Origin of the sequence: Tistlia consotensis USBA 355 (genome assembly GCF_900177295.1) — a bacterium.
GTDB classification, from domain to species: domain Bacteria; phylum Pseudomonadota; class Alphaproteobacteria; order Kiloniellales; family DSM-21159; genus Tistlia; species Tistlia consotensis.
Genome location: NZ_FWZX01000027.1, coordinates 55,398 through 97,764 on the forward strand (window position 1 = coordinate 55,398; position 42,367 = coordinate 97,764).

General features: G+C 69.8%; 46 protein-coding genes (1 of these 46 running past the window's edge). 19 read left to right on the plus strand and 27 right to left on the minus strand.

Translation table 11 applies throughout. The features are described from left to right. From fliG to B9O00_RS24745, 18 genes are all read right to left on the minus strand, one after another. Positions 1-2, minus strand: a 2-nt sliver of a protein-coding gene (gene fliG, locus B9O00_RS24660) for a flagellar motor switch protein FliG (protein WP_218822933.1). It extends 1,027 nt beyond the left edge of the window; only 2 of the gene's 1,029 nt are visible here; its start codon straddles the left edge of the window (only 2 of its three bases are visible, at positions 1-2); its stop codon lies off the left edge, out of view. A gap of 56 nt (positions 3-58) precedes the next feature. After that, positions 59-1,810 carry a flagellar basal-body MS-ring/collar protein FliF gene (gene fliF / locus B9O00_RS24665; protein ID WP_085125399.1) on the minus strand — a complete coding sequence of 584 codons (1,752 nt, stop codon included), beginning with the start codon at positions 1,808-1,810 and terminating at the stop codon, positions 59-61. A 194-nt stretch (positions 1,811-2,004) separates the two neighbouring features. Further along, positions 2,005-2,346 carry a CtrA inhibitor SciP gene (gene sciP / locus B9O00_RS24670; protein ID WP_085125400.1) on the minus strand — a complete coding sequence of 114 codons (342 nt, stop codon included), beginning with the start codon at positions 2,344-2,346 and terminating at the stop codon, positions 2,005-2,007. Between the two features lie 282 nt (positions 2,347-2,628). Next, on the minus strand, positions 2,629-3,891 hold the full coding sequence (gene flgE / locus B9O00_RS24675) for a flagellar hook protein FlgE (RefSeq protein ID WP_085125401.1): 1,263 nt from the start codon (positions 3,889-3,891) through the stop codon (positions 2,629-2,631). Between the two features lie 65 nt (positions 3,892-3,956). After that, positions 3,957-4,634: a flagellar hook assembly protein FlgD gene (locus B9O00_RS24680; protein ID WP_085125402.1), complete on the minus strand. Its 678-nt coding sequence runs from the start codon at positions 4,632-4,634 to the stop codon at positions 3,957-3,959. A 10-nt stretch (positions 4,635-4,644) separates the two neighbouring features. Beyond that, a complete protein-coding gene (locus tag B9O00_RS24685; RefSeq protein ID WP_085125403.1) occupies positions 4,645-6,138 on the minus strand; it encodes a flagellar hook-length control protein FliK in 1,494 nt (497 codons plus the stop codon). Between the two features lie 94 nt (positions 6,139-6,232). Next, positions 6,233-6,631, minus strand: a complete 399-nt coding sequence (fliS, locus tag B9O00_RS24690; protein WP_085125404.1) for a flagellar export chaperone FliS — start codon at positions 6,629-6,631, stop codon at positions 6,233-6,235. 75 nt (positions 6,632-6,706) lie between these two features. Continuing rightward, positions 6,707-7,867: a flagellin N-terminal helical domain-containing protein gene (locus tag B9O00_RS24695; protein ID WP_085125405.1), complete on the minus strand. Its 1,161-nt coding sequence runs from the start codon at positions 7,865-7,867 to the stop codon at positions 6,707-6,709. A gap of 433 nt (positions 7,868-8,300) precedes the next feature. After that, positions 8,301-8,777, minus strand: coding sequence for a flagellar export chaperone FliS (gene fliS / locus B9O00_RS24700; protein ID WP_085125406.1), 477 nt, complete (start codon positions 8,775-8,777; stop codon positions 8,301-8,303). A 47-nt stretch (positions 8,778-8,824) separates the two neighbouring features. Further along, positions 8,825-11,257 carry a flagellar filament capping protein FliD gene (gene fliD / locus B9O00_RS24705; protein WP_085125407.1) on the minus strand — a complete coding sequence of 811 codons (2,433 nt, stop codon included), beginning with the start codon at positions 11,255-11,257 and terminating at the stop codon, positions 8,825-8,827. 4 nt (positions 11,258-11,261) lie between these two features. Beyond that, the gene (locus B9O00_RS24710) at positions 11,262-11,612 is read right to left on the minus strand and encodes a flagellar protein FlaG (RefSeq protein ID WP_085125408.1); all 351 of its coding nucleotides are present in this window, start codon (positions 11,610-11,612) and stop codon (positions 11,262-11,264) included. A gap of 178 nt (positions 11,613-11,790) precedes the next feature. Then, the gene (locus B9O00_RS24715) at positions 11,791-12,951 is read right to left on the minus strand and encodes a flagellin N-terminal helical domain-containing protein (RefSeq protein WP_085125409.1); all 1,161 of its coding nucleotides are present in this window, start codon (positions 12,949-12,951) and stop codon (positions 11,791-11,793) included. 340 nt (positions 12,952-13,291) lie between these two features. Next, positions 13,292-13,774, minus strand: coding sequence for a flagellar assembly protein FliW (gene fliW, locus B9O00_RS24720; RefSeq protein ID WP_085125410.1), 483 nt, complete (start codon positions 13,772-13,774; stop codon positions 13,292-13,294). Positions 13,775-13,787: 13 nt separating this feature from the next. Beyond that, positions 13,788-14,705, minus strand: a complete 918-nt coding sequence (locus tag B9O00_RS24725) for a flagellin (RefSeq protein WP_085125411.1) — start codon at positions 14,703-14,705, stop codon at positions 13,788-13,790. A 12-nt stretch (positions 14,706-14,717) separates the two neighbouring features. Next, complete coding sequence (flgK, locus tag B9O00_RS24730) at positions 14,718-16,508, minus strand: flagellar hook-associated protein FlgK (protein WP_085125412.1); 1,791 nt, start codon at positions 16,506-16,508, stop codon at positions 14,718-14,720. A gap of 31 nt (positions 16,509-16,539) precedes the next feature. Then, the gene (locus tag B9O00_RS24735) at positions 16,540-16,986 is read right to left on the minus strand and encodes a hypothetical protein (protein WP_085125413.1); all 447 of its coding nucleotides are present in this window, start codon (positions 16,984-16,986) and stop codon (positions 16,540-16,542) included. Next, positions 16,983-17,318, minus strand: a complete 336-nt coding sequence (locus tag B9O00_RS24740; protein WP_085125414.1) for a rod-binding protein — start codon at positions 17,316-17,318, stop codon at positions 16,983-16,985. The genes B9O00_RS24735 and B9O00_RS24740 overlap by 4 nt, the downstream gene beginning before the upstream one ends. After that, positions 17,318-18,433, minus strand: a complete 1,116-nt coding sequence (locus B9O00_RS24745; RefSeq protein WP_085125415.1) for a flagellar basal body P-ring protein FlgI — start codon at positions 18,431-18,433, stop codon at positions 17,318-17,320. The genes B9O00_RS24740 and B9O00_RS24745 overlap by 1 nt, the downstream gene beginning before the upstream one ends. 263 nt (positions 18,434-18,696) lie before the next feature. Between B9O00_RS24745 and B9O00_RS24750 the strand changes: the two genes are divergently transcribed. Next, a complete protein-coding gene (locus tag B9O00_RS24750; protein ID WP_085125416.1) occupies positions 18,697-19,110 on the plus strand; it encodes a flagellar assembly protein FliX in 414 nt (137 codons plus the stop codon). A 182-nt stretch (positions 19,111-19,292) separates the two neighbouring features. Continuing rightward, positions 19,293-19,709 carry an RNA polymerase-binding protein DksA gene (dksA, locus tag B9O00_RS24755; protein WP_085125417.1) on the plus strand — a complete coding sequence of 139 codons (417 nt, stop codon included), beginning with the start codon at positions 19,293-19,295 and terminating at the stop codon, positions 19,707-19,709. A 210-nt stretch (positions 19,710-19,919) separates the two neighbouring features. Here the strand turns inward: dksA and flgH are convergent, their stop codons facing one another. The 4 genes from flgH to flgF are packed head-to-tail and all read right to left on the minus strand — an operon-like array spanning position 19,920 to position 23,386. After that, entirely contained in the window at positions 19,920-20,672 is a 753-nt protein-coding gene (flgH, locus tag B9O00_RS24760) for a flagellar basal body L-ring protein FlgH (protein WP_085125418.1), read from the minus strand. 38 nt (positions 20,673-20,710) lie between these two features. Then, positions 20,711-21,745 (minus strand): flagellar basal body P-ring formation chaperone FlgA, encoded by a 1,035-nt coding sequence (gene flgA, locus B9O00_RS24765; RefSeq protein WP_085125419.1) that lies wholly within the window; start codon positions 21,743-21,745, stop codon positions 20,711-20,713. Positions 21,746-21,795: 50 nt separating this feature from the next. Beyond that, the gene (flgG, locus tag B9O00_RS24770; RefSeq protein ID WP_085125420.1) at positions 21,796-22,581 is read right to left on the minus strand and encodes a flagellar basal-body rod protein FlgG; all 786 of its coding nucleotides are present in this window, start codon (positions 22,579-22,581) and stop codon (positions 21,796-21,798) included. 34 nt (positions 22,582-22,615) lie between these two features. Next, positions 22,616-23,386, minus strand: a complete 771-nt coding sequence (gene flgF / locus B9O00_RS24775) for a flagellar basal-body rod protein FlgF (RefSeq protein ID WP_085125421.1) — start codon at positions 23,384-23,386, stop codon at positions 22,616-22,618. Positions 23,387-23,694: 308 nt separating this feature from the next. Here flgF and B9O00_RS24780 point away from each other — a divergent pair, with 308 nt between their 5' ends. The 9 genes from B9O00_RS24780 (at position 23,695) to B9O00_RS24820 (ending at position 32,831) form a co-directional block, all read left to right on the plus strand. Next, a complete protein-coding gene (locus B9O00_RS24780; RefSeq protein WP_085125422.1) occupies positions 23,695-24,207 on the plus strand; it encodes a flagellar basal body-associated FliL family protein in 513 nt (170 codons plus the stop codon). A 97-nt stretch (positions 24,208-24,304) separates the two neighbouring features. Beyond that, complete coding sequence (gene fliM, locus B9O00_RS24785) at positions 24,305-25,312, plus strand: flagellar motor switch protein FliM (RefSeq protein WP_235017192.1); 1,008 nt, start codon at positions 24,305-24,307, stop codon at positions 25,310-25,312. After that, on the plus strand, positions 25,312-25,758 hold the full coding sequence (locus B9O00_RS24790) for a DUF6468 domain-containing protein (RefSeq protein ID WP_085125424.1): 447 nt from the start codon (positions 25,312-25,314) through the stop codon (positions 25,756-25,758). Before fliM ends, B9O00_RS24790 begins: the two co-directional genes overlap by 1 nt. A 46-nt stretch (positions 25,759-25,804) precedes the next feature. After that, the gene (locus B9O00_RS24795) at positions 25,805-26,443 is read left to right on the plus strand and encodes a MotE family protein (RefSeq protein WP_085125425.1); all 639 of its coding nucleotides are present in this window, start codon (positions 25,805-25,807) and stop codon (positions 26,441-26,443) included. Positions 26,444-26,583: 140 nt separating this feature from the next. Beyond that, a complete protein-coding gene (locus B9O00_RS24800) occupies positions 26,584-26,973 on the plus strand; it encodes a response regulator (protein ID WP_085125426.1) in 390 nt (129 codons plus the stop codon). Between the two features lie 30 nt (positions 26,974-27,003). Then, the gene (locus B9O00_RS24805) at positions 27,004-27,666 is read left to right on the plus strand and encodes a protein phosphatase CheZ (RefSeq protein ID WP_218822932.1); all 663 of its coding nucleotides are present in this window, start codon (positions 27,004-27,006) and stop codon (positions 27,664-27,666) included. A 124-nt stretch (positions 27,667-27,790) separates the two neighbouring features. Further along, entirely contained in the window at positions 27,791-28,471 is a 681-nt protein-coding gene (locus tag B9O00_RS24810) for a hypothetical protein (protein ID WP_085125427.1), read from the plus strand. Then, positions 28,468-29,334, plus strand: coding sequence for an OmpA/MotB family protein (locus B9O00_RS24815; RefSeq protein ID WP_085125428.1), 867 nt, complete (start codon positions 28,468-28,470; stop codon positions 29,332-29,334). The genes B9O00_RS24810 and B9O00_RS24815 overlap by 4 nt, the downstream gene beginning before the upstream one ends. After that, complete coding sequence (locus tag B9O00_RS24820) at positions 29,331-32,831, plus strand: tetratricopeptide repeat protein (protein WP_085125429.1); 3,501 nt, start codon at positions 29,331-29,333, stop codon at positions 32,829-32,831. Before B9O00_RS24815 ends, B9O00_RS24820 begins: the two co-directional genes overlap by 4 nt. Positions 32,832-32,972: 141 nt before the next feature. Here B9O00_RS24820 and fliP read toward each other — a convergent pair whose 3' ends face one another. From fliP to csrA, 5 genes are all read right to left on the minus strand, one after another. Continuing rightward, complete coding sequence (gene fliP / locus B9O00_RS24825) at positions 32,973-33,719, minus strand: flagellar type III secretion system pore protein FliP (RefSeq protein ID WP_085125430.1); 747 nt, start codon at positions 33,717-33,719, stop codon at positions 32,973-32,975. Further along, complete coding sequence (locus tag B9O00_RS24830) at positions 33,716-34,039, minus strand: flagellar biosynthetic protein FliO (RefSeq protein ID WP_085125431.1); 324 nt, start codon at positions 34,037-34,039, stop codon at positions 33,716-33,718. The genes fliP and B9O00_RS24830 overlap by 4 nt, the downstream gene beginning before the upstream one ends. Positions 34,040-34,045: 6 nt before the next feature. After that, entirely contained in the window at positions 34,046-34,417 is a 372-nt protein-coding gene (locus B9O00_RS24835) for a hypothetical protein (RefSeq protein ID WP_085125432.1), read from the minus strand. After that, on the minus strand, positions 34,414-34,689 hold the full coding sequence (locus tag B9O00_RS24840; protein WP_218822930.1) for an EscU/YscU/HrcU family type III secretion system export apparatus switch protein: 276 nt from the start codon (positions 34,687-34,689) through the stop codon (positions 34,414-34,416). The genes B9O00_RS24835 and B9O00_RS24840 overlap by 4 nt, the downstream gene beginning before the upstream one ends. A 118-nt stretch (positions 34,690-34,807) precedes the next feature. Beyond that, positions 34,808-35,152 carry a carbon storage regulator CsrA gene (gene csrA, locus B9O00_RS24845; protein WP_218822929.1) on the minus strand — a complete coding sequence of 115 codons (345 nt, stop codon included), beginning with the start codon at positions 35,150-35,152 and terminating at the stop codon, positions 34,808-34,810. 96 nt (positions 35,153-35,248) lie between these two features. Here csrA and B9O00_RS24850 point away from each other — a divergent pair, with 96 nt between their 5' ends. From B9O00_RS24850 to B9O00_RS24885, 8 genes are all read left to right on the plus strand, one after another. Continuing rightward, positions 35,249-35,656 carry a flagellar basal body rod protein FlgB gene (locus tag B9O00_RS24850; RefSeq protein ID WP_085125435.1) on the plus strand — a complete coding sequence of 136 codons (408 nt, stop codon included), beginning with the start codon at positions 35,249-35,251 and terminating at the stop codon, positions 35,654-35,656. Between the two features lie 17 nt (positions 35,657-35,673). Beyond that, positions 35,674-36,081 carry a flagellar basal body rod protein FlgC gene (gene flgC, locus B9O00_RS24855; protein WP_085125436.1) on the plus strand — a complete coding sequence of 136 codons (408 nt, stop codon included), beginning with the start codon at positions 35,674-35,676 and terminating at the stop codon, positions 36,079-36,081. Between the two features lie 103 nt (positions 36,082-36,184). Next, positions 36,185-36,511, plus strand: a complete 327-nt coding sequence (gene fliE / locus B9O00_RS24860; protein WP_085125448.1) for a flagellar hook-basal body complex protein FliE — start codon at positions 36,185-36,187, stop codon at positions 36,509-36,511. A 99-nt stretch (positions 36,512-36,610) separates the two neighbouring features. After that, positions 36,611-36,877: a flagellar biosynthesis protein FliQ gene (gene fliQ / locus B9O00_RS24865; protein ID WP_085125437.1), complete on the plus strand. Its 267-nt coding sequence runs from the start codon at positions 36,611-36,613 to the stop codon at positions 36,875-36,877. Positions 36,878-36,893: 16 nt separating this feature from the next. Next, positions 36,894-37,655, plus strand: coding sequence for a flagellar biosynthetic protein FliR (gene fliR / locus B9O00_RS24870; RefSeq protein ID WP_085125438.1), 762 nt, complete (start codon positions 36,894-36,896; stop codon positions 37,653-37,655). 15 nt (positions 37,656-37,670) lie between these two features. Further along, complete coding sequence (flhB, locus tag B9O00_RS24875; RefSeq protein ID WP_085125439.1) at positions 37,671-38,753, plus strand: flagellar biosynthesis protein FlhB; 1,083 nt, start codon at positions 37,671-37,673, stop codon at positions 38,751-38,753. A gap of 108 nt (positions 38,754-38,861) precedes the next feature. Further along, entirely contained in the window at positions 38,862-41,213 is a 2,352-nt protein-coding gene (locus tag B9O00_RS24880; protein WP_218822927.1) for a PAS domain-containing hybrid sensor histidine kinase/response regulator, read from the plus strand. A 149-nt stretch (positions 41,214-41,362) separates the two neighbouring features. After that, on the plus strand, positions 41,363-42,367 hold a 1,005-nt coding region (locus B9O00_RS24885; protein ID WP_085125441.1), incomplete at its 3' end, for a sensor histidine kinase.

The following is a 42,367-nucleotide window of genomic DNA, read 5'->3' on the forward strand; positions in this document are numbered from 1 at the left end:
ATGGGGGTGTTCGTCCTGGTGTTGGCGAATGGGGCTCGGGCGTTACGGAGCGATCGGATCAGGTCTCTTGGTAGAGCCAGTTGCGCACGATGCTGACCGCCTCTTCCGGATGCTTCTCGACGATCTCGCTGATCTTGCGGATCGACGAGGCGCGGACGCGGCCTTCGACCTTGCTGATGTCGATCATCTGCTCGATGTCGTGCTCGCCGAGGCGGCCGAACTCGTCGGGCAGGCCGCCGCCGGTCTGGGTGGCGATCGCCGTCGAGCCGCGCCGTCCGCTGTCCGGCCCGCTCAGCAGGCCGGGCTGCCCGGACGGCCCGGTCAGGGCCGGCCGGCCGGCGCCGCCGGGACCGGCGATCGCGCCGCCCTGGGCCTCGCCGGCCAGCAGGCCGCCCATGTCGCCGGCGACGACCATCTGACGCTCCATCATGCGGCCGACCAGCGGGCGGATGACCAGCAGCAGGACCAGCACGGCGACGATGCCGAGCACCAGCATCTCCGCCATCCGCATGATCTGGCGCTGGTCGAAGCCGAGCAGGACGCCGTCCGGCGCCGGGGTGCCGACCGCGTCGCTGGTCGAGGCGAACTGCAGGTTGGCGATCTCCAGCGTGTCGCCGCGCGCCGTGTCGATGCCCGCGGCGTTCTTCGCCAGGGCGGCCAGCTTCTTGAGCTCGTCGGCGCTGCGCGGCTGGTAGACCATCTTGCCGGAGGCGTCGGGCGCGTAGGTGCCGTTGACCAGCACCGCGACGGTCAGCCGGCGGACGACGCCACTCTCGCGCACGTGGGTCTTCACCGTGCGGCTGATCTCGTAGTTGACCGTCTCCTCGGTGCGGTTCGTCGTCGAGGCGGTGCCGCTCGAGCCGAGCTGCGGCAGGTTGGCGTCGGGCAGGTTGCTGTTGACCGTGACCGCCTGCTCGCCGCCCTGGTTGTCCTTGGAGTTCTCCTCGACCGTCTGGGTCGAGCGCACGACCTGGCCGTCCGGGTCGTAGATCTCGGAGTTCTCGGTGACCCGGTCGAAGTCGAGCTCGGCCGAGACCTCGGCGCGCACGTTGCCGACGCCGACCGAGCGCTCGAGCAGCTGCTCGATCTGGGTCGCGAGGCGGCCTTCCATGTTGGCACGCATCTCCTGGGCGTTGCCGGCCGAGAAGGCGTTGTCGCCGAAGCGGTTGCGGGCCAGCAGGTTGCCCTGGTCGTCGATGACCGCGACCTCGTCGGGCTGCATCTCGGGAACCGCGGCGGCGACCAGCTGCTGGATCGCGGCGACCTGCTCGGACGACAGGCGGCGCGCGCCCTGCATGGTCAGCACGATCGAGGCCGAGGGCTTGTTGCGCTCGCGGCTGAACAGCTCGCGCTGCGGCAGCACCAGGTGCACACGCGCCTGGTGTACGCCCTCGATCGAGCGGATGGTGCGCGCCAGCTCGCCCTCGAGCGCGCGCACGTGGTTGATGTTCTGCAGGAAGCTGGAGCTGCCCAGGCCCTCGGACTGGTCGAAGATCTCGTAGCCGATCGAGCCGCCGCTCGGCAGGCCCTTGCCGGCCATCTGCATGCGCACCCGCGCCACGTCCTCGGACGGCACCAGGATCCGCGTGCCGCCGCCAGCCAGCTGGTACTGCACGCCTTCGGCCTCGAGCTCGGTGACGATCTTCGAGCCCTCGGCGGGATCCAGGTCGCCATAGAGCAGCTGCATGTCCGGCGAGGTCATGCGGCCGGTGAAGTAGATGAAGAAGGCGAGGATCGCGGCCGCGACGCCGACCATCAGGCCGATGCGGAGCGGACCGAGACCGCGCAGGGTATCGAAGAAGCTGTTCACTGCCGGAGCGCCCACCGCTTCAGGGTTGTCGCGTCGCGCGGCACAACCGGCCCGCGCAGCGATACCCTAGGGCGCTTGGGGTAAAGGCGAGGTTAACCGGCGGAAAAAATTGCCTAGTAGCCCGGCAATTTTTTCCGGGCCTCGCGGCTTCCGGAAGGGCGGTGGTCCGGCCGGGGCGGCGCGGGCCGCGCGGGCTACTCCGCGGCGGCCGCGCTGGAGCCGGCGGCCGGCCGGCGCCGGTAGTCCTGCAGGCGCGTCGTGCGCAGGCCGCGCAGGCCGTGCGACTCGATCAGGCGCTGCCAGGAGACGAACTCCTCGACCGACAGGGTATAGCGCCGGCAGGCCTCCTCGAGGGAGATCAGGCCCGAGCGCACGCCGGCGACCACCTCGGCCTTGCGCCGGATCACCCAGCGCTTGGTGTCGGGCGGCGGCAGGTCGTCCAGCGACAGAGGCATGCCGTCGGGGCCGATCACGTGGGACGGCCGCTCCCGGTCGGTCTCCGCCAGGGCGTTCCTACCTGGAGTCTGCGAACTCATCTGGCACTCCGCTACATGCAGTATCCATCTATCCACAGGCTACGAGGCGGGGGCTTAAAATTCTCTAAAATCAATGGTTAAGGGAGAAATTGCATAAAATGCCCGCAGGCCTTGCAGGGCGCGCCTCCGGCGACGGCCGAAGGCCCGCCGCGGGGACGACGGGCCGGAATGCCGGAGAGGCGAGGAAAAGCTCGACCCGGCCGCTACCCTCCTGGCGGTCGGCCGGGTCGGCGGGACCCCGGGTTTCACCCCGGAATCGGGCCGGACGAAGCAGCGATCGGATCAGCGGCCGATCCGGATCAGCTCGTCCAGCATCTGGTCGGCCGTGGTGATGACCTTGGCGCTCGCCGAGTAGGCGCGCTGGGTCACGATCATGTTGGTGAACTCCTCGGCCAGGTCGACGTTCGAGGCCTCCAGGGCGCCCGGCGCGATCTTGCCGGCGCCGCCCGAGTTGGCGCCGGTCAGGGTCACGTCGCCCGAGTTGCTGGTCTGGATGTAGGCGTTGCCGTCGCGCGCGCCGAGCCCGTCGGGGTTGGAGAACTGCGCGACCGGGATCTTGTAGATGTCCTTGGTCTCGCCGTTGTCGAACAGCGCCGTGACGATGCCGTCCTCGCTGATCGTGACGCCGGAGTACTCGCCGAAGCGCACGCCGTTCTGCTCGATCTTGCCCAGCGAGAACTGGCCGGAGAACTGCGTGATGCCGCCGATCTCGCCGACCGTGCCGATGTCCATCGCGATCGTCGAGTTGGTGGCGCCGCCGGTCGTCCAGGTGATGCCGATGTTGGGCGCGGTGATCGCCGTCGGCACGCCGTTGCCGTCGAAGGTGATCGAGCCGGTGCCGCCCGAGGTCACGGTGCCGCTGGTCGTCGTCGTGCCGGCCAGCACCGGGTCGTTGACCGCATAGGTCCAGCTGTTGGAAGCGGCCTTGGTGAAGGTCAGGGTCATGTCGTGGGCGTTGCCCAGCGAGTCGTAGACCTGCACCGAGATGTCCTGGGTGTCGCCGACCGCTGCCGTCGAGGGCAGGTTGGCGCCGATCTGCGCCGTCGTCGTCGCGCTCGCCGTGCCCGACAGGTTGGCGATGTTGACGGTCTTCAGCGAAGACAGCACCGAGGTGTTGCCGATCGGATTGCCGTTGCTGTCGAGCTGCCAGCCCTGCAGGTAGTAGCCGGCGGTGTTCTTCAGGTTGCCGCTGGCGTCGCGGGTGAACGAGCCGGCGCGGGTGAAGAGGTAGTCGTCGCCGAGGCCCGGGGTCGCGCTCTCGTTGACCACGAAGAAGCCGTTGCCGGAAATCGCGATGTCGGTGCCCGAGGCGGAGGACTGCAGCAGGCCCTGCTTCTCGAGCTGCTGGGCCGGCTTCGCCCGCACGCCGCCCGGCGTGTAGACGTCCTTGTTGATCGACTGGGTGACCAGCGTCGCGAACTGCGCCTGGGTCGACTTGTAGCCGACGGTGTTCACGTTCGAGATGTTGTCGGAGATCATCCCGAGTGCGCGGCTCTGGGCGTTCAGGCCCGAGACACCGGAGAACATCGCGCCGTAGATGGACATGGTTCGCTTCTCCTGTTGGCGCGGCTCGGCCGCGCCCGTTTGCGAAGGGGCCTGCGGGCTGTGCGCTACGCGCTGGCCGGTTCGTGGATCGACTTGACCTGGTCGAGCGGGACGGCGGTGTCGCCGATCATCAGCTGCAGGATGCCGTCGATGGTCTGGACGCCGGTGACCGTGCCCGAGGTGTAGGTCGTCGCGTCGACCGTCTTGCCGTCGGCGTCGGCCGCCCGGACCTGGATGGTGTAGCTGCCGTCGGGCAGGGTGTTGCCGTTGTCGTCGGTGCCGTCCCAGACCAGGTCGTGGCGGCCGGCCTCGGTCGGGCCCGCGACCTTGCGGACGGTCTTGCCGCTGCTGTCGGTCAGCAGGATCTCGACCTTGTCGGCGGCCTTCGCCAGCTCGTAGCTGACCGGCGCGCTGCCGTTCGACAGGCCGACCTTGGTGCCTTCGCCCTCGATGCTCTTGCCGAGGAAGCCGACCGCCTGGGCGGCCTGGTTGGTGGTCTGGCCGGACAGCAGCTGGTCGAGCTTGTCGTTGGTCTTGATCTGCTGCTCGACGCCGCTGAAGCTGACCAGCTGGTCGGTGAACTTCGCGCTGTCCATCGGGTCGAGCGGGTCCTGGTTCTTCAGCTGCGTGGTCAGCAGCACCAGGAAGTTGTCGAAGGTGTCCGACAGGCTCTTGCCGCCGGCGATCGTGCTGTTCTGCGAGCTGCTGCTCGTCTGCGACTGGGTCGTGCTGCTGACGTCCATGATCGTCTCCTCAGACCCGGATGTTCACGGCGCCGTCGTGCCGCGCATCGGCGCGCACCGGCTTCAGTTGCACCTCGCCGCCATCGGTCGGCGCGTCGTTGCGGCCCTGGGGCGTGCTCGGCATCTGCTGGGCGAAGCCCTGGCCCGAGCGCTGCTGCTGGCCGCCGCCCCGCAGGTCGAAGCTGATCGAGTTGCCGTCGGTCTGCAGGCCGGCGTTCTGCAGCGCCCGCTCGAGGCCGCGGCTGTCCCGCTGCAGGAGGTCCATGGTGTCCTTGCGCTCGGCGTGCAGCACCGCGCGGACCGGTCCGTCGCCGCCGAGGTCGAGCTTGATGTCGACCCGCCCGAGCTCGGCCGGATGGAGCTGGATGGTCAGGCGGTCCTTGCCGAGCGAGAGCGCCTTGTGCATCTGCACGGCGACCTGGTCGGCGAGCGGCGCCTGGGCGGGCGGCGTCGGGGTGGCGGGGGCCGTGGCGGCCGCCGTCTGGGGAGCCTGGACGCGGGCCGCGTCGGCGCCGGCGGGCAGCAGGATGTCGCTGCCGCTGGCGGGCTGCAGCACCTGCGTCTTGCCGCCCGGGCCCTGATCCTGGCTGTTGGCGGCGGCCCCGTCGACGAGGCCGGCGAAGGCCTTGGCGGCGAGTCCGTCGGCACCCTTTGCTGCGGCCTGCGGCCCGGCCTTGTGCGCCTCGGCGGCCGCGGAGCCCTGGCTGCCGGCCTGGCCCGACGGGTCGGCCTGGCCCGAGCCGCTGGGCGAGGCGGCAAGGCTGGCGGCCAGCGCGGTGTTGCCCGAAAGCGCGGCGCGCGGCGGCTGGGATGCGGTATCGAGCCGGACCTGGGCGCGCGGCGAGCCGTCCTGGCCGGGCAGGCGGAAGCTGCCGGCGGCCGCGGCCGGCGCCGAAGCGGCGGCGGCCTGCTGCAGCGCCTGGCCGGCGGCTTGCTGGAGGGGCTGGCCCGGGGCCTGGCCGGTGGCCTGGCGGGCGGTTTCGAGGCCGGCGCCCGTCTGGATCGGTGCCGCCTGGGCCGCGCCCGCCTGCTGGCCGGCGAGCGGCTGCTGGGCCGGCGGCTGCGCGGCCTGCTGCGCGGCGCCCGCGGCCTGCGTCTGCGCCGGCTGGCCGGCCTGTCCGGCCGCCTCGCCTGCAGCCTGGGCGGCCTCCGCCGCGTCCGCCTTGCCGTCGTCCTTGTGCTTCGGCTTGGGCGTGGCACTGCCGGCGGCCTCGGCAGCGGCGGCGCCGCTGCGGTCGTCGTTCTGGGCGTCGCTCTTGGCGTCGTTCTTCTTCGAGTCCGCCTTGCGGTCGCCCGTCCGGTCGTGCCGGGTCGATGCGTCTGCAGCGGCGGTGTCGTCCCGCCCGTCGTCCTGGCGCGGCTGCTTCGCCGGCGCCGGCGTGTCCGTGCTCTTCCCGGCCATCGTGCCGAGCAGGGCGGCGAAGCCCTTGTCGCTCGAGGACTTGCCGGACTCGGCGCGGTCCTGGGGACGGGGAGTGGAGGCGGGGACGGCCTGGATGTCCATCGTGGATCGCTCGTCAGTTGGGACGCGTCGACCGTCCTGGCCGATCGCGTGGAAACTACCTGTCGGATCGCGTGCCCGGGCGGAACCCGGCGGCTCAGGCCGCCGGGCTCACCGGGCTGCCGGCCTCGATCTGGCGATCGAGCTCGTGCCAGGAGTCGCGCAGCGGCAGCAGCAGCCGGATGGCGTCCTCGGCGGTCTCGACGTCGTTGTAGACGTTGATGCGCTGCAGCCGCGGGATCAGGAAGCTGTAGAGCCGGCCGAGGTTGTCCGCGACCTCGCCGCCCTGCTCGTGGTCGAGGCAGAGGTAGAGGGTGGCGAGCAGCTCGCTGGCGCTGTTGACCGCGTTGCAGCGGGCCTCGATGTCCTTGCGGTGGATCGCCTGGATCGAGGCGCGCAGAGCGCCGATCGTCTCGTCGTAGAGCGTGACGACCAGCCGGCTCGGCGGCAGGGACAGCAGCTCCTCGCTGCGCAGGGGGGTGGCGTCCATGGCCATGACGGTTCTCCTTCGGGGACCTGGCGGGACGGCTCGCCGACCGGGTTGGCGGTCAGCCCTCCGTCCGGACGGTGGTTACTGGAAGAGCTTCATCAGGCTCTGCGGCAGCTGGTTGGCCTGTGCCAGCATCGACACGCCGGCCTGCACCAGGATCTGCTTCGAGGTGAAGTTCGACATCTCCGACGCGACGTCGAGGTCGAGCAGGGCCGAACGGGCCGACTCGGTGTTCTCGACGGTGGTCGCGATGTTGGCCGAGGCGAACTCGATGCGGTTCTGGCTGGCACCGAGCAGGGCCCGGTTCTGCGCCAGGGCGTCGATCGCCGTCGAGACCTGGCCGATCGCCGCGTCGGCGTTCGACTGGGTGTCGATCGTCGCGGTGTCGAGGCCGGAGGCCAGGTCGGCCGTCTTCGCCGAGGCCAGGTTGATCGTCACCGAGTCGGAGGCGTCGACGCCGGTGCCGACCTTGAACTCCAGGGACAGCGAGCTCGAGGTGCCGCCGCTGACCAGGAACTTGTTGTTCGCCGAGATGTCGGTGGTGTCGTCGAACTGCGAGTTCAGCTGGATCGTCAGGCCGGCGCCCTGGATCACCACGTCCCGGAAGTTGCCGGGGGTGGGAGCCGACAGGCCGGCCTCGGAGGTGTAGGAGATGCCGGTGACGTCGTTGGTGACCGTGAACTGGTCGGTCGTCGAGTTGTAGGCGACGGTGACCGAGTCGGTGGCCGAGAAGGCGCCGGTGTTGCTCGAGAAGGCGAACTGCTCGATGCCGTCGTTCTGGCCGATGTTCGCGCCCAGGGTGCCGGCGGAGAAGCTGTTCGAGCCGTTCAGCAGCTTGGTGCTGTTGAAGTCGGTGTCGTCGGCGATACGGTCGATTTCCGAGCGCAGCGCCGTGAACTCCTGGTTCAGCATGCCGCGCTCGGTGTCCGACAGCTGGCCCGAGCTGGCCTGGACGGACAGCGACTTCATGCGCACCAGGATGTCGCTGATGCGGCTCATCGCACCGTCGGCGATCTGCAGCATCGAGACGGCCTGGCCGGCGTTGACCTGGGCCTGCTGCAGGGCGCTGACCTCGGCCTTCAGGCGCGAGCCGATGGCCAGCGAGGCGGCGTCGTCCTTGGCGGACAGCACGCGGGTGCCGGCCGACAGCTTGGCGACGGAGTTCGACGCTTCCATGTCGGACATCGCCAGGTGGCGATGCGCGACGTTGGCCGCGAAGTTTGAAATGACGTTGAGAGGCATAGCCGGGGTCTCCTTGAGGTATCAGCCGAAAGAAGCGGACCATGGCGTCGGCGGAAGGCCGGGCTGCGGTCTGCGGTTCTTTCTCCTCTTCGCTTCTCTTCAGCTCTCGTCGCCGTCCTCGCGCTTACCTGGCACGGTCCGGCGACCCTCTTTCAGCAACCGCCGTGCCAGTTGCCGAAATCCTCCATAACTCATTGAAAATACAGCGATAAAAAATCACCCCCTGGCTTTCCGGAGCACTCTTTGGGGGGCTGTCGGCAGTTTGTGCCCGGTCGGGGTGGCGAGTCTTGCCGGGCGGAATCGGCCCGTCGACCGGGTCAAGTTTGCCGGGTGGCCGGACGGCCGGGACGGCGCGGCGGACGCGGCGCGCATGCAGAAAGGGCCCCGCTCGCGAGAGCGGGGCCCCGGGTCCGGTCGGGCGAAGGAAGGCGGATCAGGCGGAGACGTAGACCTGGCGAGTCGGCGCGCCGGCCGCCTGGTCCTGCTTGGCGGGAGCCGCGGCGCCGTAGACGCCGGCCGCCGGCGCCGGCCGGCCCGGCGTGCCCTGCTGGGCGAGCTCGTGCCAGGAACGGCGCAGCGGCTCGAGCAGCCGGATCACGTCCTGGGCGGCCTGGGCGTCGTTCTTGAAGTCGACCTCGGGCAGCTTGCGCAGCACGAAGGAGTAGAGCTCCTTCAGGTTGGCGGCGATCTCGCCGCCGCGCTCGACGTCCAGGGTCATGTAGAGATGGAAGACGATCTCGGTCGCGCGCTTGTTGGAGCGGCAGCGTGCCTCGATGTCGCCGCGCCCGATCGCCTCGGCGGCCTCCTTCAGCGAGCCGATCGCCCGGTCGAACAGCATGGCGACCAGCTTCGCCGGCGAGGCGGTCATGATCTGCTGTGTCTGGTAGGTCTTCGCGGCTGAGCTGTTCACGACGCTCTCCCTGGTCCTGGCGAGGCTCTGAGGCTAGAGGCCAAGGGTTAATTTTTCTTCGCCGACATCGCGTCCACGATCTGCGTCAGGCTGTCGCTCTGGCTGCTGAGCGTGGCCAGCAGCTGCTCCATCCGGGTGAAGCGGTCGAGCATCGTCTGGCGCTGATAGTCCAGCCGATTGGTCATGAAGTCGACGCGGTCCTGATAGCGCTGGTCCTGCTCGGTCAGGGTGTTGATCTCGGCGTCGACGATACCGGTGTTGGACGCCAGCATGTCGCCGAGCTTGTAGAACATCGAGGTGCCCAGGCCGACGGTGAAGTTGACCTGCACGCCGGAGAGATTGCTGTCGCCGGTGTAGATCATGCGCAGGCCTTGGGCGCCGGACTGGTCGGTGACCGTCACGATGCGTCCGGAGGTCGTGGCCGTGCCGTCGGCGCTGCCGTCGGCGTTGCCGTCGACGTTGGCGGTGCCGGCCATCGTGCTCTGGCTGGTCAGATTGAGCGCGGAGACCAGGTCGCCGGTGTCGCCCGAGATCGAGACCGGATCGCTGCCGCTCGCCGAGATGTCGATGTAGTAGGCGCCGGCGGTGCCGCCGATCGTCGCCGAGATGCCGGGAATGCCGGCCAGGTTGATGCGCCCGACGATGTCGTCGAGGCCGTCGACGCTGACGTCGTAGCTGATCGCGGTGCCGTTGAGGGTGAACTGGCCCGAGGTCGTCGCGCCGACGCTGTTGGTGCCGTCGTTCAGCAGCGCGGTCTGGTCGACGACCGTGCCCGAGCGCTCCTTCGACGAGCCGACCGAGCCGATGTTCAGGGTGTAGCCCGAGGCGCTGTAGGCCGCCTTGCCGTCGAAGCCGAGCAGCTGGACCCGCGGATCCGAGCTGGAGAAGTCGAAGGCGAACAGGCGTCGCACGTCGTCGGCATTGTTGAGCAGCGCCTCGTCGAGCTTGGACTCGTCGACGCTCAGGGTGTCGTTGTTGGTCGGATCGGTCAGGCTGTTGTTGTCGACGAAGTCGACGCCGATCTGGGCGAGCACCGAGAACTGCGCGTTGACGCCGGTCGCGCCGTTGCCGAGCAGGCTGGACATCGTCGTCTCGACGTTGGCCACCACCGGATCGCGGAACAGCGGGCCGGCGTTGGCCGCCTTCTCGTTGGTGTTCGGATCCGTCAGGTTCTGCTGGTTGATGAACTGCTTGAGCGCGTTGTACGCATCGACGAAGCCGGTGACCGCGGTCTTCACCTGGCTCAGGTCTGGCTCGACGGCGATGTTGATGTTGGTGCCGACCTCGGCCTGGTAGAGGCTCAGCGTGATGCCGGTGAACAGGTCGTTGATGGTGTTGCTGTCGCGCTCGATGATCAGGTCGGAGTGCGCGAGCGACAGGCCGCTGACCAGGTTGTTGCTGTCGTTCTTGACCGAGATCGAGGCACCGCCGTCACCGGAGATCTGCAGCTTCACCTGGCTGCCGTCGGTCACCACCTGGGCGGTGACGCCGGAGACGGCGCTGATCTTGCCGGCCAGCGTGGTCAGGGTGTCGGTCGAATCGTAGCTGACCGAGCCGAGCAGTGCGCCGCTGCCGTCGTAGAGGTCGAAGGTGTTGCCCGTGCCGGTCACGCCGTAGGTCGACAGCGGGTCGGAGGCGCTGGCGACCAGCGCCGACTCGTACTGCGAGGGGTCCTTCAGGCCGTCGGCCTTGAGCTGCGCCTTCTGCGCCGCCTGCAGCTCGTTCGTGAAGGTCGCGCCGCCGTCGTCGGAGATGCCGAGCGCGGACAGCACCGAGCCGGTCTCGTTGTTGATCGTGATGTTCTGGCCGGTCTTCGCTGCGGTCAGCACCAGCACGTACTGGTTGGTGCCGGCCGAGACGATGCTGGCCGAGACGCCGGTCGCATTGGTGCCGGTGTTGGCGTTGTTGATGCGGTCGCGCAGGTCGCCGAGCGTGTCGCTGCTGCTGACCGTGATCGTCGTGCCGTTGATGTCGAAGGAGCCGGCGATGCTGCCGGCCGCGCCGCCGACGGCGGTGCCGAGGTCGCTGGTCGTCGAGTTGAAGGTCGCCGAGCCCAGCTTCTCGGCCTTGGCGATCTGCAGCACCTGGACGTCGTGGCTGCTCGCCTCGGCGGCGTTGGTCGTGGTCACGCCGAGCAGGCTGGCGGCCGAGGTCGCCGTGCCGCCGTCGCTGCGGCTGCTCGTGGCGTAGGCCGACTTGGCGCTGAAGATGTTGTTGGCGTTGCCGAGCGAGATCTGGCCGTAGAGCGTCGAGAGCGACGTCTTCACGCCCTGCATCAGGCTGCTCAGCTGGTTGAGCGCGTCGATCTTGGTCTTGTTGTCGGTGATGTTGGCCGTGATCCGGTCGATCGGGACCTGCTTGGCCTGGATCGTGGCGTCGATGATCGCGTTGAAGTCGATGCCCGAGCTGACACCGGAGTAGCGCACCCGCCCGTTCGCGTCGGTAACCAGCGAGCCGTTGATCAGGCTGGTGGAGGACATGGCGCTACACCTTCATGTCGAATTTGCGGGCGAGCAGCTCACGCAGATCGCGGGCGCTGCGCAGGATGTTCTCGGCCGGAAACTGGTTGAGGACGTCGCCGGTGTCCGGGTCCAGCACGGTCACGACCGTGCGCTGGCTCGACTTGTCGTAGTTGAGCTCGACGCGCACCTGGGTGAAGGCGACCTCGTCGACGGCGGCGTCGCTGCCGAGCAGCTGGTCCATCGACTTGACGGCGAAGCCGTGGCCGACGGCCGCGCGCGCGGCTCCCTGCGCCGGCCCGGCGGCGGGCAGGTGGTAGGCGCCGCGCTGGGCGGCGGCCGTATGGCTCGGCGTCAGGATGGAAGTGGTATCCATCGCTCTGTCTCGCCTCTAATCCATCCCCGTCTCGTCTCGCGCATCGGCGCCCGATCGGCCGGTGGGCCGGGGCGCCGCATTGCCTGTCGAATTGTGAAGCAAGATGCGGGCCAAGTGCGAGGCCGCGCCGGAAAGGGTCCGGGGAGGGCGCGCACGCCCTCCCCGGGAAGCTCAGCGGTTACTGGAACAGCTTCATCAGGCTCTGCGGCATCTGGTTGGCCTGCGCCAGCATCGAGACGCCGGCCTGCACCAGGATCTGCTGCGAGGTGAACTTCGACATCTCGGAAGCGACGTCGAGGTCCATCAGGGCCGAACGCGCCGCCTCGGAGTTTTCCGTCGCCGTCGCGATGTTCGCCGCGGCGAACTCGAGCCGGTTCTGGTTGGCACCGAGGGCGGCCCGGTTCTGGGCCAGCGTGTCGATCGCGGTGGTCACCAGGGAGATCGCGCTGTCGGCGTTGGCCGCCGTGTCGATCGTCGCGGTGTTGAGGCCGGAGGCGAGAGCGCCGGTATCCGACTTCGAGAGGTTGATCGAGATGCTGTCCTGGCTGTCGGTACCCGTGCCGACCTTGAAGCTGAGCGTCAAGGTGTTCGAGGTGCCGCCGCTGGTCAGGAACTTGTTGTTCGCCGTGATGTCGGAGGTGTCGTCGAACTGCGAGTTCAGCTGGATCGTCAGGCCGGCGCCCTGGATCGTGACGTCCTTGAAGGTGCCCGCCGACGGCGCGCTGACGCCCGCCTCGGAGGTGTAGGAGATGCCGGTGACGTCGTTGGTGACCGTGAACTGGTCGGTCGTCGAGTTGTAGGCGACGGTGACCGAGTCCGTGGCCGAGAAGGCACCCGGATCGCCGGTGAAGACGATCTGCTCGATGCCGTCGTTCTGGCCGATGTTGGCGCCCAGGGTGCCGGCGGAGAAGGTGTTCGAGCCGTCGAGCAGCTGGGTGCCGTTGAAGTCGGTGTCCTGGGCGATACGGTCGATTTCACCGCGCAGCGAGGTGAACTCTTCGTTCAGCATGCCACGCTCGGTGTCCGACAGCTGGCCCGAGCTCGACTGCACGGCCAAGGTCTTCATCCGGGTCAGGATGTCGTCGATGCCGCTCATCGCACCGTCGGCGATCTGCAGCATCGAGACGGCCTGGCCGGCGTTGACCGAAGCCTGGTTCAGGGAGCTGACCTCGGCCTTCAGGCGCGAGCCGATGGCCAGAGCCGCGGCGTCGTCCTTGGCAGACAGCACGCGGCTGCCGGCCGACAACTTGGCGACGGAATTGCTCGCCATGGAGTCGGACTGCGCCAGGTGGCGATGAGCGACGTTCGCGGCGAAGTTGGAAACAACGGAAAGAGCCATGACTTGAGTCTCCTACTTGGATGGTTGGCACTTCTGCCGGCGTCCTGCCGGCGTGCCGCCTTCCTGGCGGCGCTAAAACAGATGCAACGGCCGTGCCAGACCCGGCAGTCCTTGCCGGGCAAGGATTTCCGCCATTCTCCGCGAAGGACCGGGAGCGATGGTCGATATCGACGCGGCAGAATTTGCCGGGTGAGGGGGCTTTTTGCCGGGTCCGACTTGCCGGCCGGCAGTTTTTGCCGGGTGCGGATCCGGGGGGGCGGACACGGCCCGAAACGCCACGGGGCCGGCTTCCGCGACGGAAGCCGGCCCCGCGATGCCCGCAAGGCGTGAGGAGGAAAGGTCAGCCCGCGAGGCTGTGCCGGATCGGGTAGTCGGGGTTCTGCAGCACGATCTGGCGGCCGAGATGGCGCTCCAGATCGAGCACCAGCGGCGCCCGCAGGTTGGCGGTCATCTCCAGGCCGTCAGGACCCGGGCGCAGCGTGACCATCAGCAGGAAGGTCGCCCGGGGAAAGGCGACGCCGGCGCCGCGGCAGGCGGCCTCCAGGTCGGCCTTGGCGACCAGGCCGGAGTCGGGCTCCAGCGGCGTCACGATGAACGACAGCTCGGGCCGCTCCAGCGACTGCAGCAGCTTGTAGGCGGCCAGCTCCGGCTGCGGCAGGTTGCCGAGGCCGAAGCTCTGGCGCCCGGCGAAGCCGAGCAGACCGTGGGGGAAGACCAGGGTGCTGCTGTCGTCGAAGGCGTAGACGCCGAAGCGCGTCTCGACGACCGTCTCGGCGATTGTCGGCATGGCCGTCTCGGCGAGCAGGGCTTGGGTTGCGGGCATCGCGCTGTTCCTTCTACTTCAGGAAATTCACGAGGGAAATCTGGCTGAGCTTGGCGGTGACCGAGTAGGACGCCTCGAGCATCACCTGGTCGGCGGAGAACTGCGTCATCGCCGAGGCGACGTCGACGTTCTCGATGTCGCCGATCGATTGTTCCGTGTAGCTCATCAGGTCGTTGTGGCGTGTCTTTGCGGAGTCCAAGGCATTCTGGTCGGCGCCGACCCGGGAGCGGACGTCGGGCAGCTGGTCGATCGCGTCGTTGACCGCTTGCAAGGCCTGTTCCAGTTGCGTCTTGTCGCCGTTCGCCGTCTTGGTCAGGTAGAGCGCCCGGCCCAGCGCCTCGAAGCCCGACTCGTTGGCGGTGATGCCGTAGGTCACCGTCTGGTCCTCGTCGACCCGGACCGATTGCTGCAGGTCGTCGCCGGCGTAGTAGCCGCTGTTCGCCGTCGTCGGGTCCGTCGGGTCGTAGCCGGCGGCCGTCGGATCGAAGCTGCCCAGGTCGACGGGCTTGGTGTCGGTCTTGCCGCCGGCGAAGAGGTAGCGGCCGTCCTCCTGGACGTTGAGCAGGCCGGCGAACTGGTCGAGCATGGCCTGGCCGTTGTCGGCCAGCGCCAGGTCGCTCGCGTTGTCGCCGCTGGTCGCGTTGACCAGCAGGGTCTTGAGGCTGCTGGCGATGTCCTGGAGCTGCGAGATGCTGGTCTCCATCGTCGTCAGCCGCGAGCCGATCATGTCGATCTGCTTCAGGAAGTTCTCCGAGCGCATGTGCGAGCTCTCGAGCGAGACCAGCCGCCGGCTCTGGTCGGCCAGGCCGGCGTAGTCCTGGCTCTGCTTGCCGCTGGAGATCTGGATCGTCGTGTCCTGCATCCGCGTCTGGGTGCGGTTCGCATTGAACAGCTGGTGCTCGTGCAGGGCGAAGGTCGAGGTGCGGATCATCGCGGCGACCCCTTAACGGATCAGGTTGCTGAGGGCGTCGAACATCGCCTGGGCCGTGGTGATGACCTTGGCCGATGCCGCGTAGGCGTTCTGGAAGACGACGAGGTTGGACATCTCCTCGTCGATGTTGACGCCGGACAGGGACTTCTGCTGCTGGTCGAGCTGCTGCTGCAGGGTCGACTGGTAGTCGTAGTCGGCGCTGTTGTTGGCGCTGACGCGCGCCGACTCGGCGACGATCTCGGCGCCGTAGCCGCTCAGCGTCGCGCCGGTCGCCGCGATGCCGCCGGCGGCGGCGAAGGTCACCGTCTTGTCGAAGCGCTGGCCGAGCGCCAGGGCGATGCGGTTGTCGGCGAAGGCGACGCCGGTGTCGCCGGCGACCGGCGCGGTGGCCGCGTCCGTGAGCTGGCCGCGCGACAGCAGCGAGGGGTCGCTGGCGAGGTCGCTGCGGACCTGCAGCAGCTGCGAGATGCCGGTGATCGCGTCGCCCTCGACGTTGCCCGGCGTCTGGAAGAAGTCGTTGAGGCCGAAGTAGTTCGAGAAGCCGTTGATCGTGTTGGTGCCGTCGGTCACGGTCTGCGTGCCGAGGTCGACGATGGCGATGCCGTTCGGCGAGCTGTCGGCCGAGATCGCCAGCGGCCCGCCGGCGGCGGTCGTCGCGGTCGCGCTGCCGGCCAGGTTGGTGTTGATCGCGTTGCGCACCTGGTCGACCGTGTAGGTGCCGGCCGGCAGGTCGTAGGAGCTGACGACCACGCCGCTGTCGTCGAGCACGGCGATGCGCGTCGCGCTGGTCAGCGTCACCGAGTCCGTCGAGGGCGTGGCGAAGCTGCGGCTGCCGGTCAGGCTGCTCGCGGGCGGCAGGCCGGTGCCCTGGTTGTGGATCTCGTTGAGCTGGTCGCGCAGCTGCTCGGTCAGGCGGTCGAGCTCGCTCTGCATGTCCGGCAGCGTCGAGTCGCGCAGGTCGACCAGCCCGGCGATGGTGCCGCCGGTGATCGAGCCGGTGATGTCGGTGCCGTTGATCTGGATGCCGTCGATGCCGGCGCCGAGGCTCATCGCCGGCGACATCGCGGTGACCGCGGTGTGGGTCAGCGTCGCCGCGGTGCTGTCGGCGAGCAGCACGCCGCTCTTGGTGTAGACGCTGAGGCTGCCGTCGCTGCGCACGAAGGAGGTGACGTCCATCTGCTGGGTCAGGGTCGACAGCGCCTTGTCGCGCTCGTCTTCCAGGTCGCCGGTCGGGATGTCCTGCGCGGCGTTCGACTTGATCTTGGCGTTGAGATCCGCGATCCGCTTGAGCTGGGTGTTGACCGTGTCGACCGCGTCGCTGATCTGGCGGTCGGCGTCGCGCCTGAGGTCCTGCAGGCTGCTCGACATGTCGCCGATCTGGCTGACCAGGTTCTGCGCCGCGTTGATCGTCTGGCTGCGCACCGTGGCGCTCTCCGGCGTCGCGCCGAGCGAGTCGACCTGCTCTGCGAGCGCTGAGATCGTGTGGCCGACCGTGCTCTCGTCGCCGGGCGAGCCGTACAGGTTCTGCACGCTGGTCAGGAACATCTCCTTGACCTCGAGCGCCTGCAGCTTGGTCGTGGCCTCGCGGGCGTCCGCCTGGACCCGGCTGTCGACCGTGCGCACCACGCCCGACAGCTCGACGCCGGCACCGACGCCCGCCAGGGTGCGCGCGTTGGTCTGGACGACCTTGCGCGTGTAGCCGTCGGTGTTCGCGTTCGAGACGTTGTTCGAGATGACGCTCAGCGCGCCCTGCGTCGTACGCAGTCCTGACAGCGCGGTGTTGAGGGCGAGGGTGAGGCTCATGGCTGGGTCCCGGGCTGGGGCGTTCGGTCGGTCAGAGTCGCTGGTCCAGGGTCACCGAGACGGCGCGTCGCTGGGTCGGCACGGCCGCCGCGCGCACGGCGCTGTCCGGGCCGTAGGTGCCCGGCCCGCGCTGCTGCTTCTCGACCTCGGCGACGATGTGCTTGAGCAGGCGGTTCGTGGCCTCCTTGGTGGCGCGCAGGGCCCGCTCGTTGGCGGCCAGGACCCGGTGGAAACGCTCGGTGACGTCGCGCAGTTCGGCGCGCACCGCCGGGGTGATCGCGCTCGCCGCGGCCGGATCGCTCTCCAGTGCCTTGATCGCCGACTCGTAGGCGGCGGCCAGCACGATCTTGTCGTGCTGCAGGCTCTGCATCTCGCTGGGCTTCATGGCGCGCAGCATCACGATCTCGCGCTCCAGCACCTCGATGAGGCGGCTGGTGATCTTCAGCAGGTCGGCGACCTGGGCACTGTCACTGGTCATTTCTTGGCCTCCTGAAGCTTGAGCATTTCCTGGGCGATCTCGTCGGCCAGGCCGATGCCGCCCGCCTGGGCGATCGACTTGCCGTATTCCTGGATCAGCATGCCGCGATAGGTGTCTTCCGCCTGGCCGCCGCCGAACATGCCGTCCGTCTTGATGCCTTCGAACATCGGCTTCAGCATCTCGGACAGGAACATTCCCTCGAAGTCGCGGGCGGTCTTCTCGATCTGGGTCTTGCTGGCGTGCGCCGGCAGCTTGACGGCGGCGCCGACGGAGCTCGCGTCGGCGCGGTTCTGCGCGGCCTGGAGCTGGGCGGAGATCAGGCTGTTGTCCATCACATCACCTCGATCTCGGCCTGCAGGGCGCCGGCGGCCTTGATCGCCTGGAGGATGGTGATCATGTCGCGCGGGCCGACGCCGAGGGCGTTGAGGCCGTCGACCAGCTGCTGCAGCGTCACGCCGGCGGGCAGGGTCGCCAGGCGACGGTTGTTGCTGTCGTCGACCTGGATGTTGGTGCTGTTGGTCGTCGTCGTGGTGCCGGTCTGCGAGAAGGCGTTGGGCTGGCTGACGCCCTGGCTCTCGGTGATCCGGATCGTCAGGTTGCCCTGGGCGATCGCGACCTGGCTGATGCGCACCTTGTCGCCCATGACGATCACGCCGGAGCTCTCGTCGATGACGACGCGCGCGGGCTGGTCGACCTTGATCGGGATCTGCTCGATCTCGGTCAGCAGCGCGACGGTGTCGCCCGGGTAGTTCGCCGGCACCTTGACCTGGACCGTGCCCGGATCGACCAGCCTGGCGATCGGCAGGTTGAGGCGCTGGTTGATGCCGTCGGCGATGCGTTTGGCGGTCGTCAGGTCGGGATTGCGCAGCGTCACGTTGACGCTGGTCAGCTGGTTCAGCTCGAAGCCGACCTCGCGCTCGACGATGGCGCCGTTGGCGATGCGCGCCGAGGTCGCGACGCCGCGGGTGATCGAGGCGGCCTTGCCGGTCGCCTTGAAGCCGGCGACCGCGAGCGAGCCCTGGGCGACCGCGTAGACCTCGCCGTCGGCGCCGAGCAGCGGCGTCACCAGCAGGGTGCCGCCCATCAGGCTGGTCGAATCGCCCAGCGCCGAGACGTTGATGTCGATGCGCGAGCCCTGGCGCGAGAAGGGCGGCAGGTTGGCGGTGACCATCACCGCGGCGACGTTCTTGGTGTCGAGGTCGTCGCTGCGGGCGTTGACGCCGAGCCGCTGCAGCATGCCGATCAGGCTCTCGCGGGTGAACACCGCGGAGCCCAGGTCGTCGCCGGTGCCGTCGAGGCCGACGACCAGGCCGTAGCCGACCAGCAGGTTGTCGCGGATGCCCTCGAAGTCCGTGATGTCCTTGATCCGCGACTGCGCGGAGGCGCCCTGACCGAGGAGCAGAACCAGGGTCGCTAGGGTGGCGCTGAGCAGGAGGCGGAGTGACATGTCGGTCCCGTGACGATCTTTGTTGCCTAGCGGGGCGCACTGGGCACCCCGGCTGCCGATAGGGATGCGAAGACCGTGCCAAGCCGGCTCGACCCCGCCATCGCCTTGATTCGACAGGCGTCGCCCGTCGGGTCCGGGGTAAGGAAGGCCCTGGAGAGGCAGGCGCGGCGGCAAGACTTGCCGGGCGACCCCGGCAGCGCTTTACGGCTTCTTAACCGCGTCGGCCCCAGGCTCCGCGCTGTCGGAAGGACACCCAGACCGCGATGAACGTCGATCCCCTCTCGAGACTTCGTGCCGCCGCCCTGAAGCGGTCCGGCAAGCGCGCCGCCAGCACCGGCTCCGGCTTCGCCGATGCGCTCGGCGGCGAGAGCCGCGCGGAGGGCGTTTCCGGCTCGGCGCCGCTCGGCTCGGTCGATACCCTGCTGGCCCTGCAGGCGGTCGGCGAGCGGCCCGACGGCAGCGCCCAGGCGCGCGAGCGGGCCGAGGATCTGCTCGACCACCTCGACGAGATCCGCCTCGGCCTGCTGGTCGGCGCGATCCCGCGGCGCGAGATCGAGAGGCTGTCGGCGGCGATCCAGCGCAAGCGCGCCCACGTCTCCGACCCGCGCCTCGCCGAGTTGCTTGACGAGGTCGATCTGCGCGCGAGAGTGGAACTCGCCAAGCTCGACCAGGGCTGAGCGCGTCGCGCCACATCGCGTCCGGCTCGAGCCGGCTCGGGAATCCGCTCTCTTTTCAACCAGTTGTCCCGAAGGCTCCCGGCGTCGACGGGGGCTTGTTCGACGGGCGCGGATTCATATACTCCCGGCGCGTGACGCAGCCTGCCCTTCCCCCCGGGGCGGCTCCTGGAACGGGATTCGAAATGACGGTGACTCTTTCCCCCGATTATCGTCCCAGCGAAGACGAGCCCTTCATGAACCCGCGGATGAAGGAGTACTTCCGCCGCAAGCTGCTGAAGTGGAAGACCGAGCTGCTGCGGGAGTCGGGCGAGACGATAGAGCACATGCAGAGCGAGAGCCTGGCCGAGCCGGACATCGCCGACCGCGCCTCGCTGGAGACCGACCGCTCGCTGGAGCTCAGGACCCGGGACCGCGAGCGCAAGCTGATCAGCAAGATCGACGAGGCCCTGGCGCGCATCGAGGACGACACCTACGGCTACTGCGAGGAGACCGCGGAGCCGATCTCGATCCGCCGCCTCGAGGCGCGGCCGATCGCCACACTCTCGATCGAGGCCCAGGAGCGCCACGAGCGCCTGGAGCGCACCCACCGCGACGACTGATTGCGGGCGCGCCGGCTCCACCGGCGCCGCGGCTCCAGCCCTCACCCCCACCCGGCCACCCATTCAGGATACTGTCGTGGGTGGCCGGGTGGGGGTGAGGGCTGGAGCCGTTTTGAGCGCAAGCGGCAAAGAAAAATGAGCCGGCGTCTGGGCGACGCCGGCTCGAGGTTTCCGGGCACGGGCAGTGACCCGGTGCGTTGGGCAGGGTCCTCAGAAGGGCCAGAGGATGTCGTAGAGCTGCTGGCCGTAGCGCGGCTGCTGGACGTCGGACATCGTGCCGCGGCCGCCGTAGGAGATCCGCGCCTCGGCGATCTGGTCCCAGTTGATCGTGTTGGTCGAGGTCAGGTCCTCGGGCCGGATGATGCCGGCGATCTGCAGCTGCCGCAGCTCGAAGTTGACCCGCGTCTCCTGGCGGCCGGCGATCACCAGGTTGCCGTTCGGCAGGACCTGGGTGACCATCGCCGCGACGCGCAGGTCGATCGCCTCGGAGCGGTTGATGCTGCCGGTGCCCTCGGAGGAGGAGTCGGAGGTCGCCTCGATCAGGTTCGAGGGATCGACGGCGCTGGGCAGCACCTTGCTGAACTTGCTCTCGAAGCCGAGCACCGCCGGCAGGCCGGCATTCTCGCTGTTGGTGCGCGTGCGGTCGGACTTGTTGCTGAGCGTGGCGCTGTCGTCGATCTGGATGACCACGGTCAGAATGTCGCCGACGTCGCTGGCCCGCTGGTCCTTGAAGAAGGCCCGGCTGCCCGGCCGCCACAGCGAGTTCGCCTCCTGGTGCAGCGGCTCGGGCGCCGGCATCGGCATCGCGACCGGCTGGGCGCCGGTGATCACGGCCGGGTTCTCGATCTGGCTCAGGCTCGGTGCCGAGCCGACCTCCGACAGCCGGGTCAGGGCGTTGCAGCCGCTGAGCGTCAGGCCGAGGGCGACGGCGCCGGCGACGGTCAGGAGCGATCTGGCGAACATGACGGTTCTCCGGGGTAAGAGCGTCTGGGGGGAGGGGCTCAGTTGAGGGCGGCCTGGGCGGTGCCGCCGACGTCGACGACGCCGGCTTCGGCGACCGTCGCCTGGACGATGGTGTTGGACTTCAGGTTGACGACGCGCACGACGCTGCCCTGGCCGCCGTCGTCGAGGGCGCGGCCCTGCGCGGTCAGCACCATGTTGGCCGCCTTCAGGCGCATCGTGACCAGCGAGTTGCGCTCGACCAGGACCGGGGGCCGCAGGTCGCCGGCGCGGACCGGCTCGCCGGCACGCAGGCTGCGCTTCGGGCTGAGGCCGATGATGTCCTTTGGGTCGGTCAGCAGGTTGCTGCCCAGGCGGTCCGCGCGCCGGGTCTCCCAGCCGACGTCGCCGCTGCTGATGATCTCGTTGTCGGCGACCCGGCGCAGCAGCACCGGCACCTCGACCAGCTGCACGGCCCGGCCGCTGATCGGCATGCGGATCGTCGGCTGGCCGGTCTCGGGATAGACCAGCGTAACGGTGAAGCGGCCGCTGCGGTCGTCGCGGCGCAGGCCCTCCAGGCCAAAGCGGCCGTCGGAGTCGAGCGGCAGGGCGATCGACAGGGAGGGGTTGTCGACCGTGACCTCGAGCTTCTCGCCGTTGCTCTCGTCGTCGAGCAGCTTGGTCACCGCATCCTGGACCTCCGGGACGCCGATCACGATCGCCTGATGCTCGACGACCGTGCCGTCGAGGTGCGAGCGCGGCTGCCAGGCGACCTTGTAGTGCTGGGCCAGCAGGCCGAGCCAGGCGGCGTCGACCGGCACCGACTCGCCGAGCTTCGGCGAGCGGGCGATCGGCGTGCCGGCCTGCTCGGCGGAGAGACCGGTGAAGAGATCGCCGAGCGTGACCACGTCGGCCGAGACGATGGCCGGGCGCTTGAGGTCGATCGAGCCGAGCTGGTCCGGCAGCGCAGCGGTCTGCTGCGCCGCGCCGTCCCTGGCCGTCTCCGGCCGGGCGGCCGTCTGGCCGGCGGCGGCGGGCAGCGCGAGGCTGCCGCCGAGGGCGAGCGCGATGATCAGGGGGCGGGTGCGGCGAAGCATGGCGGTTCTCCCGGACTTTGGCCTCAGCGACGAGCGGGTCGGCTGGGACGTCAGCGGAGCTGGTTGATGTTCTGCATCATCTCGTCGGCGGCCTGGATCACCTTCGAGTTCATCTCGTAGGCGCGCTGCGCGGTGATCAGGTTGGTGATCTCCGAGACGACGTTGACGTTCGAGGTCTCCAGGGCGCCCTGCAGGATCGCGCCGAAGCCGTCCTTGCCGGGCACGCCGGCCAGCGGGGTGCCGGAGGCCGTGGTCTCGAGGAACAGGTTGTCGCCGACCGCTTCCAGGCCGGCCTCGTTGGGGAACTGCGCCAGCTCGAGCTGGCCGACCCGGGTCGCCTTGACCGCCGAGCCGGTCTGCACGAAGACCTCGCCGTTGTTGTTGATCGAGATCGAGGTGGTCTGCGGCGGGATCGTGATGCCGGGCATCACCAGGTAGCCGTCGGGGGTGACCAGGTCGCCGGTCGGGCTGAGCTGGAACGAGCCGGCCCGGGTGTAGGCCGTCTCGCCGGTCGGCAGCTGGACCTCGAAATAGCCGCGGCCGTTGATCGCCAGGTCGAGGCTGTTGTCGGTGATCGTGATGTTGCCCTGGTCGGTGATCCGGTAGACCGCCGCGGCCTTGACGCCGAGGCCGACCTGGACGCCCGAGGGCACGATCGTGCCGGCGTCCGAGGAGGCCGAGCCGACGCGCCGCAGGTCCTGGTAGAGCAGGTCGTTGAACTCGGCCCGGCCGCGCTTGAAGCCGGTCGTGTTCATGTTGGCGATGTTGTTGGAGATGACCTCCACGTTCATCTGCTGGGCCAGCATGCCGGTGGCCCCGATCGAGAGAGCTCTCATCTGCCTAGGTTCCTTTTCTCGCTGCGGCTGACGGCTAGGCGGTCAGGCTCGACTTGGTCAGGGTGTCGATGGCGTTGAGCTGGCGGTTGTGCTCTTCCTCCATCAGGGTTCCGGCGGACTGGAAGCTGCGCACGGTGTCGATCAGCTTGGTCATCTCGACGATGCCGTTGACGTTCGACTTCTCGATCATGCCCTGCATGACCTTGGGCTGGGCGACCGGCTTCGGGGTCACGCCCTGGTCGGGCTTGTAGAGACCGTTGGCCTCGCGCTTCAGCATGTATTCGTTGTCGAACTGGGAGATCTTGAGCTGCCCCAGGACGACGTTCTGGGTCTGCAGGGCGGGATTGCGCGCCGAGATCGTGCCGTCGTGGGCGACCTCGATCTCGCCGGAGCCCGGCGGCACCACGATCGGCCTGCCGCGCGCGTCGAGCACCGGCTGGCCGGCCATGGTGACCAGCTGGCCCTTGCCGTTGAGCAGGAACGCGCCCTGCCGGGTGAAGCGCTCGCCGTCGGGAGTCTGGATGGAGAAGTAGCCGGGCCCGGAGATCGCCATGTCGAGCGGGTTGTCGGTGTGGAACAGCGGTCCCTCCGACATGTCGCGCACCGTGGCGAAGTCCTTCACGAAGGCGACGGTGCGCATGGACTTCGGGCCCTGCGTCGCGATCGGCGTGTCGTGCTCGATCACCATCAGCGCCTCGGACTTGAAGGCCGGGGTCGAGATGTTCGCCAGGTTGTTGGCCAGGACGTCCATCTGACGGCGCAGCACCGTCTGCCGGGAAAGCGTGATGTAGCTGGTATTTTCCATCGAAAGCGTCTGCCCGTGTTGGCGACCCACCGGGGTGGTCCGCGGTCTGCTTCGTCAGGCTCTGCGGCCCTTGCGACGCTGGAACGGATGCAGGCCCCGTGCCAGCGGCAGTTCTTCTGTGATTTCAGGTGGTTGACGGATCCGGCCCGGGCCCGGTGGTGGCCGATGCCGGGTCCGGGGCAGAGCTTGCCCGGCAGCTTTTGCCGCAATGCGGCCGGCTCAACGGCTTGTTAACCAGCCCGGCGCTAGGTTGCCCCCCAGACGCCGGACGGGGCGCGGGCAGGTCAGTCAGAGGGTTCGAGGCAGAAATGGTCGATTCGGCGGTCGGAGACGCGGTCGGCGGCGACGTCGAGGTCCAGGCGGTTCCGCGCAAGGGCGGCATGAGCGGCAAGAAGCTCGTGATGATCCTGCTGCCGGTCCTGCTGCTGGTCGGCGGCGGCGCGGGCGCCTATTTCTCCGGCGTCCTGGGCGGCGACGAGGCCAAGCACGAAGAGGCGCCCGCCGATGCGCCCAAGGCGACGGTCTACTATGAGCTGCCGGAGATGCTGGTCAATCTGAACAGCAGCGGCCGCAAGACCAACTTCCTGAAGCTGACCGTCAGCCTGGAGCTCGACAACCAGGAGGCGGTCGCCGAGATCCAGAAGGTGCTGCCGCGCGTCGTCGACGCCTTCCAGGTCTATCTGCGCGAGCTGCGCATCGACGACCTGCGCGGTTCCGCCGGCCTGCAGCGGCTGCGCGAGGAACTGCTGGTCCGGGTCAACGCCGCCGCGGCGCCGGTCCAGGTCCGGGACGTGCTGTTCAAGGAAATGCTGGTTCAGTAGCGGCACTGCCGGCGCAACGACCCGGCGACGGGAGGATATCTTGGCCGACGATACCGAAGAGCAGGACGACGACGATCTCGCCGCCCAGTGGGCTGCGATGGCCGAGGACGACGACGATGGCGCCGGCGGCGGCTCCACGCGCGTGCTCGACCAGAACGAGATCGACTCGCTGCTCGGGCTCGACGACCAGGCCGCGGAAGCGAGCGACAACTCGGGCATCCAGGCGATCGTCAACTCGGCGCTGGTGTCTTACGAGCGCCTGCCGATGCTCGAGGTGGTGTTCGACCGCCTCGTGCGCATGATGTCGACCTCGCTGCGCAACTTCACCTCGGACAACGTCGAGGTCAGCCTCGACAACATCTCCTCGGCGCGCTTCGGCGACTATCTGAACTCGATCCCGCTGCCCGCCATGCTAGCCGTGTTCAAGGCCGAGGAGTGGGACAACTACGGCCTGATGGTCGTCGACTCGGCGCTGATCTACTCGATCGTCGACGTGCTGCTCGGCGGCCGTCGCGGTACCGCCGCGATGCGCATCGAGGGCCGGCCCTACACGACGATCGAGCGCAATCTCGTGCAGCGCATGATGCACGTCGTGCTGGCCGACCTCTCGGCCGCCTTCGATCCGCTGTCGCCGGTCACCTTCCGCTTCGAGCGCCTGGAGACCAACCCGCGCTTCGCGGCGATCGCGCGCCATGCCAACGCGGCGATCGTCACGCGCCTCAGGATCGACATGGAGGATCGCGGCGGCCGGGTCGAGCTGCTGCTGCCCTACGCGACCCTCGAGCCGGTGCGCGAGCTGCTGCTGCAGATGTTCATGGGCGAGAAGTTCGGCCGCGATTCGATCTGGGAAAGCCACCTGACCGCCGAGCTCTGGCAGACCGAGGTCTCGCTCGAGGGCGTGCTCGACACCGTCGAGACGACGCTCGGCGACGTCCTCAACTGGAAGGTCGGCACCCACGTCGAGCTGAACCGCTCGCCGCAGTCGAAGGTCGAGCTGCGCTGCGGCGACATCTCGATGTTCCGCGGCGTGATGGGCCGCAAGAACGGCCAGATCGCCGTGCGCATCGCCGACAAGCTGCTGCGCGATTCCCGGGAGGACATGTGATGGATCTCGGCGTGCTCGCCGACGCCGTGCTGGCGCTGCTGCTGATCGTGACGATCGCCTATGCGGTGATCCTCAACCGCAAGCTCGCGGCGCTGCGCGACACCAAGGACCAGATGGCCGGGCTGCTCGCCGAGTTCGCGCGCACCACGGCCCAGGCCGAGGCCGGCGTCAAGGAGCTGCGCGACCGCGCGGCCGCCTCCGGCGACGGCCTGTCCGCGATCGTTGCCGAGGCGGGCGCCAAGCTCGAGAAGGCCGGCGGCCTGAAGGAGGACCTGGCCTTCCTGATCGAGAAGGGCGAGGCCCTGGCCGACCGTCTGGAGCGCGGGCTGGAAGGCGGCCGCGGCGGCCAGGCGCGACCCAGGGCCGGCGGCGCCGGCAAGGCCGCCGCCAAGGCCGAGCCGGCCGAGGACGAGGCCCTGAAGCGATCGCTCGCCGGCGTGCGCTGAGCCGAACCGAGACCTTTTCTCCGAGACCTGACAGGGATCCGCTGCCGTGACCTTCCGACTGCTGCCCTTCGTGATCGCCGTCGCCGGCGTCGCGCTCGCCCTGCGTATCGGCGGCATGCTCCACGACATGGAGGCGCTCGCCGCGAACGGGAAGGCGACGCCGTCCGCGCCGGTCACCAGCTACGCCGAGCCGGGCCCCCAGACCGCCGAGAAGACCGGCGCCAAGCCCGCCACGCCCGGCGCCGACCTGCCGAGCGATCCCCTCGACATGAGCGACCAGGACATCGAGCTGCTGCAGGCGCTGGCCAAGCGTCGCCAGCAGATCGACGAGCGCGCCGCCGAGATCGACCAGCGCGCCTCGCTGCTGAGCGCCGCCGAGAAGCGGATCGACGAGAAGATCGGCCACATGGAAGACCTGAAGAAGCAGATCGACGGTCTTCTGGTGAAGTATGACGACCAGGAAGAGAAGCAGATGAAGAGCCTGGTCAAGATCTACGAGAACATGAAGCCGAAGGACGCCGCGCGGATCTTCGAGAAGCTCGACATGGACGTCCTGCTCTCGGTGATCGAGCGCATGAAGGAGCGCAAGTCGGCACCGGTCCTGGCGCAGATGAACCCCGATCGGGCCCAGGAGATCACCCTGGAGCTGGCGACCCGCCGCCAGCTGCCGCTGCCGCGCAACTAGGCGCCGGCGCGAACGATCGGCAAGCAGTCACGAATTTGCTCGAATTTACCGACGCTTAATCGTGACGTCCTAGTTTGCTGGTTCAACGCCGCGGCGAGAGCCGCGAATTCTTGACGAGTGACCAACTATCGGAGTGACCCATGGCCGGCGTCGATATGAACATGTCGATCCTCATCGTCGACGACTACAAGACGATGCTGCGTATCATCCGGAACCTGCTGAAGCAGCTCGGCTTCGACAACGTCGACGAGGCGACTGACGGCTCGGCGGCGCTGCAGCGGCTGCGCGACAAGCCGTACCAGCTGGTGATTTCCGACTGGAACATGGAGCCGATGAGCGGCCTGCAGCTGCTCAAGGAAGTGCGCGCCGACGCGCGCCTGAAGGACCTGCCCTTCATCATGATCACGGCCGAGAGCAAGAGCGAGAACGTGATCGCGGCGAGGCAGGCCGGAGTCACCAACTACATCGTCAAGCCGTTCAACGCGGCGACGCTCAAGACCAAGCTGTCGGCCGTTATCGGCAACTTCTGAGCAAGCCCCAACCAGACGGAGGGTGAAGCCATGGCGGTTCATTCAAGCAACGGCACGCACGACCTCGAGGTCCGCGTCAGCCAGTTGCTCAAGGCGCGCAGCGATGTCGAGCCGCGACAGCTGATCGAGGCCGTCGAGGCGATCATGGCGACCGCCCAGGGCGATCTCTCCAGCGCCAACCTGAAGCTCTACGCCGAGATCGAGAGCCTGGCGCACTACATCCAGAATGCGCGCGCCGAGATCGCCTCTCTGCGCCCGGACGAGATCACCGACGAGCACCTGCCGGCCGCCGGCGAGGAGCTCGAGGCGATCGTCGGCGCGACCGAGCAGGCGACCAACTCGATCATGGAGGCGGTCGAGGCGATCGAGGCGGTCGCCGCCGAGCTGCCGCCCGAGCAGGCCGAGCGCATCACCAACGCGGTGACCAGCGTCTACGAGGCCTGCGGCTTCCAGGACATCACCGGTCAGCGCATCTCCAAGGTGGTCAACGCGCTGCGCCACATCGAGAGCAAGGTGCAGGCGCTGCTCATCGCCTTCGGCGGCGAGGCGCTGCCGAAGCCGAGCCGCAAGGCGGGCAGCAAGCGCGCCGACGGCAAGGACCGGCCCGACGAGCACCTGATGAACGGCCCGCAGAACGCCACCGAGGCGATCAGCCAGGACGACATCGACGCGCTGCTCGCCAGTTTCGACTAGAGCGCGGTCGTGCCGCCCCCGCAGCGGGACGGCACGTGAATCGACCTCTAGAACATCGGGATAGATCATGAATCACGTTCCGGGCCGCCGGGCCCGGAACGACGGATGATCCAGGGAGCAGATCATGGCGGCAGGGCCGCTGCCCGCCGGTGAGGAGACCGAGGGCACTGTGCGCCGCGGGGCCGATCCCGGCCTGATCGCGCAGCTCAGCCTGCTGTTGCTGCTGCTCGCCTTCTTCATCCTGATGACCGCCCTGTCGCGCTTCGAGCAGGACCGCGTGCACCGTGTCGTCGAGAGCGTCACCGACGCGTTTGGCGTTCGCGTCGCGCTGCCGCTGCAGCAGCCGGTCAGCGCCGGGGGGCTGGGCTTCTACGACGCCATGAAGCCGGTCGCCGAGCAGCTGCGCCGGGTCGTCGCCGCGACCCTGCCGGTCAAGATCGAGATCGAGGTCAGGCGCGACGGCGAGCTGCGGATCGAGATTCCCTACGACGTCCTGTTCGGCATCGCCGACGCCTCGCCGCGGGCGACCGTCCGGCCGCTGCTGGTCGCCCTGACGCGCGCGCTCAACGGACAGCGCTTCGAAAGTCAGCCCTGGATGCTCGACGCTTCGGCGCGGCTCGCCGACTTCGGCGGCCGCACCCCCGCGATCGAGCGCGACCTCGCGGTGCGCCGGGCCGGCGCCGTCGTGCGCTCGCTGGCCGCCCTCGGCCTGCCGAGCGGGCGGCTCGCCGCGGGCCTGCTCGACGACGCGGCGCCGAGCCTGCGCCTCACCGTCCGACCGCCGGCCATCGGACCTGCGCCATGACCCGCGAGTTCGAGCGCCCGAGGCGCCATCGCACCGCCGACCCGGCCGCGGCGCCGGAAACGCCAGGCCAGCTGCCGCTGCCCGAGCGGCGCTTCCGGCTGCTGCCCTTCGTGTCGCTGAGCGAAGGCGAGGGCCAGGCCTGGATGGTCACCTTCACCGACCTGATCGCGCTGATGCTGACCTTCTTCGTCATGCTCTTCGCGATGATGAAGGTCGACGACCACCAATGGCAGGGCCTCACCGCCAGCCTGGCCCGGCAGCTCGACGGCGTCCAGGGGCCGACCAGGGCGATCCCGCGCTACGAGCGGGATTCCGAGGCGACGCCGCTCGCCCCGGCGACCGACATCGACTACCTGGCGGCGCTGATCGGCGCGCGCCTCGACGCGCGCGGCGATGCCACCGCCTACCGCGTCGAGCGCGGCGTCGACAGCCTGATCATCCGGCTGCCGCTGCGCCTCGCCTTCGCGCCCGGCGACAGCCAGCCGCGCGCTGCCGCCGAGGCGTCCCTGGCGGCGCTGGCGGGCACCCTGCGCAACCTCGACAACCGGGTCGAGCTGGCCGGCTACGCCGGCAGCGACGATCCCTCGGCGCCCCATGCCTCGTCCTGGGAGCTCTCCCTGCTGCGCGCGGTGGCCGTCGCGGCGATCCTGCGCAAGGCCGGCTACGACGCGCCGATCGCGGTGCGCGGCTACGGCGCCGCCCCGGCGCCGGCCGGCGCGACGGGGAGCAAGGCGACGGCGAGCAAGGCGACGGGGGACGGGCCGACGGGGGACGGGCCGACGGGGGACGGGGCGGCGGGGGACGAGAGCGCGGGCGGTCGGGTCGACCTGATCATCCACGCCGACAGCGGCACCGCGCGATGACGGTGCGCGCCGCCATTCTCCGGCTGCTGCTGGCCCTGGCCCTGCTGCTTCCGGTCCTGGCGACCCGGGCGGCGACCGGGGCGGCGGCCCAGGACGCGGCCAGCGTGACCGCGGAGCGGGCGCCTGCCTACGACCGCGTGGTGGTCGGTTTCGCACGACCGAATCCGACCCAGGTCGACTTCGAGGGCCGCGACCTGGTGTTCCGTTTCGCCGAGCCGGCGGCCCTCACCCTCGGCCCGCTCGCCGAGGTTCTGACCGACCTGCGCGGCAAGCCGCGCATCGAGGACGACGGCCGGCGCCTGGTCCTGCCCTTCGCCGAGAGGCGCGCCCTGACCCAGTTCCAGCTCGGCACCCGGCTGGTCGTCGATCTCGGGCGCGACGGCAAGGCGCCGCCGCCGACCCGTCCCATGCCCGGCGCCGCCGAGCTGGCCGGCGCGGCCCCCGCCCCGCCCGGCGGCAAGGGCGGTGCCGCCGCGCCGCCGCCGGCCGCGCCGCCGGACACGGCGGCCAAGGCGGAGCCGGCCGCCGCTGCCGAGCCGAAGCCGATCGGCGGGCTTGCGGTGCTGCTGCGCGTCGGTGTCCACGACGACTACGACCGGCTGGTCTTCGACTGGCCGAAGACGGTCGGGTTCAGGGTCGAGGAAGCCGGCATCGGCACGACCCGGATCCGCTTTTCCGTGCCGGGCCGGCTCGACGCCTCGGCGCTGGCCGACACCAGGGTCCGCCGTCTCAGCCAGCTGACCGCGGTCAACGCCGTCGACGGCCTGACCGTCGAGCTCAGCTATGCGCCCGGCGTCAACGCCCACGCCTTCTCGCTCGACCGGCGCATCGTCGTCGACCTGGCCGGCAAGAAGGGGCCGCTGCGGCTCGCCAGGGTCAAGCTGACCGAGCAGCCCGATCCGGCGGCGGCCGCCGCCGAGGCCGCCAGGGCGGCCAAGGTGTCGGGCAAGGGGCCGGTCGCGCTGTTCCCGCAAGGCAAGGATGCCGCGAAGCCGTCGCAGCCGCCGCCGCCGAAGCCGGACGCCGCGGCGCCCGCGGCTCCGCCCTCGCCGGTCGCCGAGCGCGGGCCCGCGCACCCGCCGCCGCCGCCCGACATCCGGAACAAGACGCCCGCCGGCTTCCAGATCGAGCGGACCGACGCCTTCGGCCGCCAGATCGACACGCCGCTGCCGGGCGGCACCGCGCCGTGGCCGGAGCCGGTCGTGCTGCGCTTCGACTGGCCCCTGCAGACCCGCGGCGCCCTGCTGCAGACCGGCTCGTCGGTGCTGCTCGTCTTCGACCGCACGGCACCGGATTGGGCGACCCACAAGCTGGAGACGCTGGCGCCGGAGCTCAAGAAGCTCGACCGCTACGATCTCAAGCAGGGCTCGGCCTTCACCTTCGAGGTCAGCGCGCTGGTCTCGGCCCTGCTGCATCGCGACGGCAAGTCGTGGATCCTCGACCTGCGGCCGCGCCCGGGGCTGCTCGACCAGCCGCTGCCGCTGATCGCCGATCCCGAGCACCAGTCGCTGCAGGTCGCGACCGAGGATGCCGGCACGCCGATCGCGCTGCGCGATCCGGTGACCGGCAGCCGGATCTTCGCGGTGCCGCTCGGCGAGGACGCCGGCTTCTCGCCGGGCCGCCGCTTCCCGCAGGTCGAGATCCTGCCCAGCGTCCAGGGCCTGTTCGTCGGGCCCTTGAGCGACCGCGTGTCGGTCGGCGCGACGACGCGGCGGGTCACCATCTCCGGCCTCGCCACGACGGGCCTGGCCGAGGCGGCGGCGGCCAAGGATGCGCCCCCGACGGCGGAGTCCGGCCGCCGCCTGTTCGACCCCAAGGCCTGGCGCCAGGAGCAGCGCGGCGACTATTCGGCGGTCCGCCAGGACCTGCAGACCGCGGTCGCGACGGCGCGCACCGGCGCCGAGCTGACCGCGGCGCGCCTCGCCCTCGCGCGCTTCTACTTCGGGCACGGCTTCGCCCAGGAGACGCTGGGCCTGCTCGACCTGATGTTCACCGACAATCCCGGCCTGAAGCGCGATCCCGAGCTGCTCCTGATGGCCGGCGCCAGCCAGACCCTGGCCGGCGACTACGCCGACGCGGTCAAGACCCTGGGCGATCCGGCCCTGGTCGGCGAGCCGGAGGCCCGGCTGTGGCAGGGGCTGCTGGCGGCGGCGGCGCAGGACTGGCCGGTCGCGGCCGAGCGCCTCGACGACGGCTTCCCGCTGGTCGCCGACTACGCCCGCGCGGTGCGCGTGCGCTTCGGCCTGGCCGCCGCCGAGGCGCGGCTGCAGAGCGCCGACACCGCCGGTGCCGCCGAGTATCTGAAGAAGGTCGAGCCGGACCTGCAGACCGCCCTGGAGCACGCCCACTTCGACCTGGTGCAGGGCATGACCCGGCTGGCCAACGACGAGCCGGCCAAGGCCGACAAGCTGCTGAAGAAGGTGGCCGAGGGCGGCTTCGGATCGGCCTCCGCGCGCGCCCGGCTGCTGCTTATCGAGCGCGCCATGGCCGACGGCTCGATGAACCGCGCCCAGGCGATCGACGAGATCGAGAAGCTGCGCTTCGCCTGGCGCGGCGACGCCTTCGAGTTCGCGCTCCTGATGCGCCTGGCCGATCTCTACGAGGCCCAGGGCGACGACCGCCAGGCGCTGCGCAGCCTGCGCAGCGCGGCCTCAAACTTCCCCGGCCACCCGGGCGCCGAGGCCGCGGCGATCCGCATGCAGACGCTGTTCACCGAGCTGTTCACCGGCGCGCGCGCCAAGACCCTGGCACCGCTGACCGCGCTGTCGATCTACGACGAGTTCAAGGAGCTGACGCCGCCCGGGCCGAAGGGCGACGCGATCATCGCGGCGCTGGCCGACCGGCTGGTCGACATCGACCTGCTCGACCGCGCCGCCGAGCTGCTCGACGAGCAGGTGGCGCACCGCCTGACCGGGCTCGAGCGGTGCCGGGTCGGCGCCCGGCTGGCGCTCGTCCAGCTGCTCGACCGGCAGCCGGCGAAGGCGATCGCGGCGCTCGACGCCTCGGCCATGACCGCGCCGCCCGCCGAGCTGCACCTGCAGCGCGAGCGGCTGCGCGCCAAGGCGCTGATCGACCTGGACCAGGGCGAGACCGCGCTGCAGGTGCTGAAGGGCGACGACAGCGAGGAGGCCGACCGCCTGCGCGTCGAGGTCGACCGCAAGGCGGGCCGCTGGTCCGACGTCGCGACGATCCTCGGCAGCCGCCTGCCGCCGGCGGACAAGCCGCTCGACGAGGACGGCGCGGCGAGGGTGGTCAACGCCGCGGTCGCCAACGTGCTGTCCGGCCAGAAGGCGCAGCTGAAGAGCCTCGCGAAGAGCTACACCGGCGTCATCGCCAAGACCAGCTACGCCGAGACCTTCGCCCTGCTCGCCGGCGACGGCGGCGAGCGGATGCTGGCCTCGATCTCGGATCAGCTGAGCCAGGTCGAGCAGGCCCAGGGCTTCATGACCGACTACAAGAACCGCCTGGCCAAGGACCCCCTGAGCGCCCTGAACTGAGCGGCGGGCGGCCCGGTCCCGGCCGCCGGGACCGCTCGCCCGATGCCCGCGCGGACCGGCGGCCCGACCGTCTCGTCCAAGGGAAATCGGGTGCCGGGGGGCCGGTGCCGGGGGATCCGGCCTCGCGGCCGGCGCCGGTCGTCAGCCGTAGCTCTGCACCAGGCTGCCGGCGACCAGGTACCAGCCGTCGACCAGCACGAAGAAGATCAGCTTGAAGGGCAGGGAGATCATCACCGGCGGCAGCATCATCATGCCCATCGACATCAGGATCGAGGCGACGACCATGTCGATGATCAGGAACGGCAGGAACAGCAGGAAGCCGATCTCGAAGGCGCGCCGGAGCTCGCTGATCATGAAGGCCGGGATCAGGGCGCGCAGCGGCGTGTCGTCGGGGCTGGCGACCGGCTCGGCCTTCGAGAGGTCCATGAACAGCTTGAGGTCGCGCTCGCGCACGTGGGCCAGCATGAACTGCCGCACCGGCACCGCCGCGCGATCGAGCGCGGTCATCTCGTCGATGTCCTCGGCGACCAGCGGCTGGATCGCCTGGTCGTAGATCTGCTCCAGGGTCGGCATCATGACGAACAGCGTCAGGAACAGCGCCAGCGAGATCAGCACCGAGTTCGGCGGCGTCTGCTGGATGCCGAGCGCGCTGCGCAGGAACGACAGCACGACGACGATCCGGGTGAAGGAGGTCACCATCACCAGGATCGAGGGCGCCAGGCTGAGCACCGTGACCAGGGCCACGAGCTGCAGGATGCGGCCGGTCGAGGAACCCTCGCCCTCGCCGAGGTTGAGCGACAGCGTCTGGGCCGCCGCCGGCTCGACCAGCAGGCCGAGCGCGACGCCGAAGCACAGCAGCAGCGCGACGCAGGTCGGGAATCGCTTCATCGGGCCCGCTCCAGCGCCTCGTCGAAGTCGGGCACGGCCTGCGGTGCGGCCGTCGCGGCGACCACCAGATCGGGCGCCGGGCCCTGGTGCAGCAGCAGCAGGTGCTCGCGGTCGTCGCAGCGCACCAGCACCAGCTTGCGGCGCGGATCGAGCGGCAGCACCTCGACGACGCCCAGGCGCCGGGCCTCGCCCTTGCGGGTCGCGGCCGGCATCAGGCTGCCGGCGACGCCGCTGCGCTTGATCAGCCAGGTGAGGGCGCCGATCAGCGCGAGCACGAGGGCCAGCGCGGCGACGAACTGCAGGTATCCGGTGAGTTCCATCGAGGATCAGCGTCCGCCGCCGCCCGGCTTGTTGCCGTGCCCCTTGTGGCGCTGGCCCTTGTGATAGGCGGAGACCGCCTGGCGCCGACGCCCGGTCTCGCCCAGCTCGCGGGCGAGCCGCTCCAGGCCGTCGCGGTAGTCGGCGCTCAGCCGGTTGATCTCGTCGAGCAGGGCGAGCAGGCGCGGGCGCAGGCCGGTCGTCTCCTGCGCAGGCAGGGCGGCGACGTCGGTGCTCAGCGCCGAGACCTCCAGCTCGAGCCCCTCGAGATCGCCGGTACCGTCGTTTTCCAGGGCGGCCCTGGCCGCGGCGAGCCGCGCCTCGATGCGGTCGATGCGGGCGTTCGCCGTGCCGCCGCCGATGCTGCCCGGCGCGCTCACGACGCGATCTCCAGGTTGGCCTGGTAGAGCCGGTTGAGGATCTCGGCGACGGCGCCGAGCGCGGCCGCCGGGATCTCGCAGTCGATCTCGACGGCATCCAGGATCTCGGCCAGGTCGGCGTCGCGGCGGACGGCGACGCCCTGGGCGAAGGCGATCTCCCGGATCTGTTCGGCCAGGGCGCCGCGGCCCTTGGCGGTGACCCGCACGCTGCCGTCCGCGGCCGTGCGGCTGAGGGCGACGGCGAGGTCGCTGTCGGAATAGGGCTGGGACAAGGTCTGCGCTCGCTGGTTCGGACCACGGCGCCGCAGGACGCCGTCTCGCAGGGGCATCCTTGCCGGACTATGCTTAACGAATGCTTGAGGCGACCGGGGCGGATCCGCCGCGCCGGGCTCAGTCCTTCGGCTCGGGGGCCGCTCGCGCCGGGCCTTCGGCCGGTGCCGGGGCGTCGCTCTGCGACGGCTTGCCGCGGAATGCCTCGGCCAGCGCCTGGCTGCCCGCCGCGGCGGCGCGGTTCTCTTCCTGGATCCGCTCGTAGATCTCGCGGCGCAGGACCGTCGCGGTCTCCGGGAAGGTGAAGCCGAGCTTGATCGATTTGCCGCGAATGTCGACGACCGTCACTTCGATCTCGTCGTTGATCACGACGGATTCGCCTATCTTTCGCGTAAGATAGAGCATGGGCGGTGTCGGCCCCTTGTCCCCGTCCGGCGCCGAGCCGGCGCGTGCTTCCGTCCCCAACCAGGACTCGTCTATCAGCTTTTACCCGATCTTAACAAGCTATGCGCGACCCTGGGCCTCGGTGCGGCGCGAGCCGCCGCGGCATTGGAAGCGGGTATGGCCGCAAAGCTTGGACTGTTCGAGGTGTTCGCGAAGCGCTTGGACTGGCTGTCCCAGCGCCAGAACGTCATTGCCGAGAACATCGCCCAGTCCGACACGCCCGGCTACGTGCCGAGGGACCTGGCCAACGCCGACTTCGTCCAGGAGCTGCGCAACACGCACAACGCGATGCGCACGGCGAGGACGGAAGGCGGGATGCTGCCCGGCACGCTGGAGAACGCCAAGGGTACGCCGGTGCACAAGACCCACAAGCAGTACGAGGCCTCGCCTTCGGGCAACGCGGTGGTGATCGAGGAGCAGCTGGTCAAGATGGCCCACACCCAGATGGACCACGCGACGGTGACCGATCTCTACAGCAAGTACATGAAGATGTTCCGCATGGCGCTCGGCAGCAACGGCGGCTGATACGGGGTACTGGAGCGATGGACCTCTACAAGAGCATGCAGATCTCGGCGAGCGGCATGAAGGCGCAGGGAACGCGCCTGCGTGTCATCTCCGAGAACATCGCCAACGCCGATTCGACCGGCGAGACGCCGGGCGCCCAGCCCTATCGTCGCAAGGTCGTGACCTTCGGCGAGACCATGGACCGCGAGCTCAAGGTGCCGCTGGTTCAGGTCAAGAACATCTCGACCGACCAGAGCGAATTCACGCGCAAGTACGACCCCGGCCACCCGGCGGCCGACAAGGACGGCTATGTGCTGATCCCGAACGTCAATCCGCTGATCGAAGTCACCGACATGCGCGAGGCGCAGCGCTCCTACGAGGCCAACCTCAAGGTGCTGGAGACCACGCGCTCGATGCTCGAGAACACGCTCGGCATCCTGCGTTAGGCAAAAAAAGCGCGCGCCAGGAGGGCGGGCGCAAACCTAGAGGCCAGGACGGCTCCACGGGCAGGCGACGGTTCCTCACGGGGATCGCCGCGGAGGGCTGATGATGGCGATCAATCTGAACCATGCGGCGCAGGCCTATGCGCGCGCCGCCGGCCAGGCGGTGAGCGGGCCGACCCAGGTGTCCGGCCTCGATGCGCGCAGCGGCAAGCTGGACGACGGCTTCTCGGCCGCGCTCGAGCGTGCCGTGACCGGCGGCATCAACCAGATGAAGCAGGGCGAGCAGCAGTCGATGCTCGCCGCGACCGGCCAGGCCGATCTCAACGACGTCGTCGTCGCGGTCAGCAAGGCCGAGCTCACCCTGCAGACCATGACGACCCTGCGCGACAAGGCGATCCAGGCCTACCAGGACATCCTGCGCATGCCGATCTGACGGCGCCGTCCGCGGCGCCGCCGATCCGCACCGTCGCCGATCCGCACCGCCGCCGGGCCGCCGCGCCCGGCGTCCTCTTCCCGGGAGTCGTTTGCTTCGATGAACGCCGTCGATGCCCTCGAGATCGGCCGCGAGGCGGTCTGGACCATGCTCAAGGTCGGCGGGCCGATCCTGCTCCTCGCCCTGGTCGTCGGCCTTGCCATCGCGCTTTTCCAGGCTTTGACGCAAATGCAGGAGATGACCCTGTCGTTCGTGCCGAAGATCACGGTGATCTTCCTGGCGCTGCTGGTGCTGCTGCCCTTCATGCTCTCGACCCTGATCGGATTCACCGAGCGCCTGATGGACCGCATCGTCTCGCTGGGCTGAGCGCCGGGCGCCGGCGATGATCGAGGACCTGCTCCCCGCGACGATCTTCAGCTTCCTGCTGGTCTTCGCCCGCGTCGGTTCGGTGGTCATGCTGATCCCCGGCATCGGCGAGAGCTACGTGCCGGCGCGCGTGCGCCTCGGCTTCGCGGTGATGTTGTCGCTGCTGGTCGTGCCGCTGGTCTCGGCCAAGCTGCCGCCGGCGCCCGCGGCCCCGGTCAGCCTGGTCGTGCTGCTGCTCGGCGAGATCGTCGTCGGCCTGTTCCTCGGGGCGATCGCCCGCATCCTGCTGGTCGCGCTCGGCAGCGCCGGCATGATCATCGCGAACATGACCTCGCTGGCCAACGCGATGGTCAACAACCTGACCTCCCAGCAGCAGGGCTCGATCGCCGGCAACTTCCTGTCGCTGACCGGCCTGCTGATGGTCTTCACGCTCGACCTGCATCACCTCTCGATCCGGGCCGCGGTCGACAGCTACATGATCTTTCCGGTCGGCGGGCACCTGCCGGTCGGCGACTTCTCCGAGACGATCTCGCGCATGGCCGGCGAGAGCTTCCTGCTGGCCATGAAGATGGCCTCGCCGGTGATCGCGACCGCCGGCATCTTCTATCTCGGCCTGGGCCTGCTGGCCCGGCTGATGCCGCAGGTCCAGATCTTCTTCATCGCCATCCCGCTGCAGATCTCGCTGGGCCTGCTGGTGCTCGGCCTGTCGCTGCCGATCGTCATGCGGGTGTTCCTCTCGTCCTACGAGAGCCACCTGCTGTTCTTCGTGGCGCACTGAGCGGAGGCGCCGGGCATGGCCGACGACGATACCGACGACTCCCAGAAAACCGAGGAACCGACCCCGAAACGGCTGCGCGAGGCGCGCGAGAAGGGCGAGGTAACCCGCTCCCAGGAAGTCAATCACTGGTTCATGATCCTGGCCCTGACCGGGACCATCGCGATGCTGGCGCCGATCTTCCTCGGGCAGATCGGCCGGGCTCTGCTGCCCTTCATCGAGCAGCCCGACAAGATCGTGCTGTCCGGCGACAGCGGCCGGCTGGTCCTGGCGAACCTGCTGTGGCAGGTCGGCAAGGCCCTGGCCCTGCCGCTCGCCGCCTCGATCGTCGCGGCGATCGCGGCGGCGGCGCTGCAGGGCGGCATCGTGGTCTCGGCCGAATCGCTGAAGCCGAAGCTCGAGAAGCTGTCGCCGCTGTCCGGCGCCAAGCGGCTGTTCGGCCAGCGCGCCCTGGTCGAGTTCGGCAAGGGGCTGCTGAAGATCAGCCTGGTCGGCGCGATCATCGCCATGCTGGTGCTGCCGCGCTGGCAGAGCTACCTGCACCTGCCCGAGCTCTCGATGGACGAGCTGCTGTTGCTGCTGCGCCACGAGGCCCTGCGCGTGCTGATCGGCGTGCTCTCGGCGATGACCGTGATCGCCGGCGGCGACTACCTGTTCCAGCGCTTCAAGATGATGCAGAAGCTGCGCATGTCTCGTCAGGAGATCAAGGACGAGATGCGCCAGTCCGAAGGCGATCCGATGGTCAAGGGTCGCCTGCGCCAGCTGCGCCAGGAGCGGGCGCGCCAGCGCATGGTCGCCGCGGTGCCCGGCGCTGACGTCGTGGTCACCAACCCGACCCACTTCGCGGTCGCCCTGCGGTACGACGGCGAGGTCATGAACGCGCCGACGGTGGTCGCCAAGGGCGTCGACTTCCTGGCCCAGAAGATCCGCGAGGTGGCCAAGGAGAACGACGTGCCGATCGTCGAGAACCGGCCGCTGGCGCGTGCGCTCTACGACGGCGTCGAGGTCGACCAGGAAGTGCCGCCGGCCCACTACAAGGCGGTCGCCGAGGTGATCGGCTACGTCATGCGCCTGCGCGGCAAGCTGCCTCCGCGCAAGTAGGAGGCCGGGCGTGAGCGTGCGGGGCGGCCCGGGGGCGGCGCGGCTAGGCTTGGCGGCGCGGCCGGCTGTAGTATGACGGCGGGAGAGGTGGCTGGGGGAGCGGCGCTCTTGGAAAGCGGGCTTTGGGATCTCGGGCCGTGGCCGACGCTCGCCGCCCTGGCGGCAGGGCTGCTCGGCGGCCTCCTGCTCGGCCTCCGGGTCGCCGGACAGCGCCGCCGACCCGACCTGCGCGCCGTCCGCCTGAGCCGCGCCTTCGCCGCCTTCGACCGGCCGGCCCAGATCACCGGGCCCGGCGGCCGGCTGCTCGACTCTAACCGGGCGGCCGACGCCGCCTACGGCAGCGGCGTCGCGCTGCCGGACGGGCTCGCCCGGCGCGCCCGGGACGAGGAGATGCGCGAGCGGGTCACCCGGCTCGCCGAGAAGGCGGCGCGCGGCGTCGGCGGCAGCGAGGAGATCGTGCTCGCCGACGAGGCCGGCGGGCCCCGCTGGATCCACATCGAGGCGCACAGCCTGGGCGAGGATTCGGGCGAGGTGCTGTGGCTGGCCCAGGACCTGACCGACCGGCGGCAGATCGAGCAGACCATGGCCGAGGAGCGGGACCGCCTGCTCGACCTCTTCGAGTACGCGCCGGTCGGCGTCTACTCGGTCGATGGCGCCGGGCGCTTCGAGTACGCCAACGCGACCCTGGCCGACTGGCTCGGCCGGACCCGCGCCGAGCTGCTCGGCGGCCTGAGCCTGCGCGACGTGCTCGCCGAGCCGGTCGAGGGCCTGGCGCCGCACCTGCCGTTCAAGGGCGATCCGCGGCGCGGCGAGGCCGAGTTCCTGGACGCCGGCGGCGGTCGCTTCCGCGTGTCGATCGCCCAGGAGGTGCTGGAGGAGGAGCCGGGACGCCTGCGCACCCGCTCGGTGGTCCGCCACCTGACCCAGGAGCGTGCCGCCGAGGAGGCCCTGGCCCAGGGCGAGCGCCGCTTCCGGCGCTTCCTCGACGAGGCGCCGATCGGCGTCGCCCAGCTCGACGCCGAGGGCCGGGTCGCCGAGCACAACAAGGCCTTCGCGGCGATGGTCGGGGCCGGCGGCAGCCTGGCCGGACGGCCGCTGTCCGAGTTCCTGGGCGAGCCCGACCGTGCCGCCCTGGCGACCGCGCTCCGGCAGGTCGCCGGCGGCGAGGGGGCCGCGGCCGAGCCGGTCGAGATCCGGCTCGGCGGCAGCCGCGAGATGGTCTGCCAGCTGACCCTGCGCGGCGGCGGCGGCGGCGCCATCGCGCACCTGCTGGACCTGACCGAGCAGAAGGCCCTGGAGGCGCAGTTCGCCCAGTCCCAGAAGATGCAGGCGGTCGGCCAGCTGGCCGGCGGCATCGCCCACGACTTCAACAACCTGCTGACCGCGATGATCGGCTTCTCGGACCTGCTGCTGCTGCGCCACCGGCCCGGCGACCAGTCCTTCGCCGACATCATGCAGATCAAGCAGAATGCCAACCGCGCGGCCAACCTGGTGCGCCAGCTGCTCGCCTTCTCGCGCCAGCAGACCCTGCAGCCCAAGACCCTCAACGTGACCGACGTCCTGGCCGAGCTGGCGCACCTGCTGCGCCGGCTGATCGGCGAGGCGATCGAGTTCAAGGTCGTGCACGGCCGCGGGCTGGGCTCGATCCGCGCCGACCAGGGCCAGCTCGAGCAGGTCATCATCAACCTCGTGGTCAACGCCCGCGACGCCATGGCCGCGACGGGCGGCGAGCTGACCATCCGGACCGCCAACCTGGAGCTCGCCCAGGAGCGCCGGATCGGCGGCGAGACCATGCCGGCGGGCCGCTACGTCACCATCGAGGTGAGCGACACCGGCTGCGGCATCCCCAAGGAGATCATGGGGCGGATCTTCGACCCCTTCTTCTCGACCAAGGAGGTCGGCGAGGGCACCGGCCTCGGCCTCGCGACGGTCTACGGCATCGTCAAGCAGACCGGCGGCTTCGTCGCCGTCGAGTCCCAGGTCGGCCGCGGCACGACCTTCGCGATCCACCTGCCGGAGCATCAGGCGGTCGGCGGCGCGGTCGCGATCGAGGTCAGCGAGAGCCGCGACCTGTCGGGCATCGGCAAGGTGCTGCTGGTCGAGGACGAGGACGCGGTGCGTGCCTTCTCGGCCCGGGTGCTGCGCACCAAGGGCTACGAGGTCCTGGAGGCGCGCTCCGGCGAGGCCGCCCTGGAGCTGCTGCGCGGCGGCGACGGCGCCGCCGCGATCGACCTGCTGATCACCGACGTCGTGATGCCCAAGGTCGACGGTCCGGCCCTGGTCAAGGTCGTGCGCGAGCACCAGCCGAGCCTCAAGGTGATCTTCATCTCGGGCTATGCCGAGGACTCCTTCCGCCGCCGGATCGGCGAGGAGAGCGGCATCTACTTCCTGCCCAAGCCCTTCAGCCTCAAGCAGCTGGCCAGCAAGGTGAAGGAGGTCATGGGCGAGCACGTCGCCTGAGGTGGCCGGCGCGCCTCGGCGGCTGCCCCGGCAGCCGCGTCTCCGCCATGGCGATTTGTGAGGAGCTTGTCCCGCGGCTGGTGTAAAGGGAGCGTCCTCTTGCGCTTCTCGATCCAACGGATCCCGGTCGCGGACCTCGCGCGAAAATCATGCTCGACCTGAAAACCGTCCTTCTCGTCGAGCTTTCCGTCACCGCCCTGCAGGGCATCGTCTGGTTCTTCGTCTGGCTGGTGTGGCGCCGGCTCTACGAGCTCAAGTTCATCGCCGCCGGCTTCATCTGCATCGCGGCCGGCATCGCCCTGCTGATCTCGCGCGGGGCGGCGCCGCCGGGCTGGCACATCGTCCTCGACAACGCGATCATCAAGCTGGGCGTCGTGCTGATGGCCGACGGCCTGGCGCGCTTTCTCGGGCAGCCGCGCCATGCCTGGCTCGGCATCTCGGTGCTGATCTTTCAGCTCGTGTTCTGGAGCGTTGCGGTCACCGTGGCGCCGGGCGACGTGGTGCTGCGCATCCACGCCCAGACCCTGACGATGCTGGTCGTGATGGGCTTCATGGCCCTGACGCTGGCGCGCGACCGCAGCCAGCCACGGCTGCTGCGCTGGATCACCATCGGCCTGCTGCTCGAGTACATGGCCGCGAGCGTCGCCCAGAGCGTGCTGGAGATGGCCGCCCCTTCGGCGGGGGAGCTCTCGGTGCTCAGCAACCGGAACGCCTGGTTCTTCTTCCAGGGCACGCTGTTCCTGATCGCCTTCTTCGCCTGCATGCTGTTCATGGTCAGCACCCGGCTGTCGGCCGACCTGCGCGCCCGCAACGAGACGCTGGCCGCGGAGATCGCGGAGCGGCGGCGGCTGGAGGCGCAGCTCTCCGAGAGCCTCGCGACCGAGAAGCGGCTGCACGAGGAGCAGCGGCAGTTCGTGCGCATGGTCAGCCACGAGTTCCGCACGCCGCTGGGGGCCATCCAGCTGGCGACCGAGACGATCGGCATGATCCTGGGCGAGCCGCCGGAGGCGATCGCCCGGCGTCTCGCTGGCATCGGCGAGGCCGTGCACCGCATGGCCGGGCTGATCGACCGCTTCCTGGCGGCCGATCGCGAGGACGGCAAGGTGCTGCAGGTCGAGCCGCTCGAGATGGCGGCGCTGGTCGCCGAGGTCGAG

Coding starts and splice junctions, on each gene's coding strand:
- sciP (WP_085125400.1), bottom strand. CDS start 2,346: ATGAGTTCGCAGACTCCAGGTAGGAACGCCCTGGCGGAGACCGACCGG.
- flgE (WP_085125401.1), bottom strand. CDS start 3,891: ATGTCCATCTACGGCGCGATGTTCTCCGGTGTCTCGGGCCTGAACGCC.
- B9O00_RS24680 (WP_085125402.1), bottom strand. CDS start 4,634: ATGGACGTCAGCAGCACGACCCAGTCGCAGACGAGCAGCAGCTCGCAG.
- B9O00_RS24685 (WP_085125403.1), bottom strand. CDS start 6,138: ATGGACATCCAGGCCGTCCCCGCCTCCACTCCCCGTCCCCAGGACCGC.
- fliS (WP_085125404.1), bottom strand. CDS start 6,631: ATGGCCATGGACGCCACCCCCCTGCGCAGCGAGGAGCTGCTGTCCCTG.
- B9O00_RS24695 (WP_085125405.1), bottom strand. CDS start 7,867: ATGCCTCTCAACGTCATTTCAAACTTCGCGGCCAACGTCGCGCATCGC.
- fliD (WP_085125407.1), bottom strand. CDS start 11,257: ATGTCCTCCACCAGCCTGATCAACGGCTCGCTGGTTACCGACGCGAAC.
- B9O00_RS24710 (WP_085125408.1), bottom strand. CDS start 11,612: ATGGATACCACTTCCATCCTGACGCCGAGCCATACGGCCGCCGCCCAG.
- B9O00_RS24715 (WP_085125409.1), bottom strand. CDS start 12,951: ATGGCTCTTTCCGTTGTTTCCAACTTCGCCGCGAACGTCGCTCATCGC.
- fliW (WP_085125410.1), bottom strand. CDS start 13,774: ATGCCCGCAACCCAAGCCCTGCTCGCCGAGACGGCCATGCCGACAATC.
- B9O00_RS24725 (WP_085125411.1), bottom strand. CDS start 14,705: ATGATCCGCACCTCGACCTTCGCCCTGCACGAGCACCAGCTGTTCAAT.
- flgK (WP_085125412.1), bottom strand. CDS start 16,508: ATGAGCCTCACCCTCGCCCTCAACACCGCGCTGTCAGGACTGCGTACG.
- B9O00_RS24735 (WP_085125413.1), bottom strand. CDS start 16,986: ATGACCAGTGACAGTGCCCAGGTCGCCGACCTGCTGAAGATCACCAGC.
- B9O00_RS24740 (WP_085125414.1), bottom strand. CDS start 17,318: ATGGACAACAGCCTGATCTCCGCCCAGCTCCAGGCCGCGCAGAACCGC.
- B9O00_RS24745 (WP_085125415.1), bottom strand. CDS start 18,433: ATGTCACTCCGCCTCCTGCTCAGCGCCACCCTAGCGACCCTGGTTCTG.
- B9O00_RS24750 (WP_085125416.1), top strand. CDS start 18,697: ATGAACGTCGATCCCCTCTCGAGACTTCGTGCCGCCGCCCTGAAGCGG.
- dksA (WP_085125417.1), top strand. CDS start 19,293: ATGACGGTGACTCTTTCCCCCGATTATCGTCCCAGCGAAGACGAGCCC.
- flgH (WP_085125418.1), bottom strand. CDS start 20,672: ATGTTCGCCAGATCGCTCCTGACCGTCGCCGGCGCCGTCGCCCTCGGC.
- flgA (WP_085125419.1), bottom strand. CDS start 21,745: ATGCTTCGCCGCACCCGCCCCCTGATCATCGCGCTCGCCCTCGGCGGC.
- flgG (WP_085125420.1), bottom strand. CDS start 22,581: ATGAGAGCTCTCTCGATCGGGGCCACCGGCATGCTGGCCCAGCAGATG.
- flgF (WP_085125421.1), bottom strand. CDS start 23,386: ATGGAAAATACCAGCTACATCACGCTTTCCCGGCAGACGGTGCTGCGC.
- B9O00_RS24780 (WP_085125422.1), top strand. CDS start 23,695: ATGGTCGATTCGGCGGTCGGAGACGCGGTCGGCGGCGACGTCGAGGTC.
- fliM (WP_235017192.1), top strand. CDS start 24,305: ATGGCCGAGGACGACGACGATGGCGCCGGCGGCGGCTCCACGCGCGTG.
- B9O00_RS24790 (WP_085125424.1), top strand. CDS start 25,312: ATGGATCTCGGCGTGCTCGCCGACGCCGTGCTGGCGCTGCTGCTGATC.
- B9O00_RS24800 (WP_085125426.1), top strand. CDS start 26,584: ATGGCCGGCGTCGATATGAACATGTCGATCCTCATCGTCGACGACTAC.
- B9O00_RS24805 (WP_218822932.1), top strand. CDS start 27,004: ATGGCGGTTCATTCAAGCAACGGCACGCACGACCTCGAGGTCCGCGTC.
- B9O00_RS24810 (WP_085125427.1), top strand. CDS start 27,791: ATGGCGGCAGGGCCGCTGCCCGCCGGTGAGGAGACCGAGGGCACTGTG.
- B9O00_RS24815 (WP_085125428.1), top strand. CDS start 28,468: ATGACCCGCGAGTTCGAGCGCCCGAGGCGCCATCGCACCGCCGACCCG.
- B9O00_RS24820 (WP_085125429.1), top strand. CDS start 29,331: ATGACGGTGCGCGCCGCCATTCTCCGGCTGCTGCTGGCCCTGGCCCTG.
- fliP (WP_085125430.1), bottom strand. CDS start 33,719: ATGAAGCGATTCCCGACCTGCGTCGCGCTGCTGCTGTGCTTCGGCGTC.
- B9O00_RS24830 (WP_085125431.1), bottom strand. CDS start 34,039: ATGGAACTCACCGGATACCTGCAGTTCGTCGCCGCGCTGGCCCTCGTG.
- B9O00_RS24850 (WP_085125435.1), top strand. CDS start 35,249: ATGGCCGCAAAGCTTGGACTGTTCGAGGTGTTCGCGAAGCGCTTGGAC.
- flgC (WP_085125436.1), top strand. CDS start 35,674: ATGGACCTCTACAAGAGCATGCAGATCTCGGCGAGCGGCATGAAGGCG.
- fliE (WP_085125448.1), top strand. CDS start 36,185: ATGGCGATCAATCTGAACCATGCGGCGCAGGCCTATGCGCGCGCCGCC.
- fliQ (WP_085125437.1), top strand. CDS start 36,611: ATGAACGCCGTCGATGCCCTCGAGATCGGCCGCGAGGCGGTCTGGACC.
- fliR (WP_085125438.1), top strand. CDS start 36,894: ATGATCGAGGACCTGCTCCCCGCGACGATCTTCAGCTTCCTGCTGGTC.
- flhB (WP_085125439.1), top strand. CDS start 37,671: ATGGCCGACGACGATACCGACGACTCCCAGAAAACCGAGGAACCGACC.